This window comes from Pseudomonas sp. v388 (assembly GCF_003935425.1).
Lineage (GTDB): Bacteria > Pseudomonadota > Gammaproteobacteria > Pseudomonadales > Pseudomonadaceae > Aquipseudomonas.
This window is the reverse complement of the sequence record NZ_RHQN01000003.1, coordinates 566,151-621,915: the sequence shown is the minus strand read 5'-3', so window position 1 is coordinate 621,915 and position 55,765 is coordinate 566,151. Positions and strand designations below refer to the sequence as shown.

Genomic DNA, 55,765 nt, shown 5'->3' with positions numbered 1-55,765 from the left:
AGCGAGCTTTACATCGAACATGACCAGCTCGCCGCCGACAGCGTGCTGAACTGGCTGGCCGATTATCATCATCTGAGCCTGGATGAGCTGCGCGCCAGCGCTTATATCCATGAAGACGATGCGGCTGTTCGTCACATGATGCGCGTCGCTTCCGGGCTCGATTCTCTGGTCCTGGGCGAACCGCAGATTCTCGGCCAGATGAAATCCGCTTATGCCGTTGCCCGCGAAGCCGGAACGGTCGGGCCTTTGCTGGGGCGCCTGTTCCAGGCCACCTTCAGTGCGGCCAAGCAGGTGCGGACCGACACGGCCATCGGCGAAAATCCGGTGTCGGTGGCTTTCGCTGCCGTCAGCCTGGCCAAACAGATCTTCAGCGACCTGCAACGCAGCCAGGCGCTGCTGATCGGCGCCGGTGAAACCATTACGCTGGTTGCCCGGCATCTGCACGATCTGGGCGTCAAGCGTATCGTGGTCGCCAACCGGACCCTGGAACGCGCCAGTATCCTGGCCGCCGAGTTCGGCGCCCATGCGGTGCTGCTGTCGGACATCCCGGCGGAACTGGTCAACAGCGATATCGTGATCAGCTCCACCGCCAGCCAATTGCCGATCCTGGGCAAGGGCGCGGTGGAAAGCGCCCTGAAGCTGCGCAAGCACAAGCCCATCTTCATGGTGGATATCGCCGTTCCGCGCGACATCGAGCCTGAAGTCGGCGAGCTGGACGACGTGTATCTGTACAGCGTCGACGATTTGCACGAAGTGGTGGCCGAGAACCTCAAGAGTCGTCAGGGCGCAGCGCTGGCGGCCGAGCAACTGGTCAGCGCCGGCGCCGACGATTTCATGTCGCGCTTGCGCGAACTGGCGGCGGTGGATGTACTTCGTGCCTATCGTCAGCAGAGCGAACGCCTGCGCGACGAGGAATTGCTCAAGGCACAGCGTATGCTGGCCAACGGCAGCAATGCCGAAGATGTCCTGGTCCAGCTGGCCCGTGGTTTGACCAACAAGCTGCTGCACGCACCTAGCGTTCAGCTCAAAAAGCTGTCTGCCGAAGGCCGCGTCGATGCGCTGGCCATGGCCCAGGAACTATTTGCCCTCGGTGAGGGCTCGACGGATAAAACCCCGCAATGAAAGCTTCGCTGCTCAATAAGCTGGATGTACTCAGCGACCGTTTCGAGGAACTGACCGCGCTGCTTGGCGACGCGGAAGTGATCAGTGACCAGACCAAATTCCGCGCCTACTCGCGTGAATACGCTGAAGTCGAGCCTGTGATTCAGCTGTATCAACAGCGCGCCAAGGTATTCGCTGACCTGGAAGGCGCGCAGGCGTTGCTCAAGGACAACGACCCGGACATGCGTGAAATGGCCGTGGAAGAAGTGCGCGAGGCCAAGCTGCAACTGGCGGAGCTGGAAGAACGGCTGCAACGCATGTTGCTGCCCAAAGACCCCAATGATGGGCGTAACGTGTTTCTGGAAATCCGTGCCGGCACCGGCGGCGACGAGGCGGCGATTTTCTCCGGCGACCTGTTCCGCATGTACTCGCGCTACGCCGAGCGACGTGGCTGGCGTGTGGAGATCCTGTCCGAGAACGAAGGCGAGCACGGCGGTTATAAAGAAGTCATCGCCCGGGTCGAAGGCGACAACGTCTACGGCAAGCTGAAGTTCGAGTCCGGCGCGCATCGTGTGCAGCGCGTGCCGGAAACCGAGTCCCAGGGCCGCATTCACACCTCCGCCTGCACTGTGGCGGTATTGCCCGAACCGGACGAGCAGCAGGCCATCGAGATCAATCCTGCCGACCTGCGCGTGGACACCTATCGCTCCTCGGGTGCCGGTGGCCAGCACGTCAACAAGACCGACTCGGCGATCCGTATTACCCACTTGCCGTCCGGCATCGTCGTCGAATGTCAGGAAGAACGTTCCCAGCACAAGAACCGGGCCAGGGCCATGGCGTGGCTGTCTGCCAAACTCAATGACCAGCAGACCAGCGCGGCGGCCAATGCCATCGCGTCGGAACGAAAGTTGCTGGTAGGCTCGGGCGACCGCTCGGAGCGGATCCGCACCTACAATTTCCCACAAGGGCGAGTAACGGATCACCGCGTAAACCTGACGTTGTACTCTCTGGATGAAGTTCTGGCCGGTGGGGTCGATGCAGTGATAGAGCCGCTGCTCGCTGAATATCAGGCTGATCAACTTGCGGCACTGGGTGATTAAATGACCATCATCGCCAGCTTGTTAAGAAGCGCTGAACTCCCCGATTCACCGACGGCGCGGCTCGATGCCGAACTGTTGCTCGCCGCTGCGCTGGGCAAACCGCGCAGCTTCCTGCACACCTGGCCGGAGCGCATCGTCACCACCGAAGCGGCGTTGATGTTTGCCGACTACCTGCAGCGGCGCCGCGCCGGTGAGCCGGTGGCCTACATCCTGGGTCAGCAGGGCTTCTGGAAACTCGATCTGGAAGTGGCGCCGCATACGCTGATCCCGCGTCCGGAAACCGAAATGCTGGTGGAAGCGGCATTGGAGCTGGTGCCTGGCTTCGCTCCGGCGGATGTTCTGGACCTGGGTACCGGCACCGGCGCAATTGCCCTGGCCCTGGCCAATGAACGCCGGCAGTGGAATGTGACGGCGGTCGATCGCGTGCCGCAAGCCGTCGCCCTGGCCGAGCGCAACCGCCTGCGCCTGCAACTGAACAATGCCGTCGTCCTCGAAAGCCACTGGTTCAGCGCGCTGCAAGGGCGCCGGTTCGATCTGATCATCAGTAACCCGCCGTATATCGCCGAGGCCGATCCGCATCTGTCCCGAGGCGATGTGCGTTTCGAGCCCAGCAGCGCGCTGACCGCCGGTCATGACGGTCTGGACGACCTGCGCACGATCATTGCCCAGGCACCCACACACCTGAAAGAAGGTGGTTGGTTGCTGCTCGAACACGGTTACGACCAGGGGGCTGCGGTACGTGACCTGCTGACCGGACACGGCTTCGAGCGCATCCAGACCCGCCGCGACCTGGGCGACCATGAGCGCATCAGCTTCGGGCGCCTGCCGTGCTGACCGATCAGCAACTGCTGCGCTACAGTCGGCAAATCCTGCTGCAACATGTTGATATCGAAGGGCAGATGCGCCTGCGCGAGAGCCGGGCGTTGATCGTCGGCCTGGGCGGCCTGGGTTCGCCGGTCGCCCTGTATCTGGCCGCAGCCGGTGTCGGCGAACTGCATCTGGCGGATTTCGACAGCGTGGACGTGACCAATCTGCAGCGCCAGATCATTCACGACAGCCACAGCGTCGGGCTGGCCAAGGTGGATTCGGCGATCAAGCGCCTGACCGCGATCAATCCCGATGTGCAACTGGTCGCCCATCGCGAGGCGCTGGATGCCGACTCTCTGGATGCCGCGGTGCGCGGCGTGGATGTGGTGCTGGATTGCTCGGACAACTTCTCCACCCGCGAGGCCGTCAACGCCGCGTGTGTGGCGGCCGCCAAACCCTTGGTCAGCGGCGCCGCGATCCGGCTGGAAGGGCAACTGTCGGTGTTCGACCCGCGTCGCGCCGAGAGTCCGTGTTATCACTGTTTGTACGGCCACGGCAGCGAAGCCGAACTGACATGCAGCGAAGCTGGTGTCATTGGGCCGCTGGTCGGTCTGGTGGGCAGCCTTCAGGCGCTCGAAGCCTTGAAGCTGCTGGCAGGCTTCGGCGAGCCGCTGGTAGGACGGTTGTTATTGATCGATGCGTTGAGCACTCGGTTTCGTGAGCTGAAGGTCAAACGTGACCCGGCTTGCGCGGTGTGCAGCTCGTCCGGCGGGCGAGGCAAAGCATGACCGACGTCCAGATGAGTTTCAGCGGTGACGCGCCCATTGGCGTGTTCGACTCGGGTGTGGGCGGGCTTTCGGTGCTGAGCGAGATCCGTCAGCTGCTCCCCGACGAATCGCTGATCTATCTGGGCGACTGCGGGCATATCCCTTACGGTGAAAAAACGCCGGAATTCATTATCCAGCGCTGCCTGACCATCGCCGACTTTTTCCGTGAGCAAGGCGCCAAGGCTCTGGTGGTTGCCTGTAATACCGCCACCGCAGCCGGCGTCGCACACATCCGCGAGCGTTACCCGGAATGGCCGGTGGTCGGCATGGAGCCAGCCGTCAAACCGGCCGCCGAAGCGACTCGCAGTGGCGTAGTGGGCGTGCTGGCAACCACCGGCACGCTGCAAAGCGCACGGTTCGCCGCGCTGCTTGACCGGTTCGCCAGCGACGTGCGTGTGGTGACCCAGCCATGTCCAGGCCTGGTCGAGCTGATCGAAACCGGCGACCTGCACAGCACGACCATTCGCCAGTTGCTCTGGAATTATGTCGAGCCGCTGCTGCAGGAAGGCTGCGACACCATTATTCTGGGGTGTACGCATTACCCGTTCCTCAAGCCGCTGTTGGCTGACATGCTCCCCGAATCGATCAGCCTGATCGATACCGGGGCAGCGGTAGCGCGCCAGTTACAGCGACTGCTGGCTCGTCATCAGCTGCTGTCGAGTGGTCCTGCACGCGAGACGTTGTTCTGGACAAGTGACGATCCCATCCGCTTCGGAAAAATCCTACCTTCCCTTTGGAAAAAATCTGACAGTGTGCGAAGCTTCCGTTTGTAAAAAAAACGTGAAAAAAGTGATTTGCGGCTGAACTAAAGATCGTCGGCAGATTTCTATACCGCGTCTGGTGATTTCCAACACTTCTAATAACTGCTACATGAACAGGATGTTTCTCATGAAGAGACTCTTTTGCATGGCTGTGCTCTCGGCTTTTTTCGCCGGGCAAAGCGCGCTGGCTCAAGCTGACGGCGTCGAGTTTTCGGTAGGTCAAACGGGCGAATCCACCATGACGTATCGTCTGGGTGTGCAGTTCGACTGGGACAAGAGCTGGCTGGAAAGCGACATCGGCCGCCTGACCGGTTACTGGGACGCCGCCTATACCTACTGGGACGGCAAAGACTATTCCGATAACCACAGCCTGTCCTTCTCGCCGGTGCTGGTGTACGAATTCGGCCACGGCAGCGTGAAGCCTTACGTGGAAGCCGGTATCGGTGTTTCGGTGTTTTCCAATTCGTACGTTGAAGACCGCAAGTTCGGTTCTGCCTTCAACTTCGAAGATCGCATCGGCCTGGGCCTGCGTTTTGCCGGCGGACATGAAGTCGGCCTGCGTGCCACGCATTACTCCAATGCCGGTATCAAGCAGCCGAACGACGGCATAGAAACCTACGCCTTGCATTACAAAATGCCGTTCTGAACCACAAGCACTGCGCCGTGCAGGAGCGGAACGGGCGGCGTTCCGCTCCTGCCGTTCCAGTGCATGCCGAAATCCTGTGGGAGGGAGCTTGCTCGCGACGAGGCAGCTACTCCCCCCACGGCTACATCACCAGCCTTATAGATACGCCGTCGCAATACCCTTTCTTTCGTTCAGGCACTCTTCGGCTCCGGCTTCGAACTCCCGGCAGATCAGGGGCCGTCTTTTGTAGATGGTGCACATCATCGTGTCGCGATCCAGCGCTGCACACCAGCCATCCTCCAGCCGCAACATGACCTCACCGCCCCAATCGTCGGTATCGATATAGCGCTCGGGCACGCCGGTGTCGGTGATGAGCATCACTTCCAACTGACAGCAGCAGGCGGCGCAGGTCGAGCAGGTGACTTCGGGCTCGCCGGGCAGTTGCGCGTGGGCGATGAGGACGGGGTTCAGTGGAATCTCCTGGGCAGCTGGGCGGAACAAGGAATGCCGGACGGCGGCTGCGACCGTCCGGATGGCCTGCATGGTACGCGAACCGGGCCACGCAGGCGTTCGATCAGCGGCCCTTTTTCGACGAGAGGGGACGCAGCAGGTAGCGATTCAGTGCCAGCCTGGCGCGAGCAGCCGTCATTGCCAGCAGCCGCAGATTGAGCGCGAAGGGTATCGATATCGGGGTATCCAGTACGCGCACCGTGCGGTCCAGTTGCTTGATGATGTGCTGCGCCGCATTGTCGGTCGACCAGGTCGGCGTGCTGCACTGGGCCGGATCGATAATGCTGACATCGATGGATTCGTCGGCCAGGTCGACGCGCAACGCCTTGAATACCTGGCGCAGCTCTGCGGTTACCGCGCTCGACACCTGAACGCCGTCACTCGCTGCGGGGCCGGCGATTGCCACCAGATGCGCACGCTGCCCTCGCCGGAGCAAGGCCAATGCTTCCTGTACATAAAGGCAGGTCGTGAGCATGTCGGCACAGGGTACGCCTTGCGCCTGCGCCACGTCGGTCGGCGTGCCGGGTTGGGCATTGCAGATCGCCGTGTCCAGCGACCCCCAGCGGCTGTCAATCCGGTCTGCCATCGCGCGCAGTTGCGGCCCGTTACTGATATCGCCGATGACCAGCAGCACCCGGCCGGGGTAACGTCCGGCCAGGAGCAGCAGGGGCGCCTGGTGCGTGGCGGTCAGCGCCAGCCAATGCCCGGCTTCGAGCAGCTCGCCGGCAACCGCCAGGCCGATATCGCTGTCGGCTGCGGTCAGCCAGATTCGGCGCGGGTCGGTAAATGTGCGACGCGAAGACTTATTCATGATCGGCTCCCGCAGCGGGTTGGCGACGTGGCAATGCCTTGAACGCGGCAAGGGCGCGCGCCCGGCTTGCGCTCAGGTTGACGATGGGTGCTGGATAGTCGGCCACGCCAAACAGGTCGCCGCCGGCCACGGGGTTGTGGATCTGCTTTTTGTTCAGCCCGGCCAGCTCGGGGAGCCATTGCTTGATGAACACGCCCTGCGGGTCGAATTTTTCCGATTGGGAGAGCGGGTTGAATATCCGGAAATACGGCGCCGAATCGGTGCCGGTGGAAGAGCTCCACTGCCAGCCGCCGTTATTGGCCGCCAGATCCCCATCGATCAAATGGCGCATGAAGAATCGCTCGCCTTCTCGCCAGCTGATCAGCAGGTTCTTGGTCAGGAACATGGCGACCACCATGCGCAGCCGGTTGTGCATCCAGCCGGTTTCCAGCAGCTGACGCATGGCCGCGTCGATGATGGGAATCCCGGTGCGCGCTTGTTGCCAGGCCGCCAGCTCTTGCGGCGCATCGCGCCATTGCAGTGCCTCGGTTTCCGGGCGGAACGCCCTGTGACGCGACACCCGCGGGTAGCCGACCAGCGTGTGTTTATAGAATTCACGCCAGAGCAATTCGTTGATCCAGGTCACCGCGCCGATGTCGCCGGTTTCGAACTCGCCATGGTTGCTCATCAGTGCTGCATGCAGACATTGGCGCGGCGAAACGACGCCTGCCGCCAGATAGGCCGACAGCTGGCTGGTTCCCGGTCTGGCAGGCAGGTCGCGTTCGCTCAGGTAATAGCTGATCTGCCCGTCAGTGAATGCAGCCAGGCGGCGGTGGGCTTCCGTCTCGCCCGCCGGCCACAATTGGCGCAAGGCATCGGATGGCGTGGCGAATCCCTTGACCTGGTCGGGTATCGGATCGCTTTTGATCGACAGTGATGGTTGTGCCTTGGGCGTGCGCAGCGGATGCGGCATGGCCGCGTGCAAGCGGCTGTAGCAGACTTTGCGAAACTGGCTGTAGACCTGGAAGTAGTTGCCGGTCTTGGTCAGGATGCTGCCGGGCGCGAACAGCAGTTGGTCCAGGCAGGTGTGAAACGGCACGCCTGCACTGCCCAGCTTGTGCTTCACGGCCTGATCGCGGGCGCTTTCATTAACGCCATATTCTTCATTGGCGTGGACCGCCTCGATCGCATGCTCGGCGCAAAGCTCGGCCAGCACCTGGGGCGCCTTGTCCCAGGTGTCGGCGTGGCGAATCAGCAAAGGTACGTGCAACTTCGCCAGCGCTTTTTCCAGCTCGCGCAGATTACGCAGCCAGAAATCCACCTTGCAGGCAGCGTCGTCATGACTGTCCCACTGACCGGGGCTGATCAGATAAACCGCCAGCGTCGGCCCGCGCTCCATGGCAGCGGCAAGAGCGGTGTTGTCATGTACACGCAAGTCGGTGCGCAGCCAGAACAATTGCATGGCTAATCCTTTAAATGAGCCCGAGCCGGTTCAGCTCGGTCTGGACACTGAGTGGGTCCTGGGCGACTGACAGGTTGGCCATCTGGCCGGTACAAGCGAGCAGCTCGGCACCATGAATCCGCACTGCGGGGCCACCCAGTACCACTGGGCACGGGATGTTGGCGAGCAGTCGCGGCAGCTGTGCCAGGTTCAGGCTGTTGCTGGAATACAGCACGATGCCCCGTGGTCGCAGGTACTCGGCGGCCAGTGCCAGTTCGCCGTTGGGCAGCGGCCAGTCGAACACTTCCACGGGGCAATCGGCGCTGCTGACCAGCCATGCGGTAAGCCACAGGTGCGGCTCGAACGGTAGTTCCGACTGGTTGACCAGCAGCAGCGGCGTGCCGTTGAGCTGGCGATTGTTGTGATAGATCCGCGCTCCGAACTTGCTGCGCAGCCATGAGTGAAAGAAGGTGCGCTCCAGTTGCGCACCGAATTTTCCGCTCCAGCGTTGCTCCAGCTCGGTCAGCAATGGCAGCAGTAATTGCTGACAGAGCGTGCGGGGCGGATAAAGCGACATGGCCTGGTTGAACGCGTCGTCGACGCGCCGCTCGGCCAGCTCGCCGATAGCGCCGATCAACTTGCTGCGCAAGGCTCCCCAGTCGTCATCGAGGCTTGTGGCCTGCGGCTGCTGGCTGTCGATCAGATTCTTGATCCGGCTGACCGATACGCCACGATTCAGCCAGGTGAGGATATCCATCACCCGTTGAACATGCGCGTCGGAGTACAGCCGATGCCCCTTGGCGGTGCGGTGCGGCACGATCAGGCCGTAGCGACGCTCCCAGGCACGCAGGGTGACGGCATTGACCCCGGTCTGTCGGGCGATTTCCCGGATCGGCAGCCATTGGGCAGGCAGCGCTTCGCCATCGCCCGGCGCCGGTACAGTGGATGTCTTCATGGGTCAGATCGCGTTGCGAAGGCTGAGGTTTTCCGGATGCGGCTGCATGTACACCTGCAGCGCCACATACGGATCGGGATGTTGGCGGAAGTGGTGCTTGAGCAACGTCAGCGGAACGATCAGCGGCACGATGCCCTGATGGTACTGGGCGATCAGCTGCTGGATTTCCTGCTTGTCCTGCGCGCTGATGGTCTGCTTCAGATACCCGGTCAAATGTTGCAGCACGTTGGTGTGGGTGCTGCGGGTGGCGCACTTCTTCAGCGCGGCCATCAGTTCGGTGAAGTACAGCGGCGCGATCTCTTCAGGATCGCTACGGCCCATGCTGCCCAGCATGTTGCCCAGAACCTTGTACTGCACCGGGTTGTTGGCCATCAGCTGATATTTATAGCGCGAGTGGAACTCGGTCAGCGCACGACGGGTGACCCCGGTCTTCAGCACGTCCTGCCAGGCCGCGTAGGCGAACACTCGCGTGATGAAGTTTTCCCGAAGTACGGCATCGTTCAAGCGGCCGTCTTCTTCGACCGGCAGATTCGGATGGGCCGCGCAAAATGCCTGGGCATAGATGCCGCGCCCGCCACCGTCGACCGGCGCGCCGTTTTCACGGTAGACCTTGACCCGTTCCAGTCCGCAGGAGGGTGACTTCTGCATGAAGATATAGCCGCAGATATCACTGACTTCATCCGCCATGCGGGTGCCGTAATCGGCCAGCGCCTGAGTGACATTAAGTTCGCTGTTGACCGTGCCCACCGCTTGCGGCGCCTCCGGATCGCCCACCAGCCGGATCGGCTCACGGGGTATACCCATGCCGATGGCCACTTCCGGACACAGCGGGATGAAGTCGAAGTATTCGCTCAGGGCGCGGGTACACAGGTGCGACTCTTTGTGGCCACCGTTGAAGCGCACTTCAACGCCCATCAGGCAGGCGCTGATACCCAGTTTCGGCTTATCGGGGGTGGGCGACGACATCAGGAACCTCGTATGAACTTGTACAGATGAGATGCTCTGTACAACCTGAGTTCATCATAGGTGGATAGCTGTACAAGTCAATTTCTTTGTACAGGTCTTATGGGGGAGGCGTCCCGAAATGGTCGGAACCGGTTATTTCCAGCCCATGCGCCAGGTCGCCGCATCGCGCAGCACTTGCCAGGGCAGGCGCTGGCTGCGTTGAGTAAGCACCGCCTGCAACTCGATCTCCAGCACGGTGCCTTCTTCATCCTTGAACAGTTCCGTGACCAGAAAGTGCTTTTCCCGGTTCACCGGTGCTGCTGCCGTCCATTTCGACAGCAGCAACTTGCGTGGGTTGATCACGTTCACTGTAGATGCTCGATCAGGCGCCGTGCAGCCTCCTGGCCGCTGAGCCAGGCGCCCTCGACCCGGCCCGAGAGGCACCAGTCGCCGCAGGCGTAAATGCCCAGATCGGGGTCGGACAACGCTCCCCATTCATGGGCGGCGGCCGGGCGCGCGTACAACCAGCGGTGGGCGAGGGTAAAGCTGGGAGCGGGCATGGCGCAGTCGATCAACTCGGCAAACGCGCCATGCAGATGGTCGATCACTTGCTCCTTGCTCAGGTCCAGGTGCTGCTTGCTCCAGGTGCTGGTGGCATGCAGGATCCAGCTGTCGGGTGTGTCGTCGCGTCCCGGTTTGCTCGGGTTGCGGGCCAGCCAGTCGAGCGGGCTGTCCTGTACGAAGCAACCCTGCATCGGGGTCTGCAGCGGCGTGTCGAATGCCAGTGCCACGGCCCAGGTCGGGTCCATCTTGACCCCGGCAGCGACGCTCGCCAGCTTGGGTGTGGCGGCCAGCAGCGGGGTGGCTTGAGGTGCCGGCGTGGCGATCACCACATGGCTGAACGGCCCGTGGGTTTCACCGTCCGCATCCAGCAGGCTCCAGTGGCGTTCCCCGCGGAACACCTCGGTGATGCGGCAAGCGAAGGATGCCGGCAACTGGCCCAGCATCGCGCGGGTGATCGCGCTCATCCCCGGCCTGCCGACCCAGCGGCTCTGCTCGTCCGGCGAAGGGCTGAGCCTGCCGCCGTGAAAGTTATAGAGCAACGGTTTCCATTCGGCGACACAGCCTTGAGCCTGCCACTGATTGACGGCAGCGACGAAGCGCCGGTCGCGCGCGGTGAAGTATTGCGCACCCAGGTCCAGCGAGCCGACATCGCTGCGCTTGCTGGCCATGCGTCCGCCACTGCCGCGGCTTTTGTCGAACAGGTGCACGTGATGCCCGGCAGCGTGAAGTGCCTGAGCCGCTGAGAGTCCGGCGATACCGGTACCGATGATTGCGATAGGTACAGTCATAGGGGCCTCTTTACCTTGTCTGCACAGACTACGCCGTAGTTAAAACCTGTACAATCTCGTTGTCTGGTATAACTTGCACTGGTTCTCGAATTTTCATTGCCTGGGCGCTTGGCCCGCTGCGTTCGAGTACGGTCGGTCTGTTGCTCATCGACAATGGGCCAACCACCCGGACGGGTAGTAAAGCTCCAGTCCATTCAGGTTTGGCCTATGGTTCAGCAGACAGTTTCGTCCGCGAATAAGCACGACCTGTGAGAAATAGACTACTCAATAGTCACGAACGCCACGCGAGGTAACCTGCCATGCACATATTGCTGACCGGCGGTACTGGTCTGATAGGACAAGCGCTCTGCCGACTGTGGTCTGCCCAAGGCCACGAACTGACCGTGTGGAGCCGCCGTCCTTCTGAAGTCACCAAGACATGCGGTCAGTCGGTGCGTGGCATCGCCCGGCTCGAGGAACTCGGCGAACAGCCGCTCGATGCAATCATCAACCTGGCCGGTGCTCCGATTGCAGACCGGCCCTGGACGCGCAAGCGCAGGCTCCTGCTCTGGGAAAGCCGCATCGGCCTGACAGAACAACTGCTCGCCTGGCTGGGCACTCGCCAACAACGCCCGCGCCTGCTGATCTCCGGTTCAGCGGTCGGCTGGTACGGCGATAGCGGTGAGCGTGAGCTGGATGAAAGCGCGCCGCCGGCCAAGGAAGATTTCGCCAGTCAATTGTGTATCGCCTGGGAGGAAACCGCGCAACGTGCTGAAGCACTTGGCTTGCGCGTGGTCATTGTGCGCACCGGTCTGGTGTTGTCCAATCGCGGCGGTTTTCTGCAAAAGATGCTGACGCCTTTCAAGCTGGGCATGGGCGGTCCCATTGGCAATGGCCGGCAGTGGATGCCGTGGGTGCATGTGCAGGATCAAATCGGGGCGATTGATTTCTTGTTGAATCTCGACGAAGCCCGAGGTCCCTATAATGTCTGCGCGCCGAACCCGGTACGCAATAGTGAGTTCGCCAAGACGCTGGCCGCGATCCTTCATCGGCCGGCGTTCATGCCGATGCCGGCGGTGGCGCTGAAAATACTGCTGGGCGAGTTGTCCGTGTTGTTGCTGGGTGGCCAGCGCGTCCGGCCGAGGCGCTTGCAGGAAGCCGGTTTCAACTTTCGCTTTACCGATCTGCGTGCAGCCCTCGACGACGTGTTGGGGCGCCATTAGACGTTTTTGAAATAGGATGTGTGTTGCATGACCGATCACGCGCTGTTGCTGGTCAATCTGGGTTCGCCCGCTTCCACCGAAGTCGCCGATGTGCGTCGCTACCTCAACCAGTTCCTGATGGACCCGTATGTCATCGATCTGCCGTGGCCGGTTCGCCGGCTATTGGTTTCGCTGATCCTGATCAAACGCCCCGAGCAGTCGGCGCATGCCTATGCCTCGATCTGGTGGGATGAGGGCTCGCCGCTGGTGGTGCTCAGCAAACGCCTGCAGGAGGCAATGAAGCAGGAGTGGACGCAAGGGCCTGTCGAACTGGCCATGCGTTACGGTGAGCCGTCCCTGCAAACCGTGCTTACGCGTCTGGCAGGGCAGGGCATCAAGAAAGTGACCCTGGCGCCGTTGTATCCGCAATTCGCCGACAGCACCGTGACCACGGTGGTTGAAGAAGCCAGGCGGGTCGTCAAGAGCCAGTCGCTGGGTATTCAGTTCTCTCTGTTGCAGCCTTTTTATGATCAGCCCGAGTACCTGGAGGCGCTGGTCGAGAGCGTGAGGCCGCACCTGCAGCAACCCTACGATCATTTGCTGCTGAGTTTTCACGGCCTGCCAGAACGGCATTTGAACAAGCTCGATCCCACCGGCAAGCACTGCTTCAAGGAAGATTGCTGCATGCAGGCGCCGCCGGAAGTACTCGCCACCTGTTACCGCGCGCAGTGCCTGCACTCGGCGGCAACGTTCGCGAAACGCATGGGCATCCCCGAAGGCAAGTGGTCAGTGTCCTTTCAGTCGCGGCTGGGGCGCGCCAAATGGATCGAACCCTACACCGAAGCCCGTCTGGAAGAACTCGCCGCGCAGGGTGTGAAAAAACTGCTGGTGATGTGCCCGGCGTTCGTTGCCGATTGCATCGAAACCCTGGAGGAAATCGGTGATCGTGGTGCCGAACAGTTCAAGGAAGCGGGGGGAGAAGAGTTGGTGCTGGTGCCGTGTCTCAACGACGACCCGAACTGGGCCAAGGCGTTGAACAGACTCTGCGAGCGGGCGCCTGTGATGTTGTAGCGGTTGAGCGCGCTCCTACTTATGTCGGAGCGCGCCAGAGCCGATTACGGCAACTGATCATCCATCTTTTTTTTCTTCCAGCCGTCGTTGCCCGGCAGAAGCAGATTCAGCGCGATGGCGGTTACCGCGCACAGGGCGATGCCCTTGAGGCCGAAATCGTCCGGGCCGTCGCCGGTGCCGATCAGCACGCCGCCGATACCGAACACCAGCGTCACCGAAACGATCACCAGGTTGCGAGCTTCGGACAGGTCGATCTTGTGGCGGATCAGCGTATTCATGCCCACAGCAGCGATAGAACCGAACAACAGACACAGAATCCCGCCCATCACCGGCACCGGTATGCTCTGCAGCAGCGCGCCGAACTTGCCGATGAACGCCAGGGTGATCGCGAAGATCGACGCCCAGGTCATGATTTTCGGGTTGTAGTTCTTGGTCAGCATCACCGCACCGGTCACTTCGGCATAAGTGGTGTTGGGCGGTCCGCCAAACAGGCCGGCTGCGGTGGTGGCGATGCCGTCACCAAACAACGTGCGATGCAGGCCCGGCTTCTTCAGGTAGTCGCGGCCGGTCACGCTGCCGACGGCAATCACGCCTCCGATATGCTCGATGGCCGGAGCCAGCGCCACCGGAACGATGAACAGAATCGCCTGCCAGTTGAATTCCGGCGCCGTGAAGTGCGGCAATGCCAGCCAGGGCGCGGCGGCAATCTTCGCGGTGTCGACCACGCCGAAGTAGAACGACAGCGCAAAGCCCACCAGCACACCGGAGATGATCGGCACCAGGCGGAAAATGCCTTTGCCGAATACCGCGACCACCAGCGTGGTCAGCAGCGCAGGCATCGAAATCATCATGGCTGTCTGATATGGAATCAGCACCGCGCCATCACCGCCCTTGCCCATTGCCATGTTCGCCGCAATAGGCGCCATGGCCAGGCCGATGGAAATGATCACCGGGCCGATCACCACCGGCGGCAGCAGTCGGTCGATGAAACCGGTGCCCTTGATCTTCACCGCAAAGCCCAGGAAGGTGTAGACAAAACCCGCCGCCATGACGCCGCCCATGGTCGCGGCCAGGCCGAACTGGCCCTTGGCGAGAATGATCGGGGTGATGAACGCAAAGCTCGATGCCAGGAAGACCGGCACCTGACGCCCTGTCACGATCTGGAACAACAAAGTGCCCAGACCTGCGGTGAACAGGGCAACGTTAGGATCGAGTCCGGTGATCAGCGGCATCAACACCAGCGCGCCAAAAGCCACGAACAGCATCTGCGCACCGGAAAGCACGGTGCGCCAAAGTGGATCATTGAACTCGTGCTGCGTCATCTAATTAAGCGTCCTTCTGTTTGGTGCCGAAAATCTTGTCGCCGGCATCGCCCAGGCCCGGGATGATGTAGCCATGTTCATTCAGACGTTGATCGATCGAGGCGGTGTAGATCATCACGTCCGGGTGCGCCTTCTCGACCACTGCGATCCCTTCCGGCGCTGCCACCAGCACCATCGCACGGATTTCCTTGCAGCCGGCTTTCTTGAGCAGATCGATGGTCGCGACCATGGAGCTGCCGGTGGCCAGCATCGGGTCGATGATCATCGCCAGACGTTCGTCGATTTCCGGAACCAGTTTTTCCAGGTAGGTGTGCGCCTGCAGGGTTTCTTCATTGCGGGCAACGCCGACGGCGCTGACTTTTGCGCCGGGAATCAGGCTGAGCACGCCGTCGAGCATGCCAATGCCGGCACGCAGGATCGGGACAACGGTGATCTTCTTGCCGGCGATTTTTTCGACCGACACGGGACCGGCCCAACCTTCGATTTCATAGTTTTCCAACGCCAGGTCTGCGGTGGCCTCGTAGGTGAGCAGCGCACCGACTTCCTGGGCCAGCTCACGGAAATTCTTGGTGCTGATGTCGGCGCGGCGCATCAGCCCGAGCTTGTGGCGGATCAGCGGATGACGGATTTCACGGATAGGCATAAGGGAAAGGCTCCAGCGGGGGGGCAAAAAAACGGCCTAGATTAATCTATTCAGCAGTTACTGTCTTACGGCGTGTGCAGTATTGTCTTACCGCTCACACAGACTGCGCTCTGTTATGCGCAACGTTAGTCCAGAATCGCTTGCCCTGAATCGTCGGGATGCGTACCTTTGCCCGCTTTTCTTACACTGCCCCCATCTGGAGAGCCTCATGTCCGCTGATCTCGAGCATATCCGTCTAGTCATGCGCGAGGCTGACTGCCTGTACACAGAAGCCGAAGTCGATGCTGCCATCGCCCGTGTCGGCGCGCAGATCAACGCCGAACTGGCCGATCGCAATCCTGTGGTGTTCTGTGTCATGAACGGCGGCCTGATCTTTTCAGGCAAGCTGCTGACACATCTGAATTTCCCGCTGGAAGCGTCCTACCTGCACGCCACCCGCTATCGCAACGAAACCACCGGTGGCGACCTGTTCTGGAAAGCCAAGCCGGAAGTTTCGTTCATCGACCGCGACGTGCTGATCATCGACGACATTCTCGACGAAGGGCACACGCTGGCGGCGATCATCGATTTCTGCAGACACGCCGGCGCCCGGGCGGTACACACTGCCGTGCTGATCGACAAGGACCACGACCGCAAGGCGCGTCCTGACTACAAGGCCGATTACGTGGGCCTGCCGTGCATCGACCGTTACATCTTCGGTTTCGGCATGGACTACAAAGGATACTGGCGCAACGCTGCGGGAATCTTCGCCGTCAAAGGCATGTGATGGCCGGGTGAGCGTTCCCGTATCGGTCGGGAACGTTCGCGTTGAGCCGCGCGCTGTCCGGGGGGTACACTGCCCGCCCGTGAAAGTGTCTGCGACAAGTTGGAGCCCGCAATGCGTAAAGATAAGAAGCAGGTGATTGGCGACGAAATCGGTGACGAGCAGATCAAACTGTTCCTCGACTTCGAACCCCATGACGCCACATCGCCCTCGCTGCACAAGCTGATCAAGGCCTACCGTGGGCTGCGGATCGACGATTTCGAGCGGTTCCTGGCGTTCTTCAAGGAAGCCGGCTACGACCTGGATGGCAAAGACGAACACGGCAACGACTTCATTGCCCTGATCAAGGATCAGCGCAATGCCGAAGACTATATCGAGCTGATCGAACAGGCTCGCGGCTGAAGCCTGCGCTCCCACAAAACAAAAAACCCGTGACTCAATGAGCTCACGGGTTTTTTGTTTGCGGCATCAGGTGCTACGCAATGCTGTGTGCCTGGCTGCTGCGTTCAACCAGCTCAAGGTTCTCATCGTTTTGCGCGCTGATGCGCTGATACAGCTGGGCGTCGCTTTCCAGGGCCTTTTCACGGGCCGGAAAGATTTCGTTGAGCTTGGCGGCCCATTCGGTGCGGGTCTTTTCGGGGAAGCAACGCTCGATCAATTCCAGCATGATCGAAACGGTCACCGAAGCGCCCGGTGAAGCACCCAGCAGCGCAGCCAGCGAACCGTCCTTCGCCGAAACCAGTTCGGTACCGAATTGCAGCACGCCGCCTTTCTTGGCGTCTTTCTTGATGATCTGCACCCGCTGGCCGGCCACTTCCAGACGCCAGTCTTCGGCGCGCGCCTGTGGATAGAAACGGCGCAGCGATTCCAGACGTTGGTCCATCGACTGCATCACTTCACTGACCAGGTACTTGGTCAGATCCATGTTGTCGCGGGCCACTGCCAGCATCGGCTTGATGTTGGCGATACGAACCGACAACGGCAGGTCGAGGAACGAACCGTGCTTGAGGAATTTGGTAGTGAAACCGGCGTAGGGCCCGAACAACAGCGACTTCTTGCCGTCGACCACACGGGTGTCGAGGTGCGGCACCGACATGGGCGGTGAACCCACCGCAGCCTGGCTGTACACCTTGGCCTGGTGATGCTTGACCACTTCCGGGTTATCGCAGCGCAGCCACTGGCCGCTGACCGGAAAACCACCAAAGCCCTTGCTCTCTTCGATACCGGACATCTGCAGCAGCGGCAAGGCCGCGCCACCGGCGCCCAGGAATACGAATTTGGCGTCGATCTCGCGGGTGCTGCCGCTGTTGACGTCCTTGATGGTCACGGTCCAGCCAGTGCCCTTGCGGGTCAGGTCGGTGACGCGCTTGCTGTACTTCACCAGCGCGTCAGGCGCGTCGGCCAGATGCTTGAGCAACTGATTGGTCAAGGCGCCGAAGTTGACGTCGGTACCGTTGAGCATGCGGGTTGCGGCGATCTTCTCGTCGGCAGGTCGGCCAGGCATCATCAGCGGCATCCATTCTGCGAGCTTGGCCTTGTCTTCGGTGTATTCCATCGAAGAAAAGGCATGGTGCTTGCTCATGGCCTCGAAGCGGGTCTTGAGGAAGGAAATGCCACTCTCGCCCTGGACGAAGCTCAGGTGCGGAACCTGGTTGATGAACGATTTCGCCGAGCCGAAGGTGCCTTTGCGGGCCAGATACGCCCAGAACTGCTTGGACACTTCGAACTGGGTATTGATGTGCACGGCTTTTTTGATGTCGATGGAGCCATCAGCCGCGGGCGGCGTGTAGTTCAACTCGCAAAGGCCGGCGTGACCGGTGCCGGCGTTGTTCCACGGGTTGGAACTCTCCGCGGCTCCGGAATCCATGAGCTCAACGACTTCCAGCTTGAGGCCGGGGTCGAGCTCCTTGAGCAGCACGGCCAGGGTGGCACTCATGATGCCCGCTCCGACCAGTACCACGTCGACTGTTTCGTTATGCGCCATTAACGCGTCTCCAAAATCTGCAGCACCAAATTGACGGCATACGATCCTGAGGCTGGATGCCGGGAAACGGGGCGTTATTCACCAAGGTATGGCCCCTTTGCCCGGCCAGGATCACCTGTCCGATTCTTCGCAATTTTTCGCATCTTAAAGCGCAGGTCCCGGTCAGGCTGAATGAAGTGTCCATCAGACGCACATGAACTCATTTTCAGGCCTGCTCGGCCATTCGACCATCGTCAAGGCACTCGTCTTTCGACGAGGACCGTTCACGGGGTTCAGGCACCGGTATTGGAGGCGCAGTCGCGGTCAGTCCTGTTCAAGGGGGCCGTCTCGGATGCTGATGGTGCTCTTACAAACGCGTACCTATTCATTTGCTCGCCACACTCTTGTGAAGTAGTGAAAACCCGTATTTCCACGTCCTTTTGGGAACGTGGACCAAACCTCGAAAAGGGCTGCGCAGGCAGCTCTGGCAGATCAGGTGCATACAGTGTGAGGCGGTGGCAAGGGCGAAAGGTTCGATGCGAATCGAGCAATTTCCAACCGTCCATCGAACACACTGGGGTGCGATTGACCTGTGTGGGCGGCTCTCTGTGGGCGGGATGAAGATGCCAATGCGGTGATTGACGGAGTTGCGAGGCCCGATCAGGAGACGTCCTTATAATCGGGGGGAGATTATAGCGATGAAACGACAGGAATTGATCGGATTAACTGACTTTTATTCGCTATCCGGTCAGGCAGTGAGCAAACGACGTGCAGTCTGGCGCGATGGCTGGCGGCTGACACGGGCCTGGGCAGGCAGTGGCTGGTTCAGCCAGGCGAGGCGTTGCTCGGTGACTTCCACCCACTCGGCACCGACCGGGCGCTCGGCACAGTGTTTCAGGGCGCGGCAGATACCGGCCTGGTCGAGGCGGGCATAATGACGCAATGGACGGCGGGCGGTGAACAGCGACCAGAAATGCTTCATGGCGCGACTCCTGAGAAGCGGATGCAGATTATCTTGCCGCGGCCAGGTGACACCCTTGTGACACCGGCGGCGCTGAACCATTGCGCTTTGCCGCAAGTCCCACTTTCGACTAGTGAGGCGCCGTCGAGCGCCGCTATACTGCGGCACATTCAGTGCCTGGCCCATGGAGAGATGAGCATGCTGCGTCGCCTTTTGTTCGGTTTGCTTGCTGTAAGCAGTTTGACCCTGGTGGGTTGTGCCCACAGCCCGCAACAACTCAGCCCACAACCCAAGCTGAACGCTCAGCTGGCGGCGGTCGGTCGTGGCCAGCCGGTCGTGGTTCGCGTGGTAGACGGCCGTCCAGGCCCGACCCTCGGTACGCGCGGCGGCATGTACCCCGAGACCAGCTCTATCAGCGTCAGCAGCAACGATATCGTGCCCAAGCTGCAAGCTCAGGCTGAAGCGGCTGTCCGTCTGCTGGGCTTCACGCCCACCAGCGGCGGCAGCAACGCACCGCAATTGACCGTGACCCTGGCCGATCTGAAATACCAGTCGCCCAAGGAAGGCCTGTATGTGACCGAGGCGACTATCAGTTCCACGTTTCGCGCCGACGTGCGCAACAACGGCCGCAACTACAGTGGTCGTTATGCCGCTTCGCTGGACCAGCGCTTCGGCATGGCGCCGAACCAGGAAACCAATACCAAGCTGGTCAGCGACGTATTGAGTGATGCGCTGACTCGCGTCTTCCAGGACGCGACCATCGGCCAGACCCTGGCGCAGTAAGCTTCACGCCACGAAAAAGCCCGGCCCTTGTCAAAGAGGGCCGGGCTTTTTTGTGCCTGCGAATTTTCTCAGGCCGCCTGCTGGTAGAAACCCAGAAAGCTGAAGCCGGTGGTCTGATCCAGGTCCGGCAGGTCATGGTGTGCGTGTCCGCCCAATGCGCAGTAGACCAGCCAGTGGCGGTCCTGGACATTGAAGGCCAGGCTGTCGATCAATTCCTGTTGTTCATCGCTCTGGGCGATCAGATACAGGCGATCCTGATTGTTGGCGTGCAGCATCGAAGGCTCCGGAAAGGGGGGGAGGTCGTCCGTTGAGGAGCCATAGAATGCCGGGGCAGGGTTACGGTCTGGTGACAACTGAAGGCAATAAGATTCGAGCCCCCTGGTGTGAACGTGTGGGAGTAAGCTTGCTCGCGACTGCTCAGGATCAACCGCTACATGGGCTGTGACTGTACCTGGCTCGTCGCGAGCAAGCTCCCTCCCTCATTTCAGCGTAAATTCCGGGGAGGCGGATACCGTTACAGCGGCAACCCTGCCTTCACCCGATATTGATTGCGAACCGGCGTCGCATATTGCTGCACCAGATACGGTCGGTGTTCGGCCGGTGCACCTTGCAGACGGCTTTCCCATTCTTCCCTGGCCTTGGCCAGCTCGTCTGCCGGGAACAGCTCGGCTGCTTTCGGCACTTCGATGGCCGGGTCGGCATCGCTCCACTGGGCATAGGCCAGGTAGTGCACCGGAAACAGGCGATAGCCGCCGAGGATCTGGCGGTCCATCTCGATGGCCAACTGCTTGGTGTCCTCGAACAGCCCGGTGATCGGCGGCGCGAAGTTCACGTGCACGCGGCCTTTATAACCGGTGATACCCAGCGCAATGCTCACATCATCCTCGCCCGGCGTCTTCACATAGCTGCCGGTCGTGGCGCGGATATACAGCTCGCGGGCCTTGGCGTGGTCGCACGGGTCGTACTCGTAGCTGATGGATACCGGCGTCAGGTTCAAAGACTGGATGACTTCGCCGAACGGTTCGTCCTTGCGACTCATATGGAACATCTTGAGGATGGCCGACTCGGTACGGTCATCGCCATCCTTCGCACGGCCCTCGGCCTGGGCAATCCAGATCGATGCGCCATCCTGAGTGATGGAGAAGTTGATATACGCCGACAGCAATTGGTACGCCGCCATTTTTTCCCGGCGGCCGATGATCGAGCGATGCACGATGAAGCTTTTGTTCAGGCGCATCAGGTCACTGACGAACGGCTTCTGCAGCAGGTTGTCACCAATGGCGATGCGCGGGGTCGGCAGGCCGGCGTGATACACCGCGTAGTTGACGAACGCCGGGTCCATCACGATGTCGCGATGGTTGGCCAGGAACAGATAAGCCATGCCTGACTTGAGCTGTTCGACCCCGGTGTAGGTCACCCCGTCGGTGGCGCGCTCGATGGTGTGGTCGACGTAATATTCGACCTTGTCTTGCAGGCTGGCGACCGAATCGATGCCGGCGAACTCACGGCGCAGCTTGCGGGCCAGGGTGGGTTGCAGAAACCAGCCCAATGCACCGGCCAGGCGCGGAAAACGGAACCGGGTCAGGATGGAGAGAAAGGCTTTGTCGCTCAGCAGGCGCGCCAGTACGGCGGGGACTTCTGCATCGTTATAAGGTCGGATGGCATCGAATTCGCCCATCATGCTCTCTTGTTGGAAACGGATAGGGTAAAAAGTAGTGGGTGTTATGCCCAGCCACCATTCAAAGATGGGGCAATTATACGCATAACTGGTCCCGGAGGCCGCGATGCAGGAACTACAGAGTTATGACTGCCCTTACTGTGGCGAACAGGTGGAAGCCGTGCTCGACCTGTCGGGAGGCGACCAGCAGTACATCGAGGACTGTCCGGTATGCTGTCGGCCGATCATCTTCGACCTGCGCACCGATGGTGAACACTGGAACCTGGATGTCCGCAGTGAGAACGAATGATGCAAAACATCTACGAGCCGGAAAATCTGCTGGAGGGCGAGTTGCTGCAAGGCATGCTCGCCAGTGAGGGTGTCGAAGCGCACCTGACCGGCCGGCATCTGCTGGGCGGCATGGGCGAGTTGCCGGTGTTCGGCCTGCTGGCCATTGCCGTCGAAGATGACCGGGCCGAACAGGCACGGGCGCTGATCACTGCGTACAATGCAGCGCTGCCGCTGTCCGGCGACGAACCGGACAACATTCCCGATGTACTGGTGTGCTGAGAGGGTGCCTACAAAATGGCCGCACGCGACAATATTGCGTTGCAATCGGTCTTGTCGTCGTTCGACGACTTTGTAAACACCTTCTCCGCTACCAAAAAAGAGCGTTGTTACCCTCATGTGTGGACGTTATGCCCTGTTCCGTTGGTCGCCCGCTTTCGCGGCCTTGCCCGGCTTCCCCGGCGATCAGCGGGCGCAGTGGAATATTTCACCAGCCGATTCGGTGTTGATCCTGCGTGCCCGCGAGGCTGGCGCAAAAGAAGGCGAACTCGAACTGGCCCGTGCCCGCTGGGGATTGACGCCGGCCTGGCTGACTGACCTGACCCGCACCCCGGCCCATGCGCGGGCGGAAACCGTCGCCGAGCAGCCGATGTTCCGTGAGGCGTTTCGCCTGCGCCGCTGCCTGCTGCCTGCCAATGGCTTCTATGAATGGCGCGGCACCCAGCGCAAACGGCCGTTCTGGCTCACGCCGGGGGAAGGCTCGGCGCTGTTCTTCGCCGCGATCTGGGAGGCTTATCCGGTACAGGGCCACGACTGGCTGAGCGTCGCGGTGGTGACCCAGGCGGCGGCCAGTCAGCGTCGCCCGCTGATTCTCGATGAGCAGGGCCAGAAAGACTGGCTCGCCGCCGACACGCCGTTATCGACCCTGCAGGCCTTGCTCGCCGCGCCCCAGGTTGCGCTGCGCGAGCGACCGCTGGCCAATCTGGTCAACGATCCCAAACTCAATGCGCCCGAGTGCCTGACGCCGCTGGGATAACACGTCTTGCATGTAGGAATTCCCGGCTGTCTAATCGTCCTGATACATACTCGACACAACCTCGATACACCGCCGGGAACCATCCCTGCGATCGAGTGACCAATGTGGCGATCAACCGGGTATGGCACGGAGTGGCTGCACAATCCGGGATCAGCGCCTTATCAATCAGGAGAACCACCATGCGTCAGTCATTTGCCCGTTGTGCCTCAATCAGTGCCTTGAGCGCGGCGTTACTGCTCGGCGGCTGCCAGGCCGTGAACACGACTTCGGGCGATTCAGTGGGTGTTGAACGCAAGCAGTACATGTTCAGCATGCTCTCGACCGACGAGGTCAACAAAATGTATGCCCAGTCCTACCAGCAGACGGTAGGCGAGGCCACCAGCAAAGGCGTGCTCGACACCAGCAGCGCCGACGCCAAGCGTGTGCATGCGATCGCCGACCGCCTGATTGCCCAGGCGCCCAAGTTGCGGGCCGACGCGGCCCAGTGGGATTGGGAAGTGAACCTGATCAAAAGCGACGACCTGAACGCCAATTGCGGCCCGGGCGGCAAGATCATTTTCTACACAGGACTGATCGACACACTGAAGCTGACCGACGATGAAATCGCCGCGGTCATGGGCCATGAAATTGCCCATGCCCTGCGCGAGCATGGTCGCGAAGCGATGTCCAAGGCCTACGGTGTGCAGATGGCGCGCCAGGGCGCCGGTGCATTGCTGGGCCTGGGCCAGGACAGCCTGGCGCTGGCCGATACGGTGGTGAACTACAGCCTGACACTGCCCAACAGCCGCAGTAACGAAAACGAAGCGGATCTGCTGGGCCTGGAACTGGCCGCTCGTGCCGGCTACAACCCCAACGCCGCGATCACGCTGTGGCAGAAGATGACCCAGAACGCTGGCGGTTCGCAGCCGGAATTCATGAGCACTCACCCGGCCTCGGCCAACCGCATCGCGTCCCTGCAAGCGGCCATTCCCAAGGTCATGCCGTTGTACGAAAAGGCGCCGAAGTCCTGACGCTGCAAGCCTCAAGCTGCAAGCGGATTTGCGCAACACCGACGCTTGTAGCTTGTCGCTCGCTTATCAAACCCAACCGCTGACCTGCATTGCTTTGTAAACCGCAACCAGCGCCAGAACGAAGAACGCACTGGCCGCCAGTCGACGAATCAGCGTGAGAGGCAGCTTCTCGGCCGCGAAATTGCCGGCCAGTACCACCGGCACGTTGGCGATCAGCATGCCGACAGTGGTGCCGATGATCACCAGCCACAGGTACGAATACTGCGCGGCCAGCATCACGGTCGCGATCTGGGTCTTGTCGCCGATCTCGGCGATGAAAAAAGTGATCAGGGTGGTCATGAACGGCCCGAACTTGCGGGCGGTACTGGCTTCATCCTCGTCCATCTTGTCTGGAACCAGTGTCCACAGCGCTGTGGCGGTGAAGCTTGCGGCCAGAATCCAGTGCAACACTGCATCGGAGAAGAAGTTGCCGACCCAGGCGCCTACTGCACCGGCTGCTGCATGGTTGGCCAGGGTCGCGGCGACGATGCCGGCGATGATCGGCCAGGGTTTGCGAAAGCGAGCAGCCAGGATGAGGGCAAGCAATTGCGTCTTGTCGCCAATCTCGGCGAGCGCAACGACTGCAGTAGGGATGAGAAGTGATTCCAGCATCAGGTTTCCTAAGGGGCGGGTCGACACGGCTATGACACGTACGACCTCCCCGCCCCGGGTAAGGTGTTCGTGTCATAGGTCTTGTCAAACCACCGATCCGTCTGAAGCGGATTCTGGGTCGCACGCACCATGGTCTGAGGACCAAGTATGTTGATGCGTGCCGGACGAGCGTGGCGCTCGTGGGAGACTACTCCCCTAGGACGGAGCGGATTCTGCCTTCGCAGAACCCATTCGGCAAGCGCTTATTTTCAGGGACGCCTGGCGCTGTAGATTTTGAACCCGTTGCCCTGAGCCCTGACTTCACAGGCTCCGACGTGCTCTTCGATCAGCGGCTGGTAGCGCAGGAAGTTGTTCGCAACCAGGCGCAATTCGCCCCCTGATTTAAGATGTTGACGCGCTTTTCGCAGCAGGTTTTCCGTAGCCAGGTAGTCGGTGTGCACCCCGACATGGAACGGAGGATTGCTCAGAATGGTGTTCAACCCCATGGGCGCTGCATCGATTCCGTCGCCGGTCAGGACCTGGGCTTCAAGTCCGTTGGCAGCCAGTGTCAGGCGTGAACTGGCAGTGGCGAACGCATCCACGTCGAGCATCACCACTTCGTTGTGCGGGTAGCGACGTTTGACCGCAGCACCGAGCACGCCTGCGCCACAGCCGAAGTCCAGCAAATGGCCGCTGGGCAGCTTGTCGATGTTGTCCAGCAGCAGTGCCGAGCCACGGTCCAGTCGACCGTGGCTGAACACGCCGGGCAGGCTGATCACGGTCAACGGACCGTCCTGCAAGTCGATCTGGTAGGGCCTGGCGAGGCTTTCCAGTGGCACGGCCTGCGGGGCATGTTCGACCGTCACCTGCCACAGTTGGCAATGGCGGGCGCTGTCGAGCTTGCGGGCGCGGCCGAACGGGCTCAACTGCTTGGCAGCCGCTTCGATGCCGCCGCGTTTCTCGCCGACCAGAAACAGCTCGCAACCGGCCAGGCGGGATGCCAGGGCATTGAGCAGATAGTCGGTCAGGTCCCGCGCCTTGGGCAGGAACAGGACCGCTGTGTCGAAAGGTTGTTCAGGGGCTTCTACGCCGAAATGTGTGCGCTCAGGAAAACGGGCGTCCAGCGCCGCCTGGTCACCTGCATGCCAGCACCAGCCGCGTGCGTTCGGCAACTTGCCCAGCAGATCGTCAGCCGGCAACCCGACTAGCAGCACCGAACCCTCAAACAACTCGGCCTGACGGAGTAACACTTCACTGCGCGGGTCCATGGACTGGGCTCCTGAAAAAAGCGCGGAGTTTAACAGCAATGCGGTTTGATGCAGTCTGCCTTCGCCGGCAAGGCGCAACGCCGCCCCGATGGCTCCTACCCGTTCAGTCGCTCCATACACCACCTGCCTGTAGGAGCTTGCTGGCGAAGGCAATCCCCGGATCTGCGATCAGCTCACTACCCGCACCGGTTCGCCGGCGAAATAGGCGCGGGCGTTTTCAGCGACCTGGCTGACGATCCGTTGCCGCGCTTCCCGGGCGCCCCAGGCGCTGTGCGGGGTGATGATCAGGCGCGGGATGTCGCCGGCCAGCAGCGGGTTGCCGTTGACCGGCGGTTCGACGCTGAGCACATCCGAGGCCGCGCCGCCCAACTGACCATTGCGCAGCGCATCGGCCAGAGCCTGTTCATCGATCAGCCCACCGCGGGCGGTGTTGACGATGAAGGCGTGGGGCTTGAGCAGGCTCAGTTCATGGGCGCCGATCATGTTGCGGGTGTGCTCGTTCAACGGGCAGTGCAGGGTCAGCGCGTCGATCTGCGGCAGGAGTTCGCGCAGCGGCAAGCGATCCGGACGTTCCGGGCGGCCGGGAATCTGCCCCAGCAACACGCGCATGCCGAATGCCTCGGCCAGCTTTGCCACCGCGCTGCCCAGTTCCCCATGGCCCAGCAGCCCGAGGGTCTTGCCTTCCAGCTCGACGATGGGGAAATCCAGCAGGCAGAACTGCGATGATTTCTGCCACAACCCCTGCTGCACGGCTTTTTGATAATCGGGCAGGCGAGTCGCCAGGGCCAGCAGCAACAGCAGCGTGTGCTGGGCCACCGACGGCGTGCCGTAGCCCTGGCAATTGCACACCGTCACGCCGTGCTCGCGGGCCGAAACCAGGTCAACGTTATTGGTGCCGGTTGCCGTCACCAGCACCAGCTTCAGGTCGGGACAGGAAGCGAACGTGCTGGCATCGATGGCGATCTTGTTGGTAATCGCGACCTGCGCGCCGCTCAGGCGCCGGGCGACCTGATCAGGCGTGGTGCTGGCATGCAGCTGCAAGTCCGTGAAGCTTTCGCGCAGTACGCCAAGATCCAGGTCACCCAGATCCAGCGAGGTATGGTCAAGGAAAACTGCTCTGCCGGTATTGCTCATAGCTGTACCTTTTTTGCCGTGAGTGGGACGCGTAAGGTATCGAGCCTATCAGAGCCCATGCTGTTCAACATTCCCGGAGGCCCCATGTACTGGGAAGAATTTCTCACCGTCGCCTTGATTCACCTGTTGGCCGTCGCCAGCCCCGGCCCCGATTTCGCCGTAGTGGTGCGCGAGAGCGTGGCCCACGGCCGCAAGGCCGGGACCTGGGCGGCCTTGGGCGTCGGTTCGGCGATCTTCCTGCACGTGGGGTATTCGCTGCTGGGGATCGGCTTCATCGTTTCGCAGTCCATCGTGCTGTTCAACGCCTTGAAGTGGGCTGCGGCGGCCTATCTGCTGTACATCGGTTTCAAGGCCCTGCGCGCCAGGCCGGCCGGTCCTGCGGACGATTCGCTCAAGGCCGCATCGAGCGAGCGCAGCGCCAAAGGCGCCTATGTCAGCGGTTTCGTGACCAACGGGCTCAACCCCAAAGCCACGCTGTTCTTCCTGTCGCTGTTCACCGTGGTGATCGATCCCCATACCCCGTTGCTGGTGCAGGGCGGCTACGGCATCTACCTCGCCGTGGCGACCGCCGCGTGGTTCTGCATCGTGGCGCGGCTGTTCAGCCAGGCGCGGGTGCGTGCAGGCTTTGCTCGCATGGGCCACTGGTTCGACCGGGCGATGGGCGGCGTCCTGGTCGCGCTGGGTGTGAAACTGGCGTTCACCGAGGTGCATTGAGGGCCAGCTTGTGCCGCGCTGGTCAGCTGGTCGGCCCTTTGGGCGCTCCGACTGGCGAGTGCGGGTTTCAGAGTCCATATTTCAAACTTCGCCTGTGGACTTTGAAAAGGGATTCATATGTTACAGACTCGCGTTCTTGCGCCCGCCGACGGCGCCTATCAGTACCCACTGTTGATCAAACGGCTGCTGATGTCCGGCAGCCGCTATGAAAAAACGCGTGAAATCGTTTATCGCGATTCTGTTCGCTACACCTATCAGACCCTCAACGAACGCGTCTGCCGCCTGGCCAATGTCTTGACCGCTGCCGGCGTGAAGGCCGGCGACACCGTGGCGGTCATGGATTGGGACAGCCACCGTTACCTGGAGTGCATGTTTGCCATCCCGATGATCGGTGCGGTCATTCACACCATCAACGTGCGGCTTTCGCCCGAGCAGATCGTCTACACCATGAACCATGCCGACGACCGCGTGGTGCTGGTGAACAGCGAATTCGTCGGTCTATGCGCGGCCATGCAGGAGCATCTGACCACGGTCGAGAAAACCATCCTGCTGACTGACCTGCCGGACAAGACCGCGGACCTGCCGAACCTGGTCGGTGAATACGAAGAACTGCTGGCCGCTGCCAGTCCTGAGTACACCTTCGAGGACTTCGACGAAAACTCGGTGGCGACCACCTTCTACACCACCGGCACCACCGGCAACCCCAAGGGCGTGTACTTCACCCATCGGCAGCTGGTCCTGCACACCATGGGCGTGGCGACCATCATGGGCTGTATCGACAGTGTCCGGCTGTTGGGCACCGACGATGTGTACATGCCCATCACGCCGATGTTTCACGTCCACGCCTGGGGCGTGCCTTATGCAGCGACCATGCTCGGCCTGAAACAGGTGTACCCCGGCCGTTACGACCCTGAATTCCTGGTCGAGCTGTGGCGCAAGGAAAAGGTGACGTTTTCCCACTGCGTGCCGACCATCATGCAAATGCTGCTCAATGCCAAGGCGGCCCAGGACACGGATTTCGGCGGCTGGAAAATCATCATCGGCGGCAGCTCGCTGAACCGCAGCCTGTATGACGCGGCCAGGGCCAAGGGCATTCAACTGACCGCTGCGTATGGCATGTCCGAAACCGGACCGCTGATTTCCGTGGCTCACCTGAACGAAGAACTGCGTGCCGGCAGTGAAGACCAACGCATCGAGTACCGCATCAAGGCCGGTGTTCCAGGCATGCTGGTGGACGCCGCCATTGTCGACGAGGACGGCAATTTCCTGCCGGCCGACGGGCAGACCCAGGGCGAGCTGGTCTTGCGCGCGCCGTGGCTGACCCAGAGCTACTACCGGGAACCGGAAAAGGGCGCCGAGCTGTGGGCCGGCGGCTGGCTGCACACCGGCGATGTGGCGACGCTGGACGGTATGGGGTTCATCGACATCCGCGACCGCATCAAGGATGTGATCAAGACCGGTGGCGAGTGGATCTCGTCCCTGGATCTGGAAGACCTGTGCAGCCGTCACCCGGCGGTGCGGGAAGTGGCGGTGGTCGGTATTGCCGATGCGCAGTGGGGCGAGCGGCCGTTTGCTCTGCTGGTGGTGCGCGAAGGGCACAGCATCGATGCCCAGGCGCTCAAACAGCATTTGAGCCCTTTCGTCGAGCAAGGTCATATCAACAAGTGGGCCATTCCCAGCCAGATTGCGCTTGTTACTGAAATTCCCAAGACCAGCGTAGGAAAACTCGACAAGAAGCGCATGCGTCTGGACATCATCGAATGGCAGAACAGCGACAGCGCATTTCTTTCCCGGCTCTGACATCGGCCAGCGCCGTGCCCGGCCGGGCACGGCGGCAGTCACAGCGCCAGCACAGCGGCGCCGCTTGCCAAATTCTGAATTTAAGCCATCCTGCGTTTCTGGCCGGCCGACCTCTCGGGAACCGGCGGGCCAGAGGGCTTCATGCTGCAAATCACACTTTAGAGGGATCAAGCGCAGCGGCTCGCTGGATATAGTCGGCACAGGGAATGAGCAAGAGCGAAAGCATGCATTTCGTGTTGTGACCTTTCGAGGCTGTATTCGGGGCTGTCCGAACGAATAACTACCGTCCGTTACCGGATTCGATGGCTGGTCCGCTTTTTTTCAAGTTCCCACTGCCATAACAATAAAAGCACATGGAGTAGCGTCGATGACTACAGCACATACTTTCTGGCGCCGGGCGAAACTTCCCCTGGCAGTGAGCCTTGCCTCTTCGCTTGCCAGCCCGGCCTTCGGCATTACTTTCAACATTGGCGAGATCGAAGGCAGTTTCGACTCCTCGCTGTCGGTGGGCGCCAGCTGGTCGACCGAAAAAGCCAACAAGAACCTGATCGGCGCCAACAACGGCGGGCGCGGTCTGTCGCAGACTTCCGATGACGGCCACCTCAACTTCAAGCGTGGCGAAACCTTCTCCAAGATCTTCAAGGGTGTGCATGACCTGGAGTTGAAGTACGGTGACACCGGCGTGTTCCTGCGCGGCAAGTACTGGTACGACTTCGAACTCAAGGATGAAAGCCGCGAGTTCAAGGACATCAGCGATTCGAACCGCAAGGAAGGCGCCAAGTCTTCCGGATTCCAGTTGCTCGACGCATTCGTGTATCACAACTATGCGATTGCCGATCAGCCCGGCGCGGTGCGTTTCGGCAAACAGGTCATCAGCTGGGGTGAAAGCACCTTCATCCAGGGCGGCATCAACAGCGTCAACCCCATCGACGTATCGGCGTTCCGTCGCCCAGGCTCGGAGATCAAGGAAGGCCTGATCCCGGTCAACATGTTCTACCTGCAGCAAAGCCTGACCGACAACCTGTCGGCCGAAGGCTTCTATCAGCTGGAGTGGGACCAGACGGTCGTCGACAACTGCGGCACGTTCTTCTCCCAGCCCGACGTGATCGCCGATGGCTGCGACAACAACCTGGCCGTGCTGCGCAGCCGCAGCGGCCTGAACTCAGCGCTGACCGCAGCCGGTCTGCCGGCCGGCGCGCGCGGGGCGATCTTCAATTCGCTGGCGCAACAGGGCGTGGCCTTCGGCAATCCCGACGAAGGCGCCATCGTACGACGTGGCCCGGATCGCGATGCCCGCGACGGCGGCCAGTTCGGCTTTGCACTGCGCTACAACTACGAGCCGCTGGACACAGAGTTCGGCGCCTACATGATGAATTATCACAGTCGTGCGCCGATCTTCAGCGGGCGCGGCGGCTCGGCGGCGTCGTTCAGCGCGGCCGGGCTGGTGGGATCGCTGGTGGGCAACGGGATTCCCGCGTCGGTCGCGGCGGGCCTGGCGCCGACCTTGTTGCCGCTGGTGGTGGCAGGCAATTCCAGCTATTACGTCGAATACCCCGAAGACATTCGCCTGTACGGCCTGAGCTTCTCCACCACCTTGCGCACCGGCACAGCGTGGAGCGGCGAGATCAGCTATCGGCCGAATGCGCCGGTGCAGGTCAACACCACCGACATCCTGTATTCCGGTATCTCGCCGCTCAACCCCAACGTGTCGTTGCTGGCCGGACGGCCCAACACCGACCAGCCGGGCTATCGCCGCAAGGAGATCACCCAGCTGCAAACCACGCTCACGCACTTCTTCGACCAGGTGATGGGTGCCGAGCGCTTGACCGTGGTCGGGGAAGTGGGCTGGACACACGTCGGCGGCCTGGAAAGCACCTCGAAAATCCGCTACGGCCGCGACCCGGTCTACGGCCCAGGCCCTTTGCCGGGCGGGCAGTGCGCGACCCTCAACGCTGGTACGCTGACCGGTGCCGAGCAGAACAACCTGAGCCGCTATTGCGAGGACGACGGCTTTACCACCTCCAATTCCTGGGGCTACCGCGCCCGGGCAATCTGGGACTACAACAACGTTTTCGCCGGGGTGAACCTGCGCCCGAGCGTGGCCTGGTCCCATGACGTCAAGGGCTACTCGCCCGGCCCTGGCGGCAACTTCGAGGAAGGCCGCAAGGCCGTCAGCCTGGGCCTGGATGCCGAGTATCAGAATACCTACACCGCGAACCTGTCCTACACCAACTTCTTCGATGGCAAGTACACCACGGTCGATGACCGAGATTTCGTGGCGCTCAGTTTTGGCATGAACTTCTAAGAACACGGTATCGGGATGACGATAAACATGAAAATAACAAAAAGTCTGTTGCAAGCCGGTGTGTTGGGCGTGTCGTTGCTGGCGGGCAGTGTCATGGCCGCAGTGTCCGAATCCGAGGCGGCAAAACTGGGAACGACCCTCACGCCCATGGGCGCCGAAAAGGCGGGTAACGCCGCCAATACCATTCCGGCCTGGAGCCCGATGCCGACCAGTGCCGGCGCGGTCGACAGCAAGGGCTTTCTCGCCAACCCCTATGCCAGCGAGAAGCCGCTGTTCACCATTACCGCGGCCAACGTCGAGCAGTACAAGGACAAGCTGGCGCCGGGCCAATACGCGATGTTCAAGCGTTACCCGGACAGCTACCGGATTCCGGTGTACACCACCCATCGCGGTGCGACGGTGCCCAACGAGGTCTTCACCGCCATTCGCAAGAACGCCACCAGCACCAAACTGGTGGGCGGCGGCAGCGGCCTGGAAAACTTCGATACCGCCATTCCGTTCCCGATCCCGGCCAACGGGGTCGAAGTGATCTGGAACCACATCACCCGCTATCGCGGCGGCAGTGTGAAGCGCTTCGTCACCCAGGCCACACCCCAGCCCAATGGCTCCTACAACCTGGTGTATTTCAGCGATCAGTTCGTGTTTCGCGACAAGATGAAGGACTATGACCCGAAGAATCCCGGCAATATCCTGTTCTACTTCAAGCAGGAAGTGACCGCTCCCGCGCGGCTGGCCGGTGGTGTACTGCTGGTCCACGAAACTCTGGATCAGGTAGCGGAACCGCGTTCGGCGTGGCTGTACAACGCCGGTCAGCGACGCGTGCGTCGTGCGCCGCAGGTGTCCTATGACGGGCCGGGCACCGCGTCGGACGGACTGCGCACTTCCGACAACCTGGACATGTACAACGGCGCGCCGGACCGTTACGACTGGAAGCTGATCGGCAAGCAGGAGATGTACATCGCTTCCAACAGCCACAAGCTCGATGACCCGAAGCTCAAGTACGCCGATGTGATCAAGGCCGGGCATATCAACCAGGACCTGACTCGCTACGAGCTACGCCGGGTCTGGCATGTCACTGCCACCTTGAAGGAAGGTCAGCGCCACATCTACGCCAAGCGTGACTTCTTCATTGATGAAGACACCTGGCAGGCGGCGGTCATCGACCATTACGACGGTCGCGGCCAACTGTGGCGCGTCGCTGAAGCCCATGCCCAGAACTACTACGACAAACAGGTGCCTTGGTATGCGGTGGAAACCCTCTACGACCTGCAGTCCGGCCGCTATGTAGCACTGGGCATGAAGAACGAAGAGAAGAGCGCCTACCAGTTTGGCTTCACCGCCAGCTCCAGCGATTTCACTCCTAACGCATTGCGCCAGGAGGGTGTGCGCTGACTTTGCCGGCATGACGGTTCGGACATTTTTGTAGTAACCACCGGGGCGGCGTTCCGCCTTGCTGGCGAATAGGGCGGTGCAGCCACAGCAGGTGTGTCGCCTGATAGTCGGTGTTCGCCAGCAGGCTGGCTCCTACGGGGATCACAACACTCTGCTAAACCATGACGCACCATTCGGGGGATAAATTGTAGGAATTTTGTTACAGACTTGTCGGGCATCACCTACAAAAGGGCGAGATTACCCGCTAGTCTCCGGACAGCCGTTACGCCGAACAATGACTCCAACAAGAGCCGGCCATGACAGACCTGTCCCGAATGCAAGGATTTGCAGACAGCGCGATTTCCGCACTGGAAGGGCGATATTTCCGACCGCCGCTGCCTGATGGCCATGTACCCCGAGCGCGCTTGTGCCAACGGCTCAAGGCCGGGTTGGCCGGGCGTCTGCTGCTGGTCAGTGCGCCGGCCGGTTTCGGCAAGAGCTCGCTGGCGGTGGAGTTTTGCCAAAGCCTCTCAACGGACTGGCAAAGCGTCTGGCTGGGCTTGAGCGCGCGCGATGCAGATCCGGGACGTTTCCTTGAACGACTGCTGGGCGGTTTGCAGCAGTTTTTCCCGCAATTGGGCGCCCAGGCCATGGGCCTGCTCAAAATGCGTCAGCGCCATGAGCCGTTTGCCTTCGAGGAGTGGCTCGACGGGCTGCTCGACGAGTTGGCGATGCATCTGATGCTCAGTCGTCCACTGTTACTGGTGCTCGACGATTACCACCTGGCCCAGGGGCCGGTACTGGACCGTTGCCTGCAACTGTTGCTCAATCATCTGCCTGCCGGTCTGGTGTTGCTGGTTACCAGCCGGCAGCGCCCCGACTGGCATCTGGCACGCCTGCGCCTGTCGCGTCAGTTGGTGGAACTCAACGAGCAGGATCTGCGCCTGACCGATGCCGAATCCCTGGCCGTACTCGACAGCCATGGCGGCTCGATGGACAGCGATGCATTGCACAGCCTGATCCGACGCAGCGAGGGCTGGGTTGCGGGCCTGCGGTTCTGGCTGCTGGCGGCAGCCGAGGCGGGCGAGGAACAGACGCGGCCGCGCGCCCTGCACGATGGCGATGTGCTGATCCGCGAGTACCTGCTTGAAGAAGTCATCGAATGCCTGCCGACCGAGGTTCATGGTTTTCTTTACGAAACGGCGTGTCTGGAACGGTTCTGCGCCGAGCTGTGCGACGCGGCCCGGGATGCCCACGACAGCGCCGAAAAGCTGGGTTATCTGCTGGCCCATCAGGTGTTCCTGGTGCCGCTGGACGAAGAAGGACGCTGGTTCCGTTACCACCATCTGTTTTCCGATCTGCTGCGCGCCCGGCATGCGGAGTCTTCCCGGCTCACGCGCCTGCACCTCAATGCCTGCCGCTGGTTCAGTGCCCAGGGCCTGCTGGACGAAGCCGTAGAGCAAGCCTTGCGCGCCGGTCACCTGGACGTCGCGGCGAATCTGGTGCAGAACCTGTCCGAAGAACAGCTGCTGGCCGAGCAGAACGTCGGCATGCTGCTGCGCTGGAAAATGGACCTTCCCGACAGCCTGTTGACCAGCACGCCCCGGCTGATCGTGCTGTACGCCTGGGCGCTGGCGCTGGCTTGCCAACTGGATGCCGCCGAAGCGCTGGCGCGGCATTTGAGCCGCTTTCTGCCAGCGCCATCGGCGTCTGCGCAGAAATCCATGCTTGCCCAGTGGCTGGCGCTCAGCGGAGTGATCGCCCGAGGGCGTGGCGACAGTGAGCGAACCCGTCGCTGCTGTGGCGAAGCCTTGCTCAGCTTGCCGGAAAAACGCTACGGACAGCGGCTGGTGTGTCTCTCGACCCTGGCCAATCTGGCCATCGCCGAAGGCGACCTGTTGCGGGCGCGGGCCTTGAATCGCGATGCGCTGGAACTCGCGCAGCGCGTCGCCAACCCGTTGTTCGAAGCACTGGCGCATTACGATCGGGCCAGAGTCATGCAGGCGCGTGGACAGATCATTCGCGCGCTGGAGGAAGTGCGCCAGGGGCTTCAACGCCTCAAGGGGCTGCCTGCCTCACGGCTATACGCGGTGCGCGGCCGTCTTACGCTGTACGAAGGTTATCTGCTGACGCTTCGCATGGAGGCGGACGCGGGGCGCGTTCGGCTTCTGGCCGGTCTGAACGAGGCGCGTGCCTGCCGTGACATCAGTGTTTTGATCGGCCATTGCGTGCTGGCGGGGCTGGAAGGCCGTGCCGGCCGCTACGCCGAGGCGTTCGCCGAGCTGACCGAGGCGGAACGGCTGATGCATATCTGGGACGTGCCGCCGATTTATTACCTGGCGATGATCACCCTGATCAAGTGCGAACTGTGGCTGATGCAGGGGCGCATCGATCTGGCCGAAGCCTGGCTGCTGCGCCTGACCCAGACCTACGGGGGTGGGCTGGCCGCCGCCGCGCCGGAATGCCATCCGCAGCTGGCGCAGCATATCGAGCTGCAACGCGCAGTGCTGGAGCGCTTGCGCGGCGACCCGCACACCAGCGGCCAGCGGTTGCGCCAGCTTGAAGAACGGGCGCAGGAGGTCGGTGCGCTGTTGCCCGGCTTGTTTGCACGGGTGCAGTTGATCGGCCTGCTGCTCGACAATGCCCGTTGCGACGAGGCCCGCGAGTCACTGGCGTGCAGCCTGAGTGCTGCGTCGGGCGGCGCGTTATCACCCTTTCAGGCGTTACTCGACGAGCATCCACGCTGGTGTCGCGAACAATTGCTGCGTGCGCCGCCGTGCCCGGTGCGCGACTTTCTCCTGGAACGCTTGCCGGTCTCGAGCGTTGGCGGTCCGCCATCGGGCACCGACACGCTCAGCGTGCGGGAACTGGGCGTGCTGCAACTGATCGCACAAGGGTGTTCGAATCAGGAAATCAGTGAGCAGCTGTTCATCTCGCTGCACACCGTCAAGACCCACGCCAGCCACATCAACAGCAAACTGGGCGTCGAGCGCCGGACGCAGGCGGTGGCCAGGGCCAAAGCCATGGGATTGTTGTAACCCAGACCCGGCGAACAGGGTCTGCGCCCCACGCCTTCATGCAGCAACGGGGCGTAGCCTGTTCAGCAGAGCCTAGAGTCGGCTGGCGCCCCACAGCTCGTCCACGTCTTCCAGTTCCCAGTCAGCCGGCATTTCGATTCTGACGATGGCGTCGCGCTCGGCTTCGTCGGCCAGATCGACCACATAGGGCGTGAAACGCTTGTGGGTGCGGGCGGACATGAACGCCTTGACCTTCGGCAGCAGCAGCGTCTGGTCATTCTGCTCGATGACGACGGCCAGTCGCCCGCTCTCCAGTCGCACCATCGCACCCACCGGGTAAATCCCCACGGTCTTGACGAAGTTCTGGAACACCAGCGGATCGAAATGGCCCTTCCAGGAGGCCATCTCGCGAATCGAATGCGCCGCTCCCCAGCCTTTCTTGTAGGGCCGGTCCGAGGTGACGGCGTCGTACACGTCGCACACCGCGCCCATCCTGGCAAAGATGCTGATGTCATCGCCTGCCAGCCCGTGGGGGTAGCCGGTGCCGTCGACCTTTTCATGGTGATGCAGGCAAACATCCCGGACCATGGAGTTCGCCTGCAGGCTGGCATCGAGCAGCTGCAGGCCCGCTTCCGGGTGATATTTCATGGCGTCGTATTCTTCGTGGGTCAGGCGGCCCGGCTTGTTGAGGATTTCCGGGTCGATCATCATCTTGCCGACGTCATGCATCAGCCCGGCAACGCCGGCTTCGCGGATCTGGTCTTCCGGCATGCCCATGCGCCGGGCAAGGGAAACCATCAGCGCGCAGACCGCCACCGAATGCATGTAGGTGTATTCGTCTGATGTCTTGAGGCGTGACAGGCTGATCAGTGCATGAGGGTGGCGCAGGATCGAATTGGAAATTTCCTCGACCAGCAGGTCGACATCCTGCACGTTCATGGCGCGGCCCATCTTGGCTTCGCTGAACATGGTCATGACCGCCTGCTTGGCCCGGCCACAGATTTCCCGGGCGCGTTCCACTTCCTTTTCCAGGCTCGTCGGCGCGGTGTCGTCCTGGCTATCGGCGGACAGCACCGGCGCCGCTTCCAAAGGTGCCTTGCCTCGCCGGGTGTCGATCCAGACCTCCACGGTATCGGACTGCTGAATGCGCTCCAGCACGCTGGCATCGCGCAGCACCACCTCGACCTGTTCTATCCAGAACGGATCATCGATGAAGGGACGGCAGAACTTGTGGATGTGCATCCCCAACGTCAGTTCTGATACAAGAATTTTTTTCAGCATGGTCAGCCCCCAGCGGCATCATCTGAGGGACTGAACACCAGGACAGACGCGGCTCCGCCATTCAGATCACGACTGTACATGCAGCAAGATGTTTTTCTGGAATCAATCAACGGCATGGCGTCACCTCATATGGCTAAGGATCGTCCTGATCTCGTATGGCCAGTATACGGGGCGTGATGGCGAAAAATCATGTGCATTTATATGACGCCAATAAAGCCTGACTTTATTTTTCCTATTTAAAATCAAGTGTTTGCATATACATGAAAATAAGTTCCAAACACTCGAAAAAAAATAGTTGAATAAAACTTCGAATCAAGTCCGTCTGTTCCGTTAATCATTACCCTCAAATGAATAGGTTGGCAACCGGCCGATCTTCAAATGGGAAGACTCGACCGTAAGGCACCGTGGTCGGTTGCCCGAGGATCGGGCTAGAGACACGTCGCAACGGAAAGCTCATGGTAGCGCCGGCCGAAATACACCAACGCGGCGGCTTCATCCTGGTGCCGGATGTCCAGCACCTCGCAGAATAGGATGTCATGGGTGCCGACACTGACCGAGTGGCTGACCTTGCAGTCGAACGCCAGCTTGGCATTTTCCAGCCTGGGTGCCCCGGTCAGCCCGCAGCTCCATTCTCCCTGGGCGAAGCGTTCCTGCTGCGTGGTCTTGCCGCCGAACACGTTGGACAACGCTTGCTGGTCATTGCCCAACGTATTGACGCACAACGTGCCGTTGCCCAGAAACGTGTCATAGACCGACGCGTTGCGGTTGATGCAGACCAGCAACGTCGGCGGCTGATCGGTCACGCTGCACACGGCAGTGGCGGTAAAGCCGGCGCGGCCGCACGCGCCATCGGTGGTGATCACATTGACCGCTGCGGCCAGGCTGGACATGGCTTCACGAAATTGCTGGGCGTCGACGATTGTGTCCTGGGCAATGACGGCTTGAGTGCTGTGCATGTGATTCTCCTTTCAGGCGCGGGCGCCGAGGTAGTCGAGCAAGGCATGACGATAAGGCTGCGGATCGCTGATGCTGGAGGCGTGGCCGCCGTATTCCAGCAGCACCAGTTCGGCGTGGGGCAGGTGGTCGGCGAGGTGCCGGGAGCGCTGCCACGGCACCAGCATGTCGTCGCGGTTGGCGATCAGCAGGGTCGGCACTGTGATTTCGCCCAGGCGTGATTCGATGTCGAAGGTTTCAAGGGCATTGATCCGCCGCAGCAGATTATCCGTATCGGGGAAGTGCGCGAGGGCGTGCTGCTCGTCCGCCGCCAGCCGCTCGCTGTTGGCGGCGATCCAGTCCGCCGGATACAGGAACAGCGCCTGGGCCTGTACATACGCCGCCGGGCCGCAGCCGGCCAGCAACTGTTTGCGCACCGAAAAGCAGCGGGCGCTGTGCGGATTCATGCTGCTCCACGCATTGATCAATACCTGGCTTTTCAGCAGATCGGGGCGCAACAGCGCCAGCTCCATGCTCACCAGGCCGCCCAGTGCGTGACCGATCAGATGACAGCCTCGGATTTCCAGCGAGTCCAGCAGCGTGGCCAGTTCCTGCGCCATGTGGCGGATCGAATAGTCCGCAGGCAGGCTCGCCGGGCTGCGTCCGGTGCCCGCATGGTCGTAGACCACCACGCGGTAGTCGCGACCCAGAACGTCCAGGTCGTGCGCCCAATAGCGCCCCGAACCGCCCAGCCCGGCGCTGAGCACCAGTGTGGGGGCGTCGGCCTGTTGCAGGCCGTGGATTTCGTGATACATGCGCTTCTCCAGAAGTCAGCCGATGTGCGCGATGCTCGCGATCTCGATCAGGGCGTCGGGCTTCACCAGGCCGCACTGGATGCAATAGCGGGCCGGTTTTTCCCCGGCGAAATACTCGGCGTACACCTCGTTGACCTTGGCGTAGTCGGCCCAGTCGCGAATCATGATCATGTTGAAGGTGACGTCGTCGAGCGTACCGCCGGCGGTTTCCACCACGCCCTTGATGGTTTCCAGCACGTGACGGGTCTGCGAGGCGGCATCGCCCACGTGCACTACGTTGTTGTCCTTGTCGAACGGCAGCGTGCCGGACACATACAGCACGCCGTCGGCCATGGAGCCTGGAACGAACGGTGCGAGGGGCTTGCCGGTGCCGACTGGAATGATCGCTTTCTTGCTCATGCTGACGTCCTCACGAAGGTTGCCCGAGCGGGCGGAAAGTGCTGCAGAAGTCATCGACGCTGGAGACCCAGCCGAAGAAGGTTTCGATGTTGAACAGCGCCGCCTGCTGCGCGAAATCAGGCCCGGCCTGGTGGGTCGCGTCGGCCAGTACCACGCCGAAGTACTCCAGGTGAAAGCCGTCGCGCAGGGTCGATTCCACGCAGACGTTGGTCGCGATGCCGGTGAACACCAGATTGCGAATGCCCCGGCTGCGCAGCAGGCTGTCGAAGCTGGAGTTGAAGAACCCGCTGTAGCGGGTTTTGGCGACCACGATGTCGCCGGGCTGCGGCTTGAGTTCGTCTACCAGTTGGTAGTCCCAACCACCCTTGGCGAGCAACGTGCCTTGCAGTTCCGGGCGCTTGCGCATGGTTTTCAGGGCGTTGGATTTGTGCCAGTTGGGCGAGCCCGGACCACCGGCCTCGACGTAGGCCGGGTCCCAGCCGTTCTGAAAAAAGATCACCGGAATGCCGGCTTCGCGGGCGGCTTCACAGGCCTTGTTGATATTGGCGATGACCGGCGCGGTGCTGCTGACATCGAAACCGGCCAGGTCCAGGTAACCGCCGAGCGAGGCGTAGGCGTTCTGCATGTCCACCACCACCAGCGCGGTTTCCGCCACTTTCATGTGCAGCGCTTCGGGGCGTGCGGGTAGTTCGCGGGCCAGGCGTGCATCGCCCGGCGTGTCCAGGCCAGCGCCTGCGAGAGGTGCGCTCATTACACCGCCTCCTTGAGGGTGGCGATGTCGATGTGCTGGCGGCTGGTCATCAGCGGCTGGATCTTCTGGCCGAAGTCTTCCACGCCTTGCACGAAATCGTCGAAGGTGAGCATCACGCCCTGAGTGCCGGGAACGGTGGCGACTTCGTCGAGCATCCGTGCCACGCTGGCCCAGGAGCCAACCAGCGTGCCCATGTTGATGTTGACCGCCGAGGTCGGATCGGCCATCTGCCGCAGGTTGGAACCGGCGCTCTTGTCCGCCGAGCCTTTGTCGCTCAGCCAGGCAATGGCTTCTTCGTCGGCGCCTTCCTTGATGTGCTCCCAGCGTGCGCGTGCCGCTTCGTCGGTGTCGGCGGCGATGATCATGAACAGCACGCAGGAAGTCACATTACGGCCGGTCTGCTGGTTGGCTTCGATCAGCTTCTGCGCGGTCGGCGCAAAAGCGGTCGGAGTGTTTACGCCTTTGCCGAAGCAGAAGTTGTAGTCGGCGTATTGCGCCGAGAAGGCCATGCCCGCTTCGCTTTGACCGGCACAGATCAACTTCATGTCCGCCTGGGGGCGCGGGCTGACCCGGCAGTCGTCCATGGTGAAATGCTCGCCCTTGAAGTCGCTGCGACCGGTGTCCCATAAATCGCGCAACACCTGAGCGTATTCGCCCAGGTACTGGTAACGGGTGTGGAAAAACTCATCGCCGGGCCACATGCCCATTTGCTCGTATTCGGGTTTCTGCCAGCCGGTCACCAGATTGACGCCGAAGCGCCCGTTGGAGATCGAGTCGATGGTCGACGCCATGCGCGCGACGATGGCCGGTGGAATGGTCAGCGTCGCGACGGTGGCGAACAGCTGAATCTTCCGGGTAACCGCTGCCAGGCCCGCCATGAGCGTGAAGGATTCCAGGTTGTGCTCCCAGAACTCGGTCTTGCCGCCGAACCCGCGCAGTTTGATCATCGACAGGGCGAAGTCGAAGCCGTAGTGCTCGGCCTTCTGCACGATCTCTTTGTTCAGATCAAAGGTCGGCTTGTACTGCGGAGCGTTGCTGGAGATCAGCCAGCCGTTGTTGCCAATGGGGATGAAAATTCCGATGTCCATATGAGGCCTCTCTGCGTTGGTCTATGGCTGCCGGGTCGAGGGCGGCATTGCAATCGACATTTGCATTTAGCGGGCCATGTTTTTTTATTGTTTTTAATCAGATGGTTATGAATTTAATATTGTTGAATCAGACCATTTGGTCTGAGTTAGAGCACTTGGTTTGTGCGCGATGCACGTTGTTGGAGCGTGTTTGCGCCGGCGAACGGGTCATGCTCGCGGTCGGCCAGCCGCGTCGACGCGGCGTATCGACAAAAGCCGCTTGGCCGTTAAGATGCCCGCTCATTCCGGCATCACTGGTTGGATTCGCGTGAACAAGAAACCTCCCGTGACCGAGCCCGTCGCCAAGCGCGCACGCAAGGTCACGCCCAAAGCCAAGCCCGCCGTCAAGGCGACCCGCGAGCCCAGCGCGGAGTCCTTGAAGCGGCGTCTGCGCGTGATGGAAAGCAAGCGCGCGACGATTCTCGATGCAGCGCTTGAAGTCTTTTCCCGTTTTGGTGTGCACGGCACCAGTCTGGATCAGGTGGCGAGCCTGGCCGATGTGTCCAAGACCAACCTGCTTTATTACTTCAGCAGCAAGGACGACTTGTACCTGAGCGTGCTCCAGCAACTGCTGGAAGTGTGGCTCAAGCCCCTGCTGCACTTCACCGCCGACAAGGACCCGGTGGACGCCATCAGCGCGTATATAAGAGCCAAGCTGGAAATGTCCCGTGACCATCCTGCCGAGTCGCGGTTGTTCTGCATGGAAGTGATGCAGGGCGCGCCGCTGATCCAGGGCCAGTTGCAGCATCCGTTGCGGGAAACGGTGGAAAGAAAGGTTGAGGTGATTCAGCAATGGATAGAGGCGGGCCAGCTGGCGCCGGTCAATCCGCATCATCTGATTTTCTCTCTGTGGGCAACGACTCAGCATTACGCCGACTTCCGCACTCAGGTCGAGGCCGTCACCGGCAAGACCCTCAATGACCCGGAATTTTTCGAAGAGGTGCAGGCCAGCCTGTGCAGCATGATCCTGGACGGCATCCGCCCGCGAACCTGAACGGCGCACGCTGCGCGCCCGACGCACAAACCAAGTGCTCTGAATCGGACCAGTTGATCCGCTTTTTACGGCCTGTTTGATCCAGGTCATTGTTAATTGACGATTTTTCTGCAGTGGCATGGATGCTGCTATGGGCTTCTCGCCAGCGCTGCTGGCCCTCGCGAGCCCTTACCTACAGGAAAACGTCTATGTACAAGAAAGTGTTGCCGGGAACCTTGTGTGCAGCTGTAGCGTTCGGCATGGGCGGTTTTGCCCAGGCTGAGGGACTGACGCTCAAAGGGCCGGCCAAGATCGCCATGGTCTACATCAGCCCGCGCAACGACGGCGGCTGGACCCAGGCGTTCGACGAAGCCCGAGTGAAGCTGGAAAAAGAGCTGGACCAGAAAATCCAGTTCGTCGAAAGCGTGCCGGAAAACGCCGCGGCCATTACGCCGGTGGTTGATCGTCTGGTTGCACGGGGCGCCAACATCATTGTCGGCACCGCTTTCGGTTATTCGGACACCTTCCTGAACCTGGCAAAGAAATACCCTGACGTTGCCTTTCTCAACGGCTCCGGCACCACCAACGCGGCCAATCTGGAATCGTTCTACGGCCGCACCTACGAAAGCCAATACCTGTGCGGCATGGCTGCCGCTGCTGCGTCGAAGACCGGCAAGCTGGGCTTCGTCGCCGCCAACCCGTTCGGCCAGGTCAACTGGACCATCAACGCCTATGAGCTGGGTGCCCGGCAGATCAACCCCAACGCAACGGTGACCGTGATCTATACCGGTGCCTGGAACGATCCGGTCAAGGAACGCGCTGCGACCATGGCGCTGATCGACAACGGTGCGGATGTGATCGGCCAGCATGTCGACAGCCCGACGCCGCAGATCGTGGCCCAGGAACGCGGCGTCCACGGCACCGGTTATCACCGCGACCTGAGCGAGTTCGCTCCCAAGGCGACCCTCTGTTCCTCCAAGTGGGTATGGGAGCGCTTCCTGACGCCGGAACTGAAAAAGGTCATGGCCGGCAACTGGACACCGACGCCCAACGGCGCGCTGTTGTCCATGGAGCAGGGCGGCACCGATATCAGCCTGAGCAGCGACGCGATCATTTCCGCCGAACATCGCCAGCGCATTGAGGCCGAGCGGGCCGAGCTGCTGGCCGGCAAGAAGATTCTGTACAGCGGGCCAATGGCTGATCGCGACGGCAAGGAGCGCATCGCCACAGGGCAAAGCCTGTCCGATCCGGATCTGTGGAAGATGGACTGGTTCGTCAAAGGCGTGATGACTCAGCAATGAGCCAGGCCAGCGCGCTCCAACTCATCGGCATCAGTAAATCCTTCGATGGCTTCAAGGCCCTGAGCGACGCTGATTTCACGGCGCGCTGGGGCGAGGTGCATGCGTTGCTGGGCGAGAACGGCGCGGGCAAATCGTCGCTCATGAACATCGCGGCCGGGCTGTATGCCCCGGAAACCGGCTCGCTGGCGATCGACGACAACCTTGTGCGGCTGACTGGCCCACGGGATGCCAGCGCCCATCGGATCGGCATGGTTCATCAGCATTTCAAACTGGTGCAGCCCTTCACCGTGGCGCAGAACATTTTGCTCGGGCTGCCAGAGCGTCCCGGCGAGGGCAGTTACAGCAAACGCCTTGCCGAACTGGAACAGCAGATCAGCGCCAAGGCCGGGGAGCTGGGTTTTGTGCTCGACCCTCGGCAGGTCGTGGAAACCCTTTCGGTAGCCGAGCAGCAGCGAGTGGAAATTCTCAAGGTGCTGCTGGCCGGTGCACGCATCCTGATTCTCGATGAGCCGACGGCCGTGCTCACCGATCAGGAAGCCGAACGCTTGCTGAGCACGGTGCAAGCGTTCGCTCGGCAAGGCGCGGCAGTGATTCTGGTCACGCACAAGATGGCCGACGTCAAACGCTACGCCGACCGGGTCACCGTGATGCGTGGCGGGCGGACCCTTGAAACCCTGGACCCGCAGAACGTCAGCGTCGAACAGCTGGTGCGTTTGACGGTCGGCGACTCCGTTGCCGTTGCGGCCGAGCGTCATCGCGCAGCGCCGGGCGCCGCTCGCGTGCAGGTGCGCAACCTGCGCAGTGTGGCCGGCAGTGGACCGCTCGACGGGGTGAACATGACCCTGCACGCCGGGCAGATCTACGGCATCGCCGGCGTTGGCGGCAACGGTCAGGCGGAACTGGCGAATGCGCTGATGGGCCTGCCGCAGCCGACCGAAGGCGAGATCCATCTGCAGGCCTTCGGCGACCTGCGTCGCGCATCGACCGAACAACGTCGGCAGCTGCGCATCGCCTCGATTCCGGCTGATCGTTACGGCGCAGCGCTGGCGGGTTCCTTGTCGGTGGCCGAGAACTTTGGCGTCGGCAACCTTCACAACGGCCGCTACGGCTCGTTCTGGCGCATGCGTTATCCGCGCCTGCGTGAAGACGCTGCTCAGGCGGTCGCCGACTTTGATGTGCAGGGCGTGCGTTCGCTGGAGCAAAAGGCGGCGCTGCTGTCCGGCGGCAATGCCCAGAAACTGGTGATCGCGCGGGAGTTCAGCCGCGACCCGCAGCTGGTGCTGGTCCACAGTCCCAGTCGTGGTCTTGATGTGCGGGCGACACAAGCGGTTCACGCTCGCCTGCGCGCCGCTCGGGATGCCGGTGCGGCGGTGCTGGTGATCAGCGAAGACCTGGACGAAGTATTGGCCCTGGCCGACCGCATCGGTGTGATGAACCGCGGGCGCATCGTCGCCGAGTTCGATCATCCTGCGGACCGGCAGGCGATTGGCAAGGCGATGGTGAGCCATGACTGAAACCACACTGCAACAACCTGTGTCTGCCCGGCAACCTTTGCTCGGGCGGCGATACGCGCTGGAATTACGGCAACAGACGCCTTGGACACTGCAAGCGCTGATCATCGGTGCTGCGCTGCTGTTGGGCCTGGCGATCTGCACGGTGATCCTGATTCTGGCCGGCGTTCCGGCCGGCGAGCTGCTCAACGAATTCGTCATGCAGACCGTGTTTGACGCGCAGAACTTCAAGGCCGTGCTGTTCCAGGCTTCGCCAATGATCATGGTCGGCCTGGCCGGTTGCATGGCGTTTCGCGCACGTTTCTGGAACCTGGGGCTGGAAGGCCAGATGATCTGGGGCGCCATCGGGGCTACGGCCATTTCGCTGTTTCAGATCGGCCCGGGGTTTCTGCGCCTGCCATTGATGATGCTGGCGGCGCTGGTCTGTGGCCTGCTGTGGAGCCTGGGGCCGATCCTGTTGAAGCTCAAATGGCAGGTCAACGAGATCATATCGACGCTGATGCTCAATTACATTGCCGCCAACTTCCTCCTGCATCTGGTCTACGGCAGCTGGAAAGACCCGCGCGACAACTTTCCTTATTCACCGGCGTTCCAGAGTTTCGAGCGCCTGCCGGACCTGTTTGCCGGTTACAACCTGGCGATTGTCGTGGCGCTGCTGGTCACCGGGCTGACGCTGTGGTTCATCGGCGTGTCCCGTGGCGGCTTCTACCTGCGCTTCGTGGATGCCAACCCACGGGTGGCCGGCGCGGTTGGCGTGCCGGTGGTGAAGATGATCGTCGGCACCGTCGCGCTTTCCGCGCGCTGGCGGGCCTGGCCGGGTTTGTCGTGACTGCCGGGCAGGAAGGGCGGCTGACCCAGTCGTTCTACCAGGGCTACGGTTTTTCCGGGATTCTCATTGCCTTCCTGGCGCGCAACAACCCGGTGGCCGCCACGGTGGTCGCGCTGCTCATGGCCATGCTGTTCGTGGCCGGGCGCAATCTTCAGGTGTTCTACCAGATCCCGTTTTCCATGGTGCAGCTCATTCAGGCGATCCTGGTGATCTGCGTCGCGTCATCCGATTTTTTCATTCGCCACCGCCTGCGCCGCATTCAGGCCGGAGACCGTTGATGGACCTTATCGCTCACTGGCTGGGCAGCGTCCCGGATTTTGCCGTGCCCTTCGCCCTGGCGGCGTTGGGCCTGATTCTGATCGAACGCAGCGGCGTGCTGGCGCTGGGGGCCGAGGGCCTGATGCTGGTCGGCGCCCTGGCGGGTGTCGGCATGCAATTGAGCCTGGGCTTGCCCGGCCTGTCGTTGCTGGCGTCGATGGCGGCGGCCGGTGTGGTATCGCTGCTATTTGCGCTGATGGTGCTGGTGCTGCGCATCAATCAGGTGATTGCGGGCTTGGCGCTGGTGTTTTTCTGCCAGGGTCTGACCGGGCTGCTGGGCACCGTGCTGGGCTGGACCAACCGTCCGGTCAGTGGCCTGCAGGCTGTCGAACTCTGGCCGCTGTCGGAATTGCCGGTGGTTGGCAAGCTGTTCGTGCAGAACCCGCTGGTGTACCTGACAGGGGTGATTTTGATCGCCGTGGTCTGGCTGCTGACCCGGACCCGCACGGGCCTGCGCTTGCGTGCCGTGGGCGAGAATCCCCAGGCGGCGGATGCAGCGGGTATTCCGGTGCTTCGCTATCGGCTGTTGGCGATCATCGGCGGATCGGCCTTGATGGGGTTGGCGGGCGGTTTCATCGCGGTGCTCAGTACCAAGATGTGGATCGCCGACATGACCGGCGGTCGCGGCTGGATCGCGGTGGCGCTGGTGATCTTCGCGCGCTGGTCACCGTGGCGGGCGCTGGCCGGTGCATTGCTGTTCGGCGGTATCGAAGCGCTAATTCCACAATTGGCGGCCGCCGGCGTGCGCCTGCCGCAATACTTCGTGCTGATGACGCCATATGCCGTCACGTTGCTGGTGATGGTCTGGGTAGCCGGCAGCAAGCGTCAGACGAGTCGCCAGCCGGGCGCGCTGGGCGAGGCATACGTTCGCGAGGAGCGACGCTGAGAGTACGGCCGTCGGCCGGTTCAGCGCCAGTTAAGGAATTTTTGACGGGCGCCATGCTCTAATCGGGTCACTAGCGTCCGTAAAAAAATCAGGAGTCCTTCATGTTGACCTCGCGCCGTATGATTCTGGCTGCCACCGCTGTAGCCATGCTGTCGGGATGTGCATCCACCAACCCGTATGACAATCAAGGCCAGACACAGAACTCCGGCGGCATGAGCAAAACCGCCAAGTACGGCGGTCTGGGGGCCTTGGCGGGCGCAGTGGCCGGTGCCGCCATCGACCATAACAACCGCGGCAAAGGCGCGCTGATCGGCGCAGCCGTGGCCGGCGCCGCATCGGCAGGTTACGGTTATTATGCCGACAAGCAGGAAGCGGCACTGCGCGCCAGCATGGCCAACACCGGTGTCGAAGTGCAGCGCCAGGGCGACCAGATCAAGCTGATCATGCCGGGCAACATCACCTTTGCCACCGATTCGTCGGCTATCGCCAGCAGCTTCTATTCGCCGCTCAATAACCTGGCCGGCTCGCTCAAGCAGTTCAGCCAGAACAACATCGAAATCATTGGCTACACCGACAGCACCGGCAGCCGCCAGCACAACATGGATCTGTCGTTGCAGCGCGCCCAGAGTGTGGCGACCTATCTGACTTCCCAAGGTGTCGACCAGACGCACCTGTCGGTCCGCGGTGCCGGCCCGGATCAACCGATCGCCAGCAATGCCGACGTCAACGGCCGCGCCCAGAACCGCCGCGTCGAGGTCAACCTCAAGCCGATTCCGGGTCAGCAGTACGAGCAATATCAGCAGTAACGATTAATCCACGTAGGAGCGACCGGGCGGCGTTCCGCTTGCTCGCGAAGGCGTTTGTGCAGACCATGAAAATGTTTTGACGGCACAGGCCCTTTCGCGGACAAGTCCGCTCCCACAGATTTCACAGCTCCCACAGCCCCTAAAGATTTCACCGCTTTGGCGGGTGTTCCTGCTCCATCCGTTCCAGCAACTTGTCTTTCTCTTCCCACAGCGTGTTGATCCACAACTGGAAGGCCGAACGGTATTCCTGATCCTGATCGTAATTCCTGCCGACGAACTCGGCCGGGATCTTGATCTCCTGGAAGTGCGCGACCACTTCCTTGACGTTGCCGCACAGCAAATCCCAATAACCAGGGCGCCCGCCCGGATAGTAGAGCGTCACGTTGACGATCGATTCCAACTGATCGCCCATCGCATCCAGCACGAACGCAATACCGCCGGCCTTGGGCTTGAGCAAATGGCGGAACGGTGAGTTCTGCTCGGCGTGCTTGGCTGGGGTAAACCGCGTGCCCTCGGCAAAGTTGAAAATGCCCACCGGGTTATGGCGAAACTTCGCGCAGGTGCGGCGGGTGGTTTCCAGGTCCTTGCCTTTCTTTTCCGGATGCTTGGCCAGGTACGCCTTGGAGTAGCGCTTCATGAACGGAAAGCCCAGTGCCCACCACGCCAGGCCAATCACCGGCACCCAGATCAGCTCCTGTTTGAGGAAGAATTTCAGCGGCCGGATCCGGCGGTTGAGCAGGTACTGCAACACCATGATGTCGACCCAGCTCTGATGATTGCTGGTCACCAGATACGAATGGCGATAGTCCAGCCCCTCCAGCCCGGACAGATGCCAGCGGGTGTGGCCCAGCAGGCGAATCCAGGCGTTGTTGTTGCCGATCCAGGTTTCCTGGATGTGGCTCATCAGCCAGTCAGTGAAACGTTGGGCGGCTCTGAACGGCAGGCAGATCTTGAAGATCGTGACCACGAACAACACCGAACAGAGCAGCACGGTATTGAGCGCCAACAGCAGCGAGGCAATAACGCCGCGCAATGGGGCAGGCAGGAAATCCATGAAGGACCAGACTCCGAAAAATAATGTGAACGCCGCAAGCCGAGTCTGCGGCGTCCTGTGTGTGTATCAGGAAAGTGTGTCGGCCTGAATGGCGGTCAGGGCGATGGTGTAGACGATGTCGTCGACCTGGGCGCCGCGCGGCAAGTCGTTGACCGGCTTGCGCAGGCCTTGCAGCATCGGCCCCAGGCTCACGCAGTCGGCGCTGCGCTGCACCGCCTTGTAGGTGGTGTTGCCGGTGTTCAGGTCCGGGAACACGAACACATTGGCGCGACCGGCGACCTGACTGTCCGGCGCCAGTTGCCGGGCGACGTTTTCGTTGGCGGCGGCATCATACTGCAACGGCCCGTCGATCAGCAGGTCGCGCTGGGCTTCGCGAGCCAGCAAGGTCGCTTCGCGAACCTTCTCCACTTCCTCACCGCTGGCCGAGTTGCCGCTGGAGTAACTGATCATCGCCACCCGCGGCGAGATGCCGAATGCCACGGCTGAACCGGCGCTCTGTAGTGCGATCTCGGCCAGGTCGGCGGCGCTGGGGTGCGGGTTCATGATGCAGTCGCCGTAGACCAGCACCTGCTCGGGAAACAGCATGAAAAACACCGACGACACCAGCGTGCAGCCCGGCGCAGTCTTGATCAGTTGCAGGGCAGGACGAATGGTGTTGGCAGTGGAATGCACGACACCCGACACCAGCCCGTCGACCTCATCAAGGGCCAGCATGACGGTGCCGATCACCACCGGATCTTCCAGCTGCTGCTCGGCCATGGGTTCGTTCAAGCCTTTGTTTCTGCGCAGCTCGACCATGGGCGTGACATAGCGCTCGCGAATCAGGTCAGGGTCGAGAATCTCCAGCCCCGGCGGCAACTCGATGCCTTGCGCCTTGGCTATCGCGTGGACTTCTTCCGGCTTGGCGAGCAGCACGCAGCGGGCAATGCCCCGCGCCTGGCAAGTGGCTGCGGCCTGTATGATCAGCGGCTCGTTGCCTTCCGGCAGCACGATGCGTTTGTTGGCGGCCTGGGCACGCTGGATCAGTTGATAGCGAAACACCGCCGGAGACAGGCGCAGCTCGCGCGGCGTGCCGCAACGCTGGTGCAGCCAGTCCGCGTCCAGATGGCTGGCGACGAAATCAGTGATGATCTCGGCCCGCTCGCGGTCATCGATGGGAATTTCCTTGTTCAACTGGTTGAGCTGATTGGCGGTGTCGTAAGAGCCGGTGCTCACTGACAGTACCGGCAACCCGGCCTGCAACGCGCCGCGACACAGCTCCATGATGCGCGGGTCAGGCACGGTGTCGCTGGTCAGCAGCAGTCCGGCCAACGGCACGCCGTTCATGGCGGCCATGCTCACGGCCAGAATGATGTCGTCGCGGTCGCCCGGCGTTACCACCAACACTCCCGGCTTGAGCAGCGGCACGGTGTTGAGCACGGTGCGCGCACAAATGATGATTCTCGACATGCGCCGTTGATCGTAATCACCGGCGTTGATTACCTGGGCGCCCAGCAACTCGGCCACATCGCGGGTGCGCGGCGCGTTCAGATCGGCCTGGAACGGAATGCAGCCCAGCAAGCGAAAGTCGCCGCTGCGCAGTAGCGGAGAGTGCTCCTTCAAGCGCGTGGCAAACTCCTCCATGGTTTCCTCGGTGCGGACCTTGTTGAGGATCACGCCCAGCACCTTGGGATCTTTCGGGCCGCCGAATAACTGCGCCTGCAACTCGACCCGCCCGGAAAGCTCGGTGAGCACTTCGTTTTCCGGCGCGGACACCAGGATCACTTCGGCATCCAGGCTCTTGGCCAGGTGCAGGTTGACCCGCGCGGCATAGCTTGCGTTGCGGGTCGGCACCATGCCTTCGACGATCAGCACGTCCTTTCCCACGGCGGCCTGCTGATAGAGGGTAATGATTTCTTCCAGCAGCTCATCCAGTTGGCCGTCGCCCAGCATGCGTTCGACATGCGCCAGCCCCAGCGGCTTGGGCGGCTTGAGACCGTGGGTGCGGGCCACCAGTTCGGTCGAGCGCTCAGGGCCCAGGTCACCGGGATGCGGCTGGGCGATCGGCTTGAAGAACCCGACCTTCAGGCCCGCGCGTTCCAGGGTGCGCACCAGGCCCAGGCTGATGGAAGTCAACCCAACGCCGAAGTCGGTCGGGGCAATGAAAAACGTCTGCATACTGGCTTCTCGATTGAGCAGTGCAAGGGTCGGCGCGATTGCTCAGCGTCACGACCGGAAAATGGCAGGACACCGTCTAATGCGGCGTCTCGTCGACAAGACTATCGTTATCCGCTGCGTTCGCACACCAGCCGCAGTGAAAGCCCTGACCTATTTTTTGCCGGCGCTGCACAGGGTCCAGTACCCACGGACGTGACTGCCACGGCGGCTGATGGCGCAGATGCTGGGTGTGGCCACAGGACAGCAGGGCGACCCAATGACCGTCTTCGTCTTGCCTGAAACCGACCAGAAGGGAATTTTTCATGCGGGCCGTTTGTCAGAGTTGCGTTCGCTTTCGAGCGAGGGCTTGGTTAAACTTGCCCGTTCTTCAATCCAAAGCAAAGGTCCTGCTCCCATGCCGATTGCCGCCAATAAGGCTGTCTCCATTGACTATACCCTGACCAACGACGCTGGTGAGGTCATCGACAGCTCCGCCGGCGGCGCGCCGCTGGTTTACCTGCAAGGTGCGGGTAACATCATCCCGGGTCTTGAAAAAGCGCTGGATGGCAAGGACGTCGGTGACGAACTGAAAGTCGCCATCGAGCCGGAAGACGCCTACGGCGAATATTCCGCCGAACTGGTCAGCACCCTGAGCCGCAGCATGTTCGAAGGTGTCGACGAACTCGAAGTCGGCATGCAGTTCCACGCCTCCGGTCCGGACGGCAGCATGCAGATCGTGACCATCCGTGACCTGGACGGTGATGACGTTACCGTTGACGGCAACCACCCGCTGGCCGGCCAGCGCCTGAACTTCGAAGTGAAGGTCGTCAGCATTCGTGACGCCAGCGCCGAAGAAATGGCTCACGGCCACATCCACGGTGAAGGCGGTCATCAGCACTGATTTGTCCTGCTAAGCTCAGGTCGCTGACACAGGCGCTCTGGTTGGCCTGCGATGACGAGACTTCGTTACGCGGCCGGCCTCGGCGCCTTTTCAGGCTCTGGCTTCCGGGATTTGGCTGCAAGGGGGTGTTTCATGAGTGCATTTCACGACATCACATTGAAAGCGCTGGACGGGCAGGACCTGCCGCTGGCGCCTTTCAGGAACAAAGTAGTGCTGGTGGTGAACGTCGCGTCCAAATGCGGGCTGACCCCGCAATACGCCGCGCTTGAAAACCTCTACGAACAATACAAGGGCAAGGACTTCGCGGTGCTCGGCTTGCCCTGCAACCAGTTCGCGGGGCAGGAGCCAGGCTCCGAGAGCGAGATCCAGTCGTTCTGTCAGCTCAATTACGGGGTGACATTCCCGCTGGGCGAGAAGCTGGAAGTCAACGGTGCGCATCGCCATCCGCTGTACCGCCTGCTGGCGGGCGAAGGCGCCGAGTTTCCAGGCGACATCACCTGGAACTTCGAGAAATTCCTGGTCGGCAAGAATGGCGCGGTCATCGCCCGGTTCTCGCCACGCACGGCGCCGGATGATCCGGCCGTGATCCAGGCGATCGAGAAAGCCCTGGCGCACCCCTGACCCAGGCCGCCGGGCGGATTCGATCCGCCCGGCATCAGCAGCGCAAATTTCCTTGCCACGCGTTCATTCGAGCGGCGCTGACGACCCGGATCTGATAACTGGCCCGGGTATTGCCGGTGCAGGCGCATTCTGAGTCGGGCAGGCGTTGAACAGCTGGCGCTCGAATTGTTCGATGATTGCGCTCCAGCCCTGGCGACTGGCATGTTGCCGGGCGTTGAGGCGGACCCGGCGCAGGGTTTCGCCGTCCTCCAGCAACCAGCGGGCGGCGTCGACGAAAGCCTCTTCGTCGCCCGGCATTGCCAACGCACCGTTGTGGCCGTGGCGGATGTGCTGGCCGGCGGCGGCCTCGTCATAGGCCACCACACCCAGCCCCGAGGCGAGCGCTTCCAGCACCACGTTGCCGAAGGTTTCAGTCAGGCTGGGGAACAGGAACATGTCGCCGGATGCGTAATGCATCGCCAGATCCTCGCCACGCCGGGTGCCACAGAACACCGCTTCCGGCATCTGCTGCTCCATCGCCGCACGCTGCGGGCCGTCGCCAACGATGACCAGCTGCAGATTGCGCTGCGGATAGCCGGTCTGCAACGCCTCGAAAGCGGTCTGCAACAGCCCCAGATTCTTCTCCGGCGCCAGGCGCCCGACGTGCAGCACCGCAATGTCATCCGCTTGCAGCCCCCAGCTTTCGCGCAATGACTGCGAGCGTTTGGCCGGGTGGAACAGCTGGCTGTCGACGCCACGGGACAACAGCTCGATCCGCTCGAAACCCCGTCGCTCCAGTTCCATCTTCTGACTGACGCTGGGCACCAGGGTGACTCGTGAACGGTTGTGGAACCAGCGCAAATAGTGCGTCACCAGACGAGTGATGAACCCCATGCCGTATTGCTGGGTGTATTGCGGGAAATTGGTATGAAAGCCGCTGACCACTGCAATGCCGAGGCGCTTCGCCGCACGCAACGCCGAGAGCCCCAGCGGGCCTTCAGTGGCGATGTACAGCACATCCGGCCGCTGCCGCTGCCAGCGCCGTAGTAACTTGTGCATCGAAGATTGGCCCCACTGCAACCCCGGATAACCCGGAATCGGCCAGCCACGACACAACAGCAAATCCTCCACTGCGCCGCCTCCGGCTTCCTCGGCCTGGCGCGGGCGCACCAGCTCTACCCGATGTCCGCGCAACCGCAGCCCGTCGCAAAGCCGCCCCAGCGTATTGGCGACGCCATTGATCTCGGGAGAAAAAGTTTCAGTGATGAGGGTGACATGAAGAGATTTGCTCATGGCAGCAGTCTGCGTGGGTTGCGTGTCGGGCATGTGGCAGAGGGGTTATGGATTTGTGACTGTGCAGGCCGCGATATCTGACCGCGTTGAGGCGCAGGACTACAGATCAACTCTTGATGTCCGAAGCAGGTGTAGGTTCTGTCTTTAAGTTGATCAATATATTCATGTATTGCAAGCGCGAGGCCGCTCCTGAGTAACGTCGGTTTCATTGCTCGGTAAACCTTTATCAGGTCGTTGAGCAATCACAGAAAGTGCGTCGAAGTTCGGTCGACGATCACTGGTAATCGATATCTCAGGAGAGAACAATGAAAAGCTTTAATAGGCTGAAGGGTGTAGTGCTGTCAGTGATAATGTTCGCGTTTATGTCCAGCTCGCAGGCTGCATTGGCGGGAAGTTATATGTCAACTATTAACTTGCCGGTTCTGCATGCGAAGGGATTTGCATATAAAGCGAACTTTCCAATTCCGCGGGGGGCGAAGCCAGGGGGTCTGATCAAACATGTAAGTTGGAATTGGAATGTCCATGGGTGGCCAAGGGGGCTGCAGGTTTATCTATGTCAAACTGCAGGCCGCTGCCTGGATGTATCCAGGCTCCGGTCTGGAGCCTCTGTGAGTTTTGAGCGCTCCTCGGCGACTCAGCCGTTTTACTTCCAACTCAAGTTGTCACCTTCGGGGCCAGCCCCCATTGCTGGTCAGCAGGGAACAATTACAGTGACCTGGTAAATGGCATAAGCAAGGACACCCGCCGCCTGGCGGGTTTCCTTTTACCAGGCGGACATTTCTAGAAAAGCCCGCGGTTGTGTCTCAAGAAAACAGAATACTTTGTTCAGAGTCTCTGCTGGCGGTGTGCCTAGATGTTTTTCACGTTGATAGAGGTCAGCCAGTTCTTTTTTTACCACGGCGGCAGTCTGGGAGTAATAGGCAACACTTTGCGGGGTTACCAGTTCTCCGGTGGCGGAATAGCGAATATTGTCCGGATCTGTTATGTCCAGAAGAGGCCCGCCAAATGATTGGTATACATACCGCCCTAAGACCTCCACGGCATAATTCGGATCGGCTTCAGCGTCGCGCAGTATGCGCGCCTTCATTTCCACGCTGGGTATGCAACCCGGTGGATCTCGCCTTGGTTCAAATGACGCGGCAAACGTTCTGTAACCGATTTCCAAGGATTCGGTCGATAGTTTCTCGGTAGTCTTCAACGGGCAGGCTCTGGCGCTTTCGGCCAGAACAGTCTTGTTTGACGTCACGTCATTGAGCACCCTATTGAATGCGCCAGGCGATATGGCGGCGGGTTGCGCTCCCGTACTCACCTGAGCTCTGGTGGCCGTTGAGAGAACTGGGCGCACGAAGTCCGGTTTCATACGTTTATCCTCCGCTCACCGCATTCTGTGCCAAAACTCGACCTCCGGCGCCTTTCACTGACTCCAGCGCAGCGGCTCGGGGCGTGAAGTTCTCGTCGTCCACCGCCGACGTGCGCTGTTCTATGGGCATGTTGTGCATGAAGAAGGTTGAGCGAGTTCTGGTTTGAAGGGCAAGCGCGGCTGCTGCGGGGATTACAGGCGCGCTGTTTGTCGACTTGGTGACGTTCTTGAATATCTGCGCGAAAGGGACTTCACCGGACGGCGGTTTGACAGCCGTATCGCGATGTTTGCTTGCAGGTTGCGATGAGGTGGTTGCGGTGTTGATTTCCATAGGGGTCTTGCTCCTGTTGTTTTCCAGCA

Annotated in this window: 55 protein-coding genes, 2 pseudogenes and 1 riboswitch (1 of these 58 running past the window's edge); of the genes and pseudogenes, 29 read left to right on the top strand and 28 right to left on the bottom strand. The window is 61.3% G+C overall.

All coding sequences use genetic code 11. The annotated features are described in order from the left end of the window. The 6 genes from hemA to EGJ27_RS10525 all read left to right on the top strand — a co-directional run. On the top strand, nt 1–1,122 hold the 3' portion of the coding sequence (gene hemA, locus EGJ27_RS10550; protein WP_125830665.1) for a glutamyl-tRNA reductase. Its footprint begins 156 nt before the window's first position; the window shows 1,122 of its 1,278 coding nt (coding positions 157–1,278); the start codon falls outside the window, past its left edge; its stop codon occupies nt 1,120–1,122. Continuing rightward, a complete protein-coding gene (gene prfA / locus EGJ27_RS10545; protein WP_125830664.1) occupies nt 1,119–2,201 on the top strand; it encodes a peptide chain release factor 1 in 1,083 nt (360 codons plus the stop codon). Before hemA ends, prfA begins: the two co-directional genes overlap by 4 nt. Next, a complete protein-coding gene (gene prmC, locus EGJ27_RS10540; RefSeq protein WP_125830663.1) occupies nt 2,202–3,035 on the top strand; it encodes a peptide chain release factor N(5)-glutamine methyltransferase in 834 nt (277 codons plus the stop codon). It begins immediately after the preceding gene. Beyond that, nucleotides 3,029–3,796 (top strand): molybdopterin-synthase adenylyltransferase MoeB, encoded by a 768-nt coding sequence (locus EGJ27_RS10535; protein ID WP_125830662.1) that lies wholly within the window; start codon nt 3,029–3,031, stop codon nt 3,794–3,796. The genes prmC and EGJ27_RS10535 overlap by 7 nt, the downstream gene beginning before the upstream one ends. Continuing rightward, nucleotides 3,793–4,608, top strand: coding sequence for a glutamate racemase (gene murI / locus EGJ27_RS10530; RefSeq protein WP_125830661.1), 816 nt, complete (start codon nt 3,793–3,795; stop codon nt 4,606–4,608). Before EGJ27_RS10535 ends, murI begins: the two co-directional genes overlap by 4 nt. Nucleotides 4,609–4,723: 115 nt before the next feature. Beyond that, nucleotides 4,724–5,242 carry an acyloxyacyl hydrolase gene (locus EGJ27_RS10525; RefSeq protein ID WP_177522990.1) on the top strand — a complete coding sequence of 173 codons (519 nt, stop codon included), beginning with the start codon at nt 4,724–4,726 and terminating at the stop codon, nt 5,240–5,242. A gap of 135 nt (nt 5,243–5,377) precedes the next feature. On the opposite strand, the gene EGJ27_RS10520 is transcribed toward EGJ27_RS10525, so the two are convergent. The 7 genes from EGJ27_RS10520 to EGJ27_RS10490 all read right to left on the bottom strand — a co-directional run bounded on the left by EGJ27_RS10520 (nt 5,378) and on the right by EGJ27_RS10490 (nt 11,214). Continuing rightward, nucleotides 5,378–5,692, bottom strand: a complete 315-nt coding sequence (locus EGJ27_RS10520) for a YkgJ family cysteine cluster protein (protein ID WP_256672758.1) — start codon at nt 5,690–5,692, stop codon at nt 5,378–5,380. Nucleotides 5,693–5,795: 103 nt separating this feature from the next. Further along, a complete protein-coding gene (locus EGJ27_RS10515; protein WP_125830660.1) occupies nt 5,796–6,542 on the bottom strand; it encodes an SDR family NAD(P)-dependent oxidoreductase in 747 nt (248 codons plus the stop codon). Then, on the bottom strand, nt 6,535–7,983 hold the full coding sequence (gene phrB / locus EGJ27_RS10510) for a deoxyribodipyrimidine photo-lyase (RefSeq protein ID WP_125830659.1): 1,449 nt from the start codon (nt 7,981–7,983) through the stop codon (nt 6,535–6,537). The genes EGJ27_RS10515 and phrB overlap by 8 nt, the downstream gene beginning before the upstream one ends. Nucleotides 7,984–7,993: 10 nt before the next feature. Further along, on the bottom strand, nt 7,994–8,917 hold the full coding sequence (locus tag EGJ27_RS10505) for a MerR family transcriptional regulator (protein WP_125830658.1): 924 nt from the start codon (nt 8,915–8,917) through the stop codon (nt 7,994–7,996). A 3-nt stretch (nt 8,918–8,920) separates the two neighbouring features. Next, a complete protein-coding gene (locus EGJ27_RS10500) occupies nt 8,921–9,883 on the bottom strand; it encodes a DUF523 and DUF1722 domain-containing protein (RefSeq protein WP_125830657.1) in 963 nt (320 codons plus the stop codon). A gap of 132 nt (nt 9,884–10,015) precedes the next feature. Beyond that, complete coding sequence (locus EGJ27_RS10495) at nt 10,016–10,231, bottom strand: TIGR02450 family Trp-rich protein (protein WP_125830656.1); 216 nt, start codon at nt 10,229–10,231, stop codon at nt 10,016–10,018. Then, nucleotides 10,228–11,214 carry an NAD(P)/FAD-dependent oxidoreductase gene (locus tag EGJ27_RS10490; RefSeq protein ID WP_125830655.1) on the bottom strand — a complete coding sequence of 329 codons (987 nt, stop codon included), beginning with the start codon at nt 11,212–11,214 and terminating at the stop codon, nt 10,228–10,230. The genes EGJ27_RS10495 and EGJ27_RS10490 overlap by 4 nt, the downstream gene beginning before the upstream one ends. Nucleotides 11,215–11,513: 299 nt before the next feature. On the opposite strand from EGJ27_RS10490, the gene EGJ27_RS10485 reads away from it, so the two are divergent. After that, nucleotides 11,514–12,416, top strand: a complete 903-nt coding sequence (locus EGJ27_RS10485; RefSeq protein WP_125830654.1) for a TIGR01777 family oxidoreductase — start codon at nt 11,514–11,516, stop codon at nt 12,414–12,416. A 27-nt stretch (nt 12,417–12,443) separates the two neighbouring features. Next, entirely contained in the window at nt 12,444–13,466 is a 1,023-nt protein-coding gene (hemH, locus tag EGJ27_RS10480) for a ferrochelatase (RefSeq protein WP_125830653.1), read from the top strand. 44 nt (nt 13,467–13,510) lie between these two features. Here hemH and EGJ27_RS10475 read toward each other — a convergent pair whose 3' ends face one another. Continuing rightward, on the bottom strand, nt 13,511–14,788 hold the full coding sequence (locus EGJ27_RS10475) for a uracil-xanthine permease family protein (RefSeq protein ID WP_125830652.1): 1,278 nt from the start codon (nt 14,786–14,788) through the stop codon (nt 13,511–13,513). 4 nt (nt 14,789–14,792) lie between these two features. After that, complete coding sequence (gene upp, locus EGJ27_RS10470) at nt 14,793–15,431, bottom strand: uracil phosphoribosyltransferase (protein WP_125830651.1); 639 nt, start codon at nt 15,429–15,431, stop codon at nt 14,793–14,795. Between the two features lie 208 nt (nt 15,432–15,639). Between upp and EGJ27_RS10465 the strand changes: the two genes are divergently transcribed. Beyond that, complete coding sequence (locus tag EGJ27_RS10465; protein WP_125830650.1) at nt 15,640–16,197, top strand: hypoxanthine-guanine phosphoribosyltransferase; 558 nt, start codon at nt 15,640–15,642, stop codon at nt 16,195–16,197. Between the two features lie 111 nt (nt 16,198–16,308). Continuing rightward, on the top strand, nt 16,309–16,596 hold the full coding sequence (locus tag EGJ27_RS10460; protein ID WP_125830649.1) for a PA4642 family protein: 288 nt from the start codon (nt 16,309–16,311) through the stop codon (nt 16,594–16,596). 73 nt (nt 16,597–16,669) lie between these two features. Here EGJ27_RS10460 and mqo read toward each other — a convergent pair whose 3' ends face one another. Together mqo and EGJ27_RS10450 are read right to left on the bottom strand one after the other, a co-directional pair. Continuing rightward, the gene (mqo, locus tag EGJ27_RS10455; protein WP_125830648.1) at nt 16,670–18,178 is read right to left on the bottom strand and encodes a malate dehydrogenase (quinone); all 1,509 of its coding nucleotides are present in this window, start codon (nt 18,176–18,178) and stop codon (nt 16,670–16,672) included. 727 nt (nt 18,179–18,905) lie between these two features. Beyond that, entirely contained in the window at nt 18,906–19,139 is a 234-nt protein-coding gene (locus tag EGJ27_RS10450) for a hypothetical protein (protein ID WP_125830647.1), read from the bottom strand. A 177-nt stretch (nt 19,140–19,316) separates the two neighbouring features. Between EGJ27_RS10450 and EGJ27_RS10445 the strand changes: the two genes are divergently transcribed. Continuing rightward, nucleotides 19,317–19,901, top strand: a complete 585-nt coding sequence (locus EGJ27_RS10445) for a YajG family lipoprotein (RefSeq protein WP_125830646.1) — start codon at nt 19,317–19,319, stop codon at nt 19,899–19,901. 68 nt (nt 19,902–19,969) lie between these two features. On the opposite strand, the gene EGJ27_RS10440 is transcribed toward EGJ27_RS10445, so the two are convergent. Both EGJ27_RS10440 and EGJ27_RS10435 read right to left on the bottom strand, forming a co-directional pair. Further along, the gene (locus tag EGJ27_RS10440) at nt 19,970–20,176 is read right to left on the bottom strand and encodes a hypothetical protein (protein ID WP_125830645.1); all 207 of its coding nucleotides are present in this window, start codon (nt 20,174–20,176) and stop codon (nt 19,970–19,972) included. A 239-nt stretch (nt 20,177–20,415) separates the two neighbouring features. After that, nucleotides 20,416–21,579: a 1-acyl-sn-glycerol-3-phosphate acyltransferase gene (locus EGJ27_RS10435; RefSeq protein ID WP_125830644.1), complete on the bottom strand. Its 1,164-nt coding sequence runs from the start codon at nt 21,577–21,579 to the stop codon at nt 20,416–20,418. 106 nt (nt 21,580–21,685) lie between these two features. On the opposite strand from EGJ27_RS10435, the gene EGJ27_RS10430 reads away from it, so the two are divergent. From EGJ27_RS10430 to EGJ27_RS10415, 4 genes are all read left to right on the top strand, one after another. Further along, a complete protein-coding gene (locus tag EGJ27_RS10430) occupies nt 21,686–21,868 on the top strand; it encodes a CPXCG motif-containing cysteine-rich protein (protein WP_125830643.1) in 183 nt (60 codons plus the stop codon). Beyond that, a complete protein-coding gene (locus tag EGJ27_RS10425; RefSeq protein ID WP_125830726.1) occupies nt 21,868–22,128 on the top strand; it encodes a putative signal transducing protein in 261 nt (86 codons plus the stop codon). Before EGJ27_RS10430 ends, EGJ27_RS10425 begins: the two co-directional genes overlap by 1 nt. 115 nt (nt 22,129–22,243) lie before the next feature. Then, nucleotides 22,244–22,882: an SOS response-associated peptidase gene (locus tag EGJ27_RS10420; protein WP_125830642.1), complete on the top strand. Its 639-nt coding sequence runs from the start codon at nt 22,244–22,246 to the stop codon at nt 22,880–22,882. 179 nt (nt 22,883–23,061) lie between these two features. Beyond that, nucleotides 23,062–23,892 carry a M48 family metallopeptidase gene (locus tag EGJ27_RS10415; RefSeq protein WP_125830641.1) on the top strand — a complete coding sequence of 277 codons (831 nt, stop codon included), beginning with the start codon at nt 23,062–23,064 and terminating at the stop codon, nt 23,890–23,892. A gap of 66 nt (nt 23,893–23,958) precedes the next feature. Here the strand turns inward: EGJ27_RS10415 and EGJ27_RS10410 are convergent, their stop codons facing one another. The 3 genes from EGJ27_RS10410 to EGJ27_RS10400 form a co-directional block, all read right to left on the bottom strand. Next, nucleotides 23,959–24,543, bottom strand: coding sequence for a TMEM165/GDT1 family protein (locus EGJ27_RS10410; protein WP_125830640.1), 585 nt, complete (start codon nt 24,541–24,543; stop codon nt 23,959–23,961). A gap of 19 nt (nt 24,544–24,562) precedes the next feature. Continuing rightward, nucleotides 24,563–24,751: riboswitch (yybP-ykoY riboswitch) on the bottom strand. Nucleotides 24,752–24,791: 40 nt separating this feature from the next. Then, complete coding sequence (locus EGJ27_RS10405) at nt 24,792–25,790, bottom strand: methyltransferase (protein WP_125830639.1); 999 nt, start codon at nt 25,788–25,790, stop codon at nt 24,792–24,794. Nucleotides 25,791–25,958: 168 nt separating this feature from the next. Then, a complete protein-coding gene (locus EGJ27_RS10400; RefSeq protein ID WP_125830638.1) occupies nt 25,959–26,924 on the bottom strand; it encodes a 2-hydroxyacid dehydrogenase in 966 nt (321 codons plus the stop codon). Between the two features lie 84 nt (nt 26,925–27,008). On the opposite strand from EGJ27_RS10400, the gene EGJ27_RS10395 reads away from it, so the two are divergent. The 5 genes from EGJ27_RS10395 (at nt 27,009) to EGJ27_RS10375 (ending at nt 36,152) form a co-directional block, all read left to right on the top strand. Beyond that, complete coding sequence (locus EGJ27_RS10395; RefSeq protein ID WP_125830637.1) at nt 27,009–27,638, top strand: LysE family translocator; 630 nt, start codon at nt 27,009–27,011, stop codon at nt 27,636–27,638. A 117-nt stretch (nt 27,639–27,755) separates the two neighbouring features. Continuing rightward, the gene (locus EGJ27_RS10390; protein WP_125830636.1) at nt 27,756–29,438 is read left to right on the top strand and encodes a fatty acid--CoA ligase; all 1,683 of its coding nucleotides are present in this window, start codon (nt 27,756–27,758) and stop codon (nt 29,436–29,438) included. A gap of 367 nt (nt 29,439–29,805) precedes the next feature. After that, nucleotides 29,806–31,743: a DUF1302 domain-containing protein gene (locus EGJ27_RS10385; RefSeq protein WP_125830635.1), complete on the top strand. Its 1,938-nt coding sequence runs from the start codon at nt 29,806–29,808 to the stop codon at nt 31,741–31,743. Between the two features lie 27 nt (nt 31,744–31,770). Further along, nucleotides 31,771–33,135, top strand: coding sequence for a DUF1329 domain-containing protein (locus EGJ27_RS10380; protein WP_125830634.1), 1,365 nt, complete (start codon nt 31,771–31,773; stop codon nt 33,133–33,135). 296 nt (nt 33,136–33,431) lie between these two features. Continuing rightward, nucleotides 33,432–36,152 carry a LuxR C-terminal-related transcriptional regulator gene (locus tag EGJ27_RS10375; protein WP_125830633.1) on the top strand — a complete coding sequence of 907 codons (2,721 nt, stop codon included), beginning with the start codon at nt 33,432–33,434 and terminating at the stop codon, nt 36,150–36,152. Between the two features lie 72 nt (nt 36,153–36,224). Here EGJ27_RS10375 and EGJ27_RS10370 read toward each other — a convergent pair whose 3' ends face one another. The 6 genes from EGJ27_RS10370 to rutA form a co-directional block, all read right to left on the bottom strand. Further along, nucleotides 36,225–37,412, bottom strand: coding sequence for an HD-GYP domain-containing protein (locus EGJ27_RS10370; RefSeq protein WP_125830632.1), 1,188 nt, complete (start codon nt 37,410–37,412; stop codon nt 36,225–36,227). A gap of 428 nt (nt 37,413–37,840) precedes the next feature. Continuing rightward, on the bottom strand, nt 37,841–38,368 hold the full coding sequence (rutF, locus tag EGJ27_RS10365; protein ID WP_125830631.1) for an NADH-dependent FMN reductase RutF: 528 nt from the start codon (nt 38,366–38,368) through the stop codon (nt 37,841–37,843). Nucleotides 38,369–38,380: 12 nt separating this feature from the next. After that, complete coding sequence (gene rutD / locus EGJ27_RS10360; RefSeq protein ID WP_125830630.1) at nt 38,381–39,160, bottom strand: pyrimidine utilization protein D; 780 nt, start codon at nt 39,158–39,160, stop codon at nt 38,381–38,383. Nucleotides 39,161–39,175: 15 nt separating this feature from the next. After that, nucleotides 39,176–39,559, bottom strand: a complete 384-nt coding sequence (gene rutC, locus EGJ27_RS10355) for a pyrimidine utilization protein C (protein WP_125830629.1) — start codon at nt 39,557–39,559, stop codon at nt 39,176–39,178. Nucleotides 39,560–39,569: 10 nt separating this feature from the next. After that, a complete protein-coding gene (gene rutB, locus EGJ27_RS10350) occupies nt 39,570–40,310 on the bottom strand; it encodes a pyrimidine utilization protein B (protein ID WP_125830628.1) in 741 nt (246 codons plus the stop codon). Next, nucleotides 40,310–41,398, bottom strand: coding sequence for a pyrimidine utilization protein A (gene rutA / locus EGJ27_RS10345; protein ID WP_125830627.1), 1,089 nt, complete (start codon nt 41,396–41,398; stop codon nt 40,310–40,312). Before rutA ends, rutB begins: the two co-directional genes overlap by 1 nt. A 271-nt stretch (nt 41,399–41,669) precedes the next feature. Between rutA and rutR the strand changes: the two genes are divergently transcribed. The 6 genes and pseudogenes from rutR to EGJ27_RS10315 all read left to right on the top strand — a co-directional run bounded on the left by rutR (nt 41,670) and on the right by EGJ27_RS10315 (nt 48,061). Next, nucleotides 41,670–42,431: an HTH-type transcriptional regulator RutR gene (gene rutR / locus EGJ27_RS10340; RefSeq protein WP_125830626.1), complete on the top strand. Its 762-nt coding sequence runs from the start codon at nt 41,670–41,672 to the stop codon at nt 42,429–42,431. A 188-nt stretch (nt 42,432–42,619) separates the two neighbouring features. Continuing rightward, on the top strand, nt 42,620–43,711 hold the full coding sequence (locus EGJ27_RS10335; protein ID WP_125830625.1) for a BMP family ABC transporter substrate-binding protein: 1,092 nt from the start codon (nt 42,620–42,622) through the stop codon (nt 43,709–43,711). Then, a complete protein-coding gene (locus tag EGJ27_RS10330) occupies nt 43,708–45,225 on the top strand; it encodes an ABC transporter ATP-binding protein (protein WP_125830624.1) in 1,518 nt (505 codons plus the stop codon). Before EGJ27_RS10335 ends, EGJ27_RS10330 begins: the two co-directional genes overlap by 4 nt. Then, a pseudogene (locus tag EGJ27_RS10325) lies at nt 45,218–46,329 on the top strand (ABC transporter permease). The gene EGJ27_RS10330 and the pseudogene EGJ27_RS10325 overlap by 8 nt, the downstream one beginning before the upstream one ends. Further along, the gene (locus tag EGJ27_RS10320; RefSeq protein ID WP_125830623.1) at nt 46,329–47,255 is read left to right on the top strand and encodes an ABC transporter permease; all 927 of its coding nucleotides are present in this window, start codon (nt 46,329–46,331) and stop codon (nt 47,253–47,255) included. Before EGJ27_RS10325 ends, EGJ27_RS10320 begins: the two are co-directional and overlap by 1 nt. 101 nt (nt 47,256–47,356) lie before the next feature. Further along, nucleotides 47,357–48,061 (top strand): OmpA family protein, encoded by a 705-nt coding sequence (locus tag EGJ27_RS10315; protein WP_125830622.1) that lies wholly within the window; start codon nt 47,357–47,359, stop codon nt 48,059–48,061. 148 nt (nt 48,062–48,209) lie between these two features. Here EGJ27_RS10315 and EGJ27_RS10310 read toward each other — a convergent pair whose 3' ends face one another. The 3 genes and pseudogenes from EGJ27_RS10310 to EGJ27_RS10300 all read right to left on the bottom strand — a co-directional run bounded on the left by EGJ27_RS10310 (nt 48,210) and on the right by EGJ27_RS10300 (nt 51,653). Further along, on the bottom strand, nt 48,210–49,115 hold the full coding sequence (locus EGJ27_RS10310) for an acyltransferase (RefSeq protein ID WP_125830621.1): 906 nt from the start codon (nt 49,113–49,115) through the stop codon (nt 48,210–48,212). Between the two features lie 66 nt (nt 49,116–49,181). Then, nucleotides 49,182–51,272: a phosphate acetyltransferase gene (pta, locus tag EGJ27_RS10305; RefSeq protein ID WP_125830620.1), complete on the bottom strand. Its 2,091-nt coding sequence runs from the start codon at nt 51,270–51,272 to the stop codon at nt 49,182–49,184. Nucleotides 51,273–51,348: 76 nt separating this feature from the next. Continuing rightward, a pseudogene (locus EGJ27_RS10300) lies at nt 51,349–51,653 on the bottom strand (DUF3565 domain-containing protein). 13 nt (nt 51,654–51,666) lie between these two features. Here EGJ27_RS10300 and EGJ27_RS10295 point away from each other — a divergent pair. Both EGJ27_RS10295 and EGJ27_RS10290 read left to right on the top strand, forming a co-directional pair. Then, nucleotides 51,667–52,152, top strand: a complete 486-nt coding sequence (locus tag EGJ27_RS10295) for a peptidylprolyl isomerase (RefSeq protein WP_125830618.1) — start codon at nt 51,667–51,669, stop codon at nt 52,150–52,152. A gap of 132 nt (nt 52,153–52,284) precedes the next feature. Next, a complete protein-coding gene (locus EGJ27_RS10290) occupies nt 52,285–52,773 on the top strand; it encodes a glutathione peroxidase (RefSeq protein ID WP_125830617.1) in 489 nt (162 codons plus the stop codon). Between the two features lie 63 nt (nt 52,774–52,836). Here EGJ27_RS10290 and EGJ27_RS10285 read toward each other — a convergent pair whose 3' ends face one another. Next, nucleotides 52,837–54,045 (bottom strand): glycosyltransferase family 1 protein, encoded by a 1,209-nt coding sequence (locus tag EGJ27_RS10285; RefSeq protein ID WP_125830616.1) that lies wholly within the window; start codon nt 54,043–54,045, stop codon nt 52,837–52,839. Nucleotides 54,046–54,350: 305 nt separating this feature from the next. Between EGJ27_RS10285 and EGJ27_RS10280 the strand changes: the two genes are divergently transcribed. Next, the gene (locus EGJ27_RS10280) at nt 54,351–54,767 is read left to right on the top strand and encodes a flagellar protein FlhE (protein WP_125830615.1); all 417 of its coding nucleotides are present in this window, start codon (nt 54,351–54,353) and stop codon (nt 54,765–54,767) included. A gap of 41 nt (nt 54,768–54,808) precedes the next feature. On the opposite strand, the gene EGJ27_RS10275 is transcribed toward EGJ27_RS10280, so the two are convergent. Then, nucleotides 54,809–55,405: a hypothetical protein gene (locus EGJ27_RS10275; RefSeq protein ID WP_125830614.1), complete on the bottom strand. Its 597-nt coding sequence runs from the start codon at nt 55,403–55,405 to the stop codon at nt 54,809–54,811. 4 nt (nt 55,406–55,409) lie between these two features. Further along, the gene (locus tag EGJ27_RS10270; RefSeq protein ID WP_125830613.1) at nt 55,410–55,736 is read right to left on the bottom strand and encodes a hypothetical protein; all 327 of its coding nucleotides are present in this window, start codon (nt 55,734–55,736) and stop codon (nt 55,410–55,412) included. Between the last annotated feature and the right edge of the window lie 29 nt (nt 55,737–55,765).

Coding starts and splice junctions, on each gene's coding strand:
- EGJ27_RS10270 (WP_125830613.1), bottom strand. CDS start 55,736: ATGGAAATCAACACCGCAACCACCTCATCGCAACCTGCAAGCAAACAT.
- EGJ27_RS10335 (WP_125830625.1), top strand. CDS start 42,620: ATGTACAAGAAAGTGTTGCCGGGAACCTTGTGTGCAGCTGTAGCGTTC.
- EGJ27_RS10515 (WP_125830660.1), bottom strand. CDS start 6,542: ATGAATAAGTCTTCGCGTCGCACATTTACCGACCCGCGCCGAATCTGG.
- EGJ27_RS10380 (WP_125830634.1), top strand. CDS start 31,771: ATGAAAATAACAAAAAGTCTGTTGCAAGCCGGTGTGTTGGGCGTGTCG.
- EGJ27_RS10490 (WP_125830655.1), bottom strand. CDS start 11,214: ATGACTGTACCTATCGCAATCATCGGTACCGGTATCGCCGGACTCTCA.
- EGJ27_RS10320 (WP_125830623.1), top strand. CDS start 46,329: ATGGACCTTATCGCTCACTGGCTGGGCAGCGTCCCGGATTTTGCCGTG.
- hemH (WP_125830653.1), top strand. CDS start 12,444: ATGACCGATCACGCGCTGTTGCTGGTCAATCTGGGTTCGCCCGCTTCC.
- EGJ27_RS10450 (WP_125830647.1), bottom strand. CDS start 19,139: ATGAAGCATTTCTGGTCGCTGTTCACCGCCCGCCGTCCATTGCGTCAT.
- rutB (WP_125830628.1), bottom strand. CDS start 40,310: ATGAGCGCACCTCTCGCAGGCGCTGGCCTGGACACGCCGGGCGATGCA.
- EGJ27_RS10385 (WP_125830635.1), top strand. CDS start 29,806: ATGACTACAGCACATACTTTCTGGCGCCGGGCGAAACTTCCCCTGGCA.
- EGJ27_RS10465 (WP_125830650.1), top strand. CDS start 15,640: ATGTCCGCTGATCTCGAGCATATCCGTCTAGTCATGCGCGAGGCTGAC.
- EGJ27_RS10420 (WP_125830642.1), top strand. CDS start 22,244: ATGTGTGGACGTTATGCCCTGTTCCGTTGGTCGCCCGCTTTCGCGGCC.
- EGJ27_RS10370 (WP_125830632.1), bottom strand. CDS start 37,412: ATGCTGAAAAAAATTCTTGTATCAGAACTGACGTTGGGGATGCACATC.
- EGJ27_RS10375 (WP_125830633.1), top strand. CDS start 33,432: ATGACAGACCTGTCCCGAATGCAAGGATTTGCAGACAGCGCGATTTCC.
- EGJ27_RS10425 (WP_125830726.1), top strand. CDS start 21,868: ATGCAAAACATCTACGAGCCGGAAAATCTGCTGGAGGGCGAGTTGCTG.
- phrB (WP_125830659.1), bottom strand. CDS start 7,983: ATGCAATTGTTCTGGCTGCGCACCGACTTGCGTGTACATGACAACACC.
- EGJ27_RS10415 (WP_125830641.1), top strand. CDS start 23,062: ATGCGTCAGTCATTTGCCCGTTGTGCCTCAATCAGTGCCTTGAGCGCG.
- EGJ27_RS10500 (WP_125830657.1), bottom strand. CDS start 9,883: ATGTCGTCGCCCACCCCCGATAAGCCGAAACTGGGTATCAGCGCCTGC.
- rutD (WP_125830630.1), bottom strand. CDS start 39,160: ATGTATCACGAAATCCACGGCCTGCAACAGGCCGACGCCCCCACACTG.
- EGJ27_RS10440 (WP_125830645.1), bottom strand. CDS start 20,176: ATGCTGCACGCCAACAATCAGGATCGCCTGTATCTGATCGCCCAGAGC.
- murI (WP_125830661.1), top strand. CDS start 3,793: ATGACCGACGTCCAGATGAGTTTCAGCGGTGACGCGCCCATTGGCGTG.
- EGJ27_RS10435 (WP_125830644.1), bottom strand. CDS start 21,579: ATGGGCGAATTCGATGCCATCCGACCTTATAACGATGCAGAAGTCCCC.
- EGJ27_RS10460 (WP_125830649.1), top strand. CDS start 16,309: ATGCGTAAAGATAAGAAGCAGGTGATTGGCGACGAAATCGGTGACGAG.
- EGJ27_RS10505 (WP_125830658.1), bottom strand. CDS start 8,917: ATGAAGACATCCACTGTACCGGCGCCGGGCGATGGCGAAGCGCTGCCT.
- EGJ27_RS10275 (WP_125830614.1), bottom strand. CDS start 55,405: ATGAAACCGGACTTCGTGCGCCCAGTTCTCTCAACGGCCACCAGAGCT.
- EGJ27_RS10430 (WP_125830643.1), top strand. CDS start 21,686: ATGCAGGAACTACAGAGTTATGACTGCCCTTACTGTGGCGAACAGGTG.
- EGJ27_RS10485 (WP_125830654.1), top strand. CDS start 11,514: ATGCACATATTGCTGACCGGCGGTACTGGTCTGATAGGACAAGCGCTC.
- EGJ27_RS10525 (WP_177522990.1), top strand. CDS start 4,724: ATGAAGAGACTCTTTTGCATGGCTGTGCTCTCGGCTTTTTTCGCCGGG.
- EGJ27_RS10285 (WP_125830616.1), bottom strand. CDS start 54,045: ATGAGCAAATCTCTTCATGTCACCCTCATCACTGAAACTTTTTCTCCC.
- rutA (WP_125830627.1), bottom strand. CDS start 41,398: ATGGACATCGGAATTTTCATCCCCATTGGCAACAACGGCTGGCTGATC.
- EGJ27_RS10475 (WP_125830652.1), bottom strand. CDS start 14,788: ATGACGCAGCACGAGTTCAATGATCCACTTTGGCGCACCGTGCTTTCC.
- EGJ27_RS10295 (WP_125830618.1), top strand. CDS start 51,667: ATGCCGATTGCCGCCAATAAGGCTGTCTCCATTGACTATACCCTGACC.
- prfA (WP_125830664.1), top strand. CDS start 1,119: ATGAAAGCTTCGCTGCTCAATAAGCTGGATGTACTCAGCGACCGTTTC.
- EGJ27_RS10400 (WP_125830638.1), bottom strand. CDS start 26,924: ATGAGCAATACCGGCAGAGCAGTTTTCCTTGACCATACCTCGCTGGAT.
- rutC (WP_125830629.1), bottom strand. CDS start 39,559: ATGAGCAAGAAAGCGATCATTCCAGTCGGCACCGGCAAGCCCCTCGCA.
- EGJ27_RS10405 (WP_125830639.1), bottom strand. CDS start 25,790: ATGGACCCGCGCAGTGAAGTGTTACTCCGTCAGGCCGAGTTGTTTGAG.
- upp (WP_125830651.1), bottom strand. CDS start 15,431: ATGCCTATCCGTGAAATCCGTCATCCGCTGATCCGCCACAAGCTCGGG.
- EGJ27_RS10390 (WP_125830636.1), top strand. CDS start 27,756: ATGTTACAGACTCGCGTTCTTGCGCCCGCCGACGGCGCCTATCAGTAC.
- mqo (WP_125830648.1), bottom strand. CDS start 18,178: ATGGCGCATAACGAAACAGTCGACGTGGTACTGGTCGGAGCGGGCATC.
- EGJ27_RS10445 (WP_125830646.1), top strand. CDS start 19,317: ATGCTGCGTCGCCTTTTGTTCGGTTTGCTTGCTGTAAGCAGTTTGACC.
- rutF (WP_125830631.1), bottom strand. CDS start 38,368: ATGCACAGCACTCAAGCCGTCATTGCCCAGGACACAATCGTCGACGCC.
- EGJ27_RS10290 (WP_125830617.1), top strand. CDS start 52,285: ATGAGTGCATTTCACGACATCACATTGAAAGCGCTGGACGGGCAGGAC.
- EGJ27_RS10310 (WP_125830621.1), bottom strand. CDS start 49,115: ATGGATTTCCTGCCTGCCCCATTGCGCGGCGTTATTGCCTCGCTGCTG.
- EGJ27_RS10315 (WP_125830622.1), top strand. CDS start 47,357: ATGTTGACCTCGCGCCGTATGATTCTGGCTGCCACCGCTGTAGCCATG.
- rutR (WP_125830626.1), top strand. CDS start 41,670: ATGCCCGCTCATTCCGGCATCACTGGTTGGATTCGCGTGAACAAGAAA.
- EGJ27_RS10330 (WP_125830624.1), top strand. CDS start 43,708: ATGAGCCAGGCCAGCGCGCTCCAACTCATCGGCATCAGTAAATCCTTC.
- EGJ27_RS10395 (WP_125830637.1), top strand. CDS start 27,009: ATGTACTGGGAAGAATTTCTCACCGTCGCCTTGATTCACCTGTTGGCC.
- pta (WP_125830620.1), bottom strand. CDS start 51,272: ATGCAGACGTTTTTCATTGCCCCGACCGACTTCGGCGTTGGGTTGACT.
- EGJ27_RS10410 (WP_125830640.1), bottom strand. CDS start 24,543: ATGCTGGAATCACTTCTCATCCCTACTGCAGTCGTTGCGCTCGCCGAG.
- prmC (WP_125830663.1), top strand. CDS start 2,202: ATGACCATCATCGCCAGCTTGTTAAGAAGCGCTGAACTCCCCGATTCA.
- EGJ27_RS10280 (WP_125830615.1), top strand. CDS start 54,351: ATGAAAAGCTTTAATAGGCTGAAGGGTGTAGTGCTGTCAGTGATAATG.